Raw genomic sequence first — 43,213 nt, forward strand, 5'->3', positions numbered from 1 at the left:
TGGGCGAACGGACGTCGGCGTTGCTGATCAGTCATGGGTTGATTCCATCACATGCCGTTCGGGAGGACCGTCCCTGGTCCTCACCCCCGCCGCAACACCACACCGCGGCGGGGATGAAGAACCAGACGGGGCCCGACCGGATCACCCTGCACATCGACCATGCCGCGGGGTACCCGCACGCGGCGGCGTCGTCGGCGGTCGGAATTGAAGTTCACCGCGGCCCAGCCGTGCGTGAATTCGCGCCACCAGGTGTGGCCGCGCCGCACTGGTTCATCCAGCGGCTCGCCCAGGTCCCAGTCGAGCTGGGCGACGTGCTGAGTGCGGCTGTAGTCGTCGTGGCCGGTGGCGGAATAGGCGCCGCGACCTGCGCCGAAGATCCAGAACGCGGCCAGACCGTACTCGAAATTGGGGTGCTCGTCGTTGCCGTCGGTGGGAACGCGCAGGATGCTCAGGCCGGGCCCGTCGGCTTGGGGGAGCTGCGACTCGGTGGTCTCCGGGTCGAAGAGATCAACGGGGCTGAATCCCAGCCACACCTCCTCGAAGCCGCCGCCGTAGGCGGCGTGACGTGCCCAGCGCCCGGGTTCGCGCCGCGATTCGGCGATGTTCGGCACCAGGATTTTGCCGACGTCGTTCAGTGCCCGCCCAGCCGTGTGTACCAGTTCTCCTACGCCGTCACGGAAATCGGTCATGGATCGGGCATCACGGATGGGCAGGTCCAGGCCGTAGTAGTCGTCGAACACGTCGTTGTCGGCCATGACGCCGTCGAAGGGCGAATCGGTCAGCTCGGCGACGACGTTGCGAACCCAGCGGTTCCGGTACTCGGGGGACCACACGGTCATTTGCCAGTGCCCCTCGTAGCGGGCCCATTGGATCCGTTCACCGTTAAGCCGCTGGGCGAACCAATCATCCGGGGCCTCGGAGTAGGAAACCCCCGAGCTGTACAGCGGGCCGGGCTCGTAGCTGCGGGTTGAGGACAGGCACTTGTAACAGAGCACGGTCATGTCCGGGCGGCGGCGCTTCAGTTCCGCGGCCGCCTCCAGCTCCCACGGCTGCAGAATGGCCGCGCGGTAGTGTTCGGCCGCGAAGTCGATCTGTTCCGCGCTGATGGGCCAGCCGTAGCGGATCCATGCGCCTACCCCGCCCGTTCCGGGGACGGCGGCAGCGGTGTTGATGTCGGCTACCCCGGTCACTTCACTCACGAAGCGCGCCCGGAAACATGGGCGCTGGCCATGAGCGACTGCCCGGCTGCGTATTCGAAGTTGCGCTCCTCGCCCATGTTCCCGAGCATCCGGTAGAGCTTGTTGTAGGAGGACATGACCTCGTGGAGCTGGAAGAAATCCTCCACGCGCCCGCGGGCGTTGCCGCAGTAGGAACGGTAACGGTCCACATCGCCGATCACGGCCTGGATCCGCTGGGCCATGGTCTCCACATCGCCGGGGGACAGCAGCTCGCCGCACGCACCCCACGTCCGACCGTCGTTGGTGTCCAGGTCGTCCGCCACCAGTTGGCTCATGCCGCCCACGTCCGATCCCACGGTGGGAATGCCCGCGGCCATAGCCTCCAGAACCACGATGGGCTGACCTTCGTTGTAGCTGGGCAGCACCAGCAGATCGAACTGGTCGAGCATATCCCGTACGTTCACAGTGCCGTGAATGGTCACCATGTCGTGCAAACCCAAGCTGTCGATCTTGGCCAGGCATGCCTCGTAGTATTCGGGCACGTGCTCAGTGGGGCCCAGGACATCCAGGTGCAGGTTGGGGAACCCGGCCTTGCGCAGCAGATCCATGCTCGACAGCAGGTCCATGAGCCCCTTGATGGGCACCACGCGGGCGATGTACACGAGCTTCCATGTGTGCTCGCCAGGGTTCGCCGCAATCCGTTCCACCGCATCCTGGCGCTTGTGGTACTTCTCCTCGAATTCCTCGATGACCATGCCGTTGGGCAGGACCACGGACTTGTTGATGTCCGCGCCCAGCTCGGCGGCCTCGGTGATCGCGGTGGGGTAGAGGTAGGTGACCACCTCAGCGCTGGGATAGCAGAAGTGACCCATCTCGATCCACCAGGCCATCCAGGCGCGGTGCTCCGGGGGGACATCGAAGGTGCGGTAATCGTTGGAGGTGACCGACAACGCCATGTTGCGGTCCAGCAGCGTGTTGACGGTGTCCCGCACGTACAGGTTGTGCTCGGTCAACAGGAAGGACGTCCCGTGGTCGCGTGCGGCGGCCGCACCCAGCAGGGCGGCGTAGCCGGTGGTGTGCGCGTGGTAAACGCGGGCGCGGGGCATGGTTTCCCCGAGAACCGCGTGAGCCAGCGAGAAGAAACCGCGCAGGGTCCAGAACGATTCGGACAACGACATACCGAGCTGCGGCATCCGCTCGGTCAACGCGTGCATGAACTCTTGCGAACCGAGGACCGCCCACAGCGGGTATTCACGCGTGCGCTCATTGAAGCCCTCGTCGATCAGCTCCCACAGTGGCTCGGTGTCCCGGTGCTCGGAGAGCGCGGACAGAGCGTCGAAGAGGCGATTCGACAGCCGCGTGCGCTCAGCGGAGTTCATGTTCAGGTCCTTGGGGCGCACAGCCATGAAATCGTGGCGGTGCTCCTGCATGCTGAGGAAGATCACGCGCACCCACTTCACGTTCTCCGGCATGCCGTACAGGTCTTCCATGGGCTGGCTGGCATCCCAGGCGATGTGGATGATGCCGTAGCTCAGGTCGGGGTTGCCCGTCACGATGTCGTGAACGACAGCCGAGACGCCGCCCTTCAGGTACGGATATGTGGATTCCATGACGATGGCCACGTCCACATCCTCGTAGTGCTTTTGTGCCTGTTCCTGCGCGGGCACAAGATCGCAGGCAGGGTTGGCGGCGCGGTGTTTACCGTGGGAACGAACAAAGGGGTACATGAAGAGGCTCCTCTAGAGCGCGTCGGTGGGCCCGGTCGAACCCCGGGCGGGGCGGCGTCTCCGTGCTGCCTGAAGTGAGCGGGCACGCATCGGACGCGGTGGTGGGTGTGGCTACCAGGAAGTGGCGTGACGCCAGAACAGCGTGTACTCGGGCTTGGCCCAGTGCCGCTTGTAGAGGGCCCATGCCCCGACGACCAGGGCGAAGTCGACCAGCAGGAGCAGCGCGTACGCTCCTGTGGTGCCTAGCACGGTGAAGGCGAGTCCGGCGGCCACCAGGTGCACTGCGCCGAGTACCTGCGCGGTGATCTTCTCGCCGATGTAGTCCAGCTCATAGCTGAGGAGCGTGAGCATCATGAAGGTCCACGAGGCCACGGAGACGGTCACGGCCAACAGGGCGTTCTCGGGCTGCAAACCGCCCAACAACAACGACGCCGCCAGCGTCAGTACCATGCCCACCGCACCGGTCCGCAGCACCGAGCGATCCACGATGTAGCTGAGCACGGTGGAGCGGGACGCCATTTCGGGAAGGGGCTCGTGCTCGATGGCCTTATGAAGGCGGGTCACTGCCTGATCGACGTGCGGAGCGAGATTCACGAAGTAGAAGTTGTAGGCGAGCACAGCGGGGAGCATGGCCATGAAGACCACGACCACCTGGAACGTTCCGTCCGTGACGAGGAACAGCACGAACTTGTCCGCCCACAGGACGGAACCGAGCAGCAGGCCCCGTACGACGTCCACCGCGAAGTTACGGCGCCCGAGGCGTTCGAACGTCTTGACGTGGGTCAGGCTGCGGCCCATGGCGGCGATCTGAGTGGTCGCGGCCAGGAGCGGGGGCAAGATCCACAGAGTGGGGGCCACCGCGAGCGAAAGCGCATAGGCGGCCCAGGCAACGGCCCACAACCCGCGACGCTCACCGACGTTGGCCAGCACCAGGGACTGGACGAACAGCACGTGCGCGGCGCACAACGCCAGGTAGGCGCCCATCGCCTGGAGGGACCACCCGGTGGCCAGCCACAGCGGGAGTGCGAACACGGCCACCAGAGGAACGGTTTGCGTGAACATGGCCGGCCAGACCTCGCAGAAGCGGCGGGTGATTTTCTGCATATCCCGCTCCGCCATGAGGCCGCCGATCGCACGGTATGCCGGCATGCACGCAGCCTGGGCCAACCAGGGCACCGTGATCGAGGATGCCAGCACCACGTAGGTGAGTTGCACACCGCCCACCGTGGCCGCGGCCATGTGAGGACTCACGAGCGGGAAGACGATGTTCAGAAAAATCACCGGCGACAGGTAAAGCATCAAGTTGATGCCGCCACGGTTACTCACGGATGAGTTGCTCTCGCCAACCGGAAGGCTCGGCGTGCTGTCCCGTGCCAGCAAGGCGACGGTGAGAAGCACCAGGACGCCTCCCCCCACGGTCAATACCGTCAGGCCGGGTCGAGTCAGGCCATCCACGATGCCCGGAATGAGGGCTGTCAGCAGTAGCGCGGTCAGGATGATTGCGGTTCGGCGCCGACTGTAGGCGTCATGAACCAAGGACTTTATGGACCCCAAGATGTTCCCCCAATGAAATCGGAACACGTTCTCGGCCCCCGCCGGATGAACGCCCGATGAAATAATGCTTCACAGCTCTCTAGATGGCTGTGTTCCCAGAATTCACAGTACGCGTGTGCGAATGCAAAATTCAATCCGAACGCGAAATTAATTGTGGGCTAAGGACTTATTAAGTCATCTGGGTCGCGAACCGGGGCAATGAAAAATCCCCTTGCCGTCACGATCAGTGATGGCAAGGGGAGATTTGGTCGGGATGACAGGATTTGAACCTGCGACCTCGTCGTCCCGAACGACGCGCGCTACCAAGCTGCGCCACATCCCGATGTTGGCAGGCGTACCCGCAAACAACTGCTTCAGCATAGCGGGCCACAAGTGGGATTGTGAAATCCAAGGATCGGTGCGCTGGATCATCGTGGGCGACTCACTGACCACGGTGTCGAGCAGCACGGGTAAGGTCCCCTATATGACTGCGCGGCCCGCCACCGGTGACACGAACTCCCCGTCCCGGGACAGCGCCATCACTTCTCGCACCTGGATCCGCGTGGGGCTCGCGATGTTCGCGGTGGGGTTCGGCACCAACCTGTTCGCGCCCATGCTCAAGGTTTACCGCGATCAGGACGGCATCTCCGAAGCTTCCGTGACCGCGATGTTCGGTATTTACGCCGCGGGGCTGGTGCCCGCGCTGCTGATTTTCGGTCCCATCTCCGACCACTACGGGCGCCGCGCAGTCGTTCGGCCGGCGCTGATCCTTGTCGCTGTGGCCTCGGGCATCCTCGCGGCAGGTAGTGAGGCCCCCGAATGGGTACTGTACGTGGGCCGGTGGATCATGGGCTTCGGGGTGGGCATGGCCATGTCCTCGGGGTCTGCGTGGATCAAACAACTGTCCGTCGACCGGCCGTCTGCGGGCCCGCGGCGTGCCACGATCGTGCTGTCCGCGGGCTTCGGCGGAGGGCCCTTGATCGCCGCGCAATTCGCCCAGTTCGTGCCCGCCCCGCAGGTCACGCCGTATTTGCTGCACATTGCACTGGTCCTCGTGACCGTCCCGCTGGTGTGGGGTGTCCCCGAAACCCAGTTCCCCGCGGCGGGGCGCGTCACACGGCCCCCGTTGGTTCCGCGGATCGCGCTCACGGGCCGGTTCTTCTGGGCGGTCGCCGCGTGGGCCCCGTGGGTCTTCGGCACGGCCACGGTCGCGTTCACGAGCATCCCGGGTTTCGTGACGGACAACGTCGCGTATCCGATCGCTTACCTCGGTCTCATCTCCGGTGTGGGCATGTTTTCGGGTGTCTTCATCCAGCCGGTCGCCGCGCAACTCGCCTCGCGCGGCTGGTTGCCGTTGTCGGTCGTCGGCCTGGGTGCCGCGAGCGTGGGTTTGCTGGTCGGCGGCATCGCCGTCGAGCTGGGCAGCGCACTTCTGGTGGTTCCCGCCGCCATCATCCTGGGGTGCAGCTACGGCATCATGATGGTTTCCGGTCTGCGGGAGGTGGAGATCATCGCCGAACCACATGAACTGGGGGCGCTCATCGGCGTCTTCTACACCCTGACCTACACCGGTTTTGCGGTGCCGTTCGTCCTTGCGGTTCTGGGCCCGTTCGTGGGGGAGGTCTTCGGGATCGGCCCGGTCAGGGGTTTCATTGCATGCTTGGCCTTCGGTGTGGTCGTATGCCTTGTCTCGACCGTCCCCGTGGCGCGGGCAGCCTCCCGAGCCGTGGCGCACCCGCGCCATGAAATCTGACGACGCCGCTCTGCACCGTCCCGGCCTCCCGTCACCTGCTCGCGCGCTCGAGTACCTGCAACACGTGCTCGTAGGCCTTGCCGGTGGCTTCGGTCATGCCCTGTTCGCACGTGCGGTTGAGGGAGACATAGGCGTCGTAGTGGGTGGCGTTGACCTCCGCGGCCTCCGGGGCCGTGGCGGCCGCGGTGAGTTCCGGGTGCAGCATTCCACGGTCACCGGCGTACCCGCAGCAACCCCAGGCGAAGGGGACCGTGGCCCGTTCAGCGGCCGCGCCGGCGAGGCGCATGAGGTGATCGTTGATGCCCAATTGCACAGAGGAACAGGTGGGGTGCACGGCCATCGAGCGCACCGGGTCGGACACCGTGAGCCGATCCAGCACGTGCTCCGAGACGAATTCCACGGCGTCCACAAAGCGCAACGGCGCGTACTTCTCGGTCTCCTGAGCCAACTGCTGCATGGTTTCCAGCCCTTCGGTGCACGAGGACGCGTCGCACACGATCGGCAGCCGGCCGTGATCGGAAGCCTCCCACAGCGTCTCCAACGTGCGGTGGGACATGGTCTTGTAGCCGGTGGGTAGGCCCTTGGACTTCCACGGAGTGCCGCAACACGTGGCCGTGATGCCCTGGGGAATGCTCACGCCCACTCCGGCCCGCCGGCACAGCTTGAGGAAAGCCTCCGAGACGGAGGGGCCGGCACCCTCGACCGTTCCGAACATGGTCCCGATGCACGCGGGGAAGAACACGGCACGGGCTTGTTCGGCGGAAACATTCGCGGGCGACGTCGTCAAGAAATCCCGTGAACGGCCACCCGCCGGGAGCTGGGGCTTGTACTGCGGAACGTTGTCCGCGCCCAGGGCCGCCCGGGCCACCGCGGTCGCACTGACCGGCAGCACCGCGGGCAGCCGGTTGGCCACGGACAACGCGAAGGCGGCACCGGGGGCCGTCACGGACCAGGACCGCGCCAGACCCGCCCAGAGGGCATCCGCCACCTTGGAGTGATTCTCCGCGCGCAACCGACGGACCAGGTCTCCCGTGTTGATGTGTACGGGGCAGGCGGTCACGCACATGCCGTCCACGGCGCACGTGTCCAGGCCGGCGTAGTCGTATTCGCGGGACAGCCGCGCGGCCAACGCCCGGTGCCCGGCGTGCTCCGCCTCCGCGATCTCGCGGCGACCCGCAATCCGCTGCCGCGGGGTCAGCGTGAGGTTCTGCGAGGGGCACACGGGCTCGCAATAACCGCACTCCACGCAGCGGTCGACCTCTTCCTCCACGGTGGGCGCCGTCTTGAGGTCGCGCAGATACGCGGTGGGGTCATTGGTGAGGATCACGCCCGGGTTGAAGCGGTACTCCGGATCGATCAGGTGTTTGAGCTCGAGCATCACTTCGTAGAGTTCGTCGCCGTACTGCCGCCGCACGAACGGCGCCATGATGCGCCCGGTTCCGTGCTCGGCCTTCAACGCGCCGCCGCGATCAAGGACCAGATCCACCATGTCCTCGGTGAACCGTTCGTAGCGCTTGAGCTGCTGAGGGTCCGTGAACTGCTCGTTGAGCATGAAGTGCACGTTGCCGTCCTTGGCGTGCCCGAAGATCACGGAATCCTCGTAGCCGTGCGCGTCGAACAGCGCGGTCAGTTCCTCGCACGTCCCGCCCAGCTGCGACACCGGCACCACGATGTCCTCGAGCAGCGCGTTGGAACCGGTCGGTCGGTTGCCCGCCACGGTCGTGTACAGGCCCTTGCGCACGGTCCACAGGCTCGCGCGTTCCCCGGGGTCGGTGGTCAGCTGCGCGGGGGTCTCGAGCCCCAGGTCCGCGAACAACGACGACGCCGCGCCGGCCTGGTCCCGTACCTCGGCGTGCGAATCCGCCTGGTACTCGACCAGCAACGCGGCCTGCTGGTCCACGGCAATGTTCATGATCACCGGGGGAGCCTGACCGGTGCGCTGGGAGACCTTCAACGAGGTAGCGTCCAGCAACTCGACCGTGGCGGAGTGGGCGTCCACCAGTTGCGGCACGGAGCTGGTGGCCGCCACCACCGTGGGGAACACGAGCAGGCCGGTGGCCACGAACGGATGAATGGGGACGGTGCGGAACACCGCCTGGGCCACAAAACCCAGCGTGCCCTCCGAGCCGATCATGAGGTGCTCGAGGATCCGCACGGGTTCCTCGAAGTCGACGAACGCGTTGAGCCCGTAACCCATGGTGTTCTTCATGGCGAACAAACGCTCAATGGTGCGCACCGACTCGGGGTTCGCCATGACGCGTTGCCGTAACAGGAGCAGTCCCTCGTGGAGTTCGGGTTCGGCGGCGCGCAACTGGGCGCCCGCGTCCGCATCGGCGGTGTTGAGCACCGTTCCGGAGGGCAGCACCACCGTCATGGCTTCAAGGGTGCGGTAGGTGTTGAACTCGGTGCCGCACGCCATACCCGAGGAGTTGTTGGCCACCACTCCACCCACGGTGCATGCGGCCTCACTGGCCGGATCCGGGCCCAGCTTGTACCCGTGGGGTGCCAGGCGGGCGTTGACCTGCCGAATGGTGACCCCGGGCTGAACGCGGACCCTGGCGCCGCCGTCCAGCACTTCGACGTCGCGGAAGTGCCGGCGGGTGTCCACCAGAACCTGATCGGTGACGGCCTGCCCGGACAGCGACGTACCACCCGACCGCAATGTGAGGTCCACTCCGTGCCGGGCCGCAGCGGCAAAGACATGGCCCACGTGCGCAGCATCTCGAGGGCGCACCACGGCTTGGGGTTGCAGCAGGTAGTGGGACGCATCGTGGGCCAGAACTCGTCGTTCCAGCTCACTTTCGGCAATCGCGCTCGCACCGCACGCCTCGCGTACCTGCGCCACGAATCGCTCGGTGGCGGTGATGGACTGTTCCTGGACGGGTGCGCTCATGCGATGCTCCTGCGGGGTGTGAGGGTGCTAACACCCATGGTAAGACCACAGGCCGACAAGCGCGAGGCGGTGTCGCTCAGTCCGTGAGCGTGAGCAGAACCGCCTGGGGCGGGCAGAACAGGCGCACGGGGGCGAAACGGGATTCCCCGAGCCCCTGAGAGATATTCACCGGAACACCTTGGTGATGGATCAGGCCCTTGCAGATGGCGGGATCCAGATCGCAGTTGCTCACCAGGGCACGACCGCCGGGAAGACAAACCTGACCGCCATGGGTGTGACCCGCGAAAATGAGATCCGCGCCGTCCTCGACGAATCGGTCCAGGGTCCGCAGGTACGGGGCGTGCGCCACACCGATGCGGAGGGCGGCGGCGTCGTCACCGGAAGGTGTCTTCGGAAAGCCGGGGTGACGGTCATACGCAAGGTGCGGATCGTCCACGCCCGAGAAATCGAGCACGGTGTCTCGTACGCGCAGGCGATCGTGGCGATTGATCAGGCCCGTCCACCCGGCGGCGTCGAACGCGCGGTGCATGTCCTCGGTGGGCAGCCGCGTGTTGTCCACCGGATCTTCGCTGGCCGTGGTCCGCCACAGGTACCGGAGGGGATTCTTGGGCTGGGGCGCAAAGTAGCAGTTGGAGCCCGGCACGTACACGCCCGGGAACTCGAACAAGGGATCCAGGATGTCCAGCAGGTACGGCAGCGCTCGCAGATGCGAGAGATTGTCACCGGTGTCGATCACCAGATCCGGCCGCAACGCCGCCAGTGACTGGACAAAGCGCTTCTTGGCTTCTTGGCCGGGGACCGTGTGCAGGTCCGAAAGGTGCAGGATGCGCAGCGGCCTGGAGCCGGCGGGCAGAATCCGCACCGTCTCCTGCCGCAGCTGGAACCGATGCCGTTCACCGAACACCGCCCACGCGGCGGTGCCCGCGCCCGCAGCTGCTAGCCCTGCGGTCAGTACCGCGGCTGCGCGGGCACCGTTACTCACGGGACTCATTTATTGGTGGAGAGCACGCTGGACGGCGGATCCGAGAACTGGGACGTGTCGTAATCGCGGGCCACCTCGTTCATGAAGTTCTGCCACTGTTCACCGGCGTACGTGGAACCGTCGACCCAGTCGGTGCCGGTGCCTCCCGTTCGGCCACCGATCGACAGGCCGTTCAATGACCGCGAACCGAGCTCGTAGTTACCGACCCAGGACGCAGTGGACAGGCCCTTGGTGTAACCCATCATCCACGTCTGGGTGGAATTGTCGGTCGTGCCGGTCTTGGCCGCGGAGGCCCCGGACAGGCCGATGTCACGCTGATAGCCGGAACCGCGAGTCAGGACTTGCTCCAGGGTGTAGTTCACGCCCTGGGCCACTTCTTCCTTGATGGCACGTTCGCACTTGTCCGCGGGAATCTCGTAGGTTTTCCCGGTGAAGTCCTCGACCTTGGTCATGGAACGCACCTCGCACAACACGCCGTCGTTGGCGAAGGCGGAGAACGCGCGGGCCATGGTCATGGGAGCGATGTCCACGGAGCCACCCAGCAGGGAGGACAAGATCGTGGTGTCGACCGGTTCTCCGGTCTTACCGTCGTGGATGCCCAGATCCTCGGACATTTCTCCGATGTCGCACAGGTCGAGATCCGCGGCCATCGCGAACAATGCGGAGTTGATCGAGTTGTACAGGCCGTAGTCCACCTGCATTTGACGCTCGTAGCCACGCGTCGCGTTCTGGAACGAGAGGCCGTTTCCGTCCTCGCCGGGCTCGTACTTCACCCCTCCGGGCAGGCAGGACGCCGTCCACTTGAAGTCGGCGGGGTAACTCGTACGACGCGCGTCAATGGTCGCCTTCACGCCCTTGCCGGCGTTGATCCACTGGGCCAGCGTGACCGGCTTGTAGGTGGAGCCCACTTGGAAGCCACCCGCACCACCCATGGTGGTGTCCACGTTGAAGTTGTAGGTGGTGTTCGAGGCACCCTCTTCACCGGAGTAGGAAGTGTTCTGGGCCATGGCGGCGATGTGGCCGTTCTTGGGTTCCAAGGACACCAGAGCGGTGGAGACGTTGTCGGGGTTGTTGTCACGCGGCTGGGTCTTCTCGACTTCGCGCTCCGCGACACGCTGAGCGTCCATGTCCAGAGTGGTGTGAATGGTCAGACCGCCGCGCTGCAGGGTGGCCAGACGCTCATCGGGGGTTGCACCGAAGGCCTCGGACTGCAGGACCTCGTTCTGCACGTAATCGCAGAAATAGGGAGCGGTTGCCGCGGCGGAACACCCCGAGTTGGTGGTGTGAATGTCCAGATCCAGAGGAGCCGCGACAGCTTGATCATGTTCCTGCTGCGTGATGGCACCGGTCTGCACCATGGTGTCCAACACCAGGTTGCGGCGCTGCTCGGAGGCCTCCGGGTTGACCTGCGGGTTGTAGTAGTTGGGGGACTGCACCATGCCGGCCAAAGTGGCGGACTGCTGGACGTTCAGCTGCGAAGCGGGGATCCCCCAGAAGTACTGGGCGGCGGCTTCAACCCCGTAGTTCTGGCCACCGAACAACACAATGTTGAGGTAGCCCTCCAGGATCTCGTCCTTGGACATTTCTTGTTCCATGGACAGCGCGAGCTTGATCTCCTTGATCTTGTCCACCACGCCCTTGTCCGAGCCAATGGTGCTGGCCTGTTCACCGGCGCGCACCTGTTGGTCGATCAACAGATTGTTCACGTACTGCTGGGTGATGGTGGAGGCGCCCTGGCGGGCGCTGGGGCGCAAGATGTTGTTACCCATGGCGCGAACGATGCCGCCGGCGTCGACACCACCGTGGTCGTAGAACTCACGGTCCTCAATGGCCAGGATGGCGTGTTGCATGTCCTCGGACATGTCCTCCAGCGCAACCGGTTCCCGGTTCTGCGCGAAGAAGGTAGCAATCTCGGTTCCGTCGCGAGCCACCACCGTGGAGGAACGGGACAGCGGCCCCATCTCCATTTCATCGGGGAGGGACTTGAACCAACCAATGGATGCGTTGGCCGCCATGCCGGCTGCTGCTGCGGGGGGTACGAGTAGCCCTGCCGCCACGATGCCTGCGACGACTGCGGTGGCGAGGAAAGCCACAACATTGCCGAAGACCGAGGCGGGCTCGGAGTCCGAGTTCTTGCGTGATGCCATTGCGCCAGTGTACAAGCCAGGGCTGGAAGCAAGGGCGCACCGGAGAGCACAGTCACAGGGGGTGATCAGCAACCGGTGAAGGGACACCGCCCCGGGCTGGCACTAGGGTGGTGACCATGACCACTTGGGAGTACGCAACCGTTCCGATCATGATTCACGCTACTAAGCAGATCCTCGACAATTGGGGTGACGACGGCTGGGAGCTGGTGACCGTCCTGCCGGGCACCCAGGCCGCGGATGTGCCGGCCGCCAACGTCAATGCCCCGGTCCAGACCAATCCCATTGCCTATTTCAAACGACCCAAGAACTGATCGACCCGCACCGAAAGGGCCCGTCATGACAACGAGCAGTTCACTGGATGACCGCATTGCGGAGCTGGGTCTGACCCTGCCCGAGGTCGCCGCGCCCGTCGCGGCATACGCACCGGCAGTGGTCTCCGGCAAGTACGTCTACACAGCCGGTCAGTTGCCGTTCATTGACGGCGCTCTGCCCGCCACCGGGGTGGTCAGTGAGACCGAGGGCGAGAATCACGTGAGCCCGGCGCGCGCCCACGAATTGGCCGCACGGTGCGCACTGAACGCCGTGGCCGCCGTGAAGGCGCAGATCGGAGACCTGGACCGCGTGGTGCGGGTGGTGAAGGTCACCGGTTTCGTGGCCTCCGCCCCCGATTTCTACGGTCAGCCCGGAGTCATCGACGGCGCATCGACCCTCCTGGGGGACATCTTTGGCGAGGCAGGTCGACACGCTCGGTCGGCGGTGGGTGTGAGCGTGCTGCCGTTGAACTCGCCCGTGGAGGTCGAACTGATTGTCGAGTTCAGCTGACCCAGCCGCTCGCGGATCCTCTGAACGGCTGTTTCACGTTCCGCTGGCGCACCGGAAGGCCGCGTTGGCCTGGCTGGACCGGGGCGTGGGAATCCACGGCTCGGCCCCCAGGCACGCGGCCGCCGTCGTGGTGGTGCGCGACGGTGAGCGCGGTGTGGAGGCCCTCATGCTGCACCGCCCGGAGCGGCCTTCATTGGGGCAGCTGTCCTTCCCGGGCGGTCTCCTGGAACCCAGCGACGACGAGCCCCTGGTGTGGTCCGGGCCCCGCCCCACCGAGTGGGCCAAACGGCTCGGCTCCGAGGACATCGGCCTGTCACGTCGCGCGGTCGTGGCCGCGGCGCGCCGCGCCTTTGTGGAAACGGGGTTGCTCTTCGCGGGTTCCGAGGGGGACATCGTGGCGGAAAATGTCGACGGAGCGGACTGGATGCTGGCCCGTGAGCAGCTCTGCGCACTGGACATCTCCTTCGCCGAGGTGCTCGCCAACAGGTTGTTCGTTTTTCGCTCAGAGCTACTCAGACCCCTCGCGCGGTGGATGACCTCGGACTTCGTGCACCAGCGGGTGGATCTGCGGTACTTCGCCGCGGTGCTTCCCGTGGGCCAGCGCTGCGCACCCCTGAAACCCCGTGGTCAGGGTGCCTGGCTGGGATGGGTGGACGCGGGTACCCTGCTGGAGAATCCCGGCGAATCGCCGGTGTCAGCGCTCTTCGCGGGGCACCACGGCTCACGCCAGGAATTTGACCTGGGTGAAGTGGCCAACCCCGGTGTCCAGGTGATTTTGGAGCTCATTGCGCAGGCGGGTTCCGCGATCGCTTTCCTCAGCGCACGCCGGGACCTGACCGTCCGGACCCCGTCCCTCGAGGTTCGTGACGGAGACCCGGTTCTGGTGCTCAAGAGCTGATACCGATGCTCACACGCTGACGCCTCCCGTGGGCAGGCAGCACCGAATCCACCGCGCACGGGCCGTCTCACGAACCGGGACGGCCGCAGACGAAACGCCGCGGCACCCGAGTGGGTGCCGCGGCGTCGTCGGTGGGGGCAGCGCGTCAGAGGCGACCCCGGCACGGAGTCTTAGCGTGAACGCTGCTTGAGGCGCTGCAGGTCCAGGATGACCACGGCGCGAGCTTCCAGGCGGATCCAGCCGCGCTGCACGAACTCCGCCAGGGCCTTGTTCACGGTTTCGCGGGAGGCGCCCACGAGCTGGGCCAGCTCTTCCTGGGTGAGCTCGTGAGCCACCAGGATGCCGTCCGTGGCGGGGCGGCCGAAGCGGTCCGCGAGATCCAGCAGGGCCTTGGCCACGCGGCCGGGAACATCGGAGAAGACCAGGTCGGCCAGGTTTTCATTGGTGCGACGCAGGCGGCGGGCCAGGGCCTGCAGCAACTGGGCCGAGACCTCGGGGGAGCGGGTGATGACCTTGCGCAGGTTCTCATGCTTGAGGCCGGCCAGGCGGGTCTCGGACACCGCGGTGGCGGAGGTCGACCGGGGGCTCGGGTCGAACAGGGCCATTTCGCCGAAGATCTCACCGGGGCCCATGATGGCCACCAGGTTCTCGCGGCCGTCGCTGGCGGTGCGGCCCAGCTTGATCTTGCCGGACACGATGAAGTACAGCTGATCCCCGGGGTCGCCTTCGTAGAACAGGGCGGAGCCGCGGGAGAGGTCAACCTCGGTGATCTCCTCGGTCAGCGCGGCAAAAGCCTCATCGTCCAGTGAAGCAAACAGTGGGGCGCGGCGGAGGACGTCGGTATCCAAGGTGGTTCTCCTCAACAGTTGGGGGTGCGCCGATCGAGAGCGCTATTTGTCACCATCGTAACGAGTTTCACACTTCACGGGGCTGACAAGCGCTTGCGCTGAGTGTGAACGCAACGTATGACGGTTTTATGTCGGTCTGTGATTAGCGTAACGCACGGTCCGAGTTCACTGTTTTCTCAGACCTGACCCCTAAGCTCACTAACTACTTGTTGACCGCCCGCGGTCTGCGGCGCGACGAAGAAGGACGTTCATGGACCTGGCCCTCAACCTGCTGGACATCATCCTGGTGATGGTGTTGGTGGGATACTTGATCGCTGGGCTGTCCAGGGGTTTCTTCCGTTCCCTCGCCTCGCTGGTGGGTTTCGTACTCGGCGCGGTGGCCGCGTTCTGGGCGGGGCCGTGGATCTCGGCGCAGGTCGGTTCCGAACTGCGCATTCCGTTTGTGCTCGTCACCGTGTTGGGCTTACTGGTCCTCGGGCAGCTGCTGGGTGGCGTGGTCGGAAACTTCTTGGCACGCCTGACCGAAAAGACCGGTTTGGGGGTGTTGGACCGCATTGGCGGTGGGGTCCTGAATGTTGTGGTCGCGGCCATCGTGTTGGCTCTGCTCGGTTCCTTGGTGGGCCAGTTGGGTATCCCCTCGCTGTCTCAACAGGTGGCGGGCTCCTCGGTGTTGCGCACCATTGAAAAATACACCCCGGAACCGGTGCGTGAGGCGATGACCCACACCCGGGATACGGTCAGCGGGTCACAGGGGATCCGTCAGCTCGACTCCTTGCTGTTCCCGGTCGAGGATGCCCCCGAGCCCGAGCAGACCTCGGATTCCAGCGCTGTCGAAGCCGCGGGCCAGTCGGTCGTGCAGGTCTACGGCACCGCCGATCAGTGCGCCCAGAACCAGACGGGTTCCGGTTTCGTGGCCGCTTCCGGCCTGGTTGTCACCAACGCCCACGTGGTGGCCGGTGTCGATCAGCCCGTGGTTCAGACCCGTGACGGTCGCGTCTACCAAGCTCAGGCCGTCCAGTACGACGACGCCGCGGACCTCGCCGTGCTCTACGCCCCGGATCTACCGGAGGCCCCCTTGTCGTTGAGTAACTCCGTGGCACGCGGCCAGCAGGTCTCGTTCGCGGGCTACCCCCTGGGCGGCCCGTACACGGTGCGTCCGGCCACGATCCAGGGTGAAGCGGTTGCGCCCGTCCAGAACGTGACCACCGGCGAGACCCTGTCGCGTAGCATCATCCAGATTGCCGGTCGCGTGGAACAGGGCAACTCCGGCGGACCGATGTTGGACGCCAACGGCAACGTGGTGGGCGTGATCTTCGCCAAGGCAGTGGAGGGCGAAGCCGGTTACGCGATCCCCATGGAACAGGTCACCGACATCCTTGAAGCCACCGGCGGGTCAACCGCGCCGGCTTCCACCGGCGAATGCGTGCTCTCCTGATGTCACGAGCGAGGCGCTGACCGACTACTTCGCCATTTCGTGGGCCACGACCTGAACACCCAGCTCGTAGCCGAGCACGCCGGCCCCGGCGATCACGGCCGTGGCCTGCGGGGACACGTACGAGACGTGTCGGAAGGATTCCCGGCGGTGCACATTGGAGATGTGGACCTCCACAATGGGGATTTCACACATCTCCAGTGCGTCGTGGATGGCGATCGAATAGTGGGTCAGAGCCGCGGGGTTGATCACGATCCCGCAGGCCTCGGTGCGTGCCCGGTGGATCCATTCGACGATCTGGCCCTCGTAGTTGGATTGTTCGAACACCACGTCCAACCCGAATTCTGAGGCTTTCGCCCGCACGTTGGCCTCCACATCGCTCAGCGTGGTGTGCCCGTAGATCTCGGGCTTGCGCGTTCCGAGGGTGTTCAGATTGGGGCCGTTCAGGACGAAAATCGGGAGCTCGCTCATGGCTCCATTCAACACGACTTCACGACGACGACGCCGCTCGGTGGCCAATTCAAGCGAAAGGCCACCGAGCGGCGTCGTCGGTCGGCGTGAGCGACCGGCTACTTGGTGCCGAGCGAATCCACGATCTGCTGCATGACCGTCTGATCCGCCAGGGTGGAGACATCGCCCACGGGGCGATCCTCGGCGACGTCCTTGAGCAGACGACGCATGATCTTGCCGGAACGGGTCTTGGGCAGCTCCGGAACGATCAGGACCTTCTTGGGTTTGGCGATCGGGGAGATCTCCTTGCCCACGTGCGCGCGGATCTCCTCGGAGAGCTCGGTTTCATCCCGAGCCTCGGTGGTCGCGTGATCGGAGAGGATCACGAACGCGAACACGGCCTGGCCGGTGGTTTCATCCGCGGCCCCGACCACCGCGGCCTCCGCCACGGACGGGTGCGAAACCAGTGCGGACTCGATTTCCGGGGTGGACAGGCGGTGGCCGGACACGTTCATCACATCGTCCACGCGGCCCAGGATCCAGACATCCCCGTCCGCATCGCGCTTGGCGCCGTCACCGGCGAAGTACTTGTCGCCGAACTGGGCCCAGTAGGTGTTGACGAATCGATCGTCGTCGCCCCAGATGGTGCGCAGCATGGACGGCCATGGTTTGCGGACCACCAGGAAGCCGTCGGTCTCGTTCGGCAGGGACGTACCGGCGTCGTCCACGACGTCCACGGCGATACCGGGCAGCGGGATCTGCGCGGAACCCGGCTTGGTCTCGGTGACGCCCGGGAGCGGGGAGATCATGATGGCGCCGGTCTCGGTCTGCCACCAGGTGTCCACGATGGGGCACTTCTCGGCGCCGATGTACTTGCGGAACCAGGTCCAGGCCTCCGGGTTGATGGCCTCGCCGACGGTGCCCAACAAGCGCAGCGAGCTCAGGTCGAACTCGGCGGGAATCTCCTCGCCCCACTTCATCATGGTGCGAATGGCGGTGGGGGAGGTGTACAGGATGGTCACGCCGTACTTCTGCACGATCTCCCAGAACCGGCCGCGGTGCGGGGAGTCCGGGGTGCCCTCGTAAATCACCTGGGTCGCGCCGTTGAGCAGCGGGCCGTAAGCGATGTAGGTGTGTCCGGTGACCCATCCGACGTCAGCGGTGCACCAGTAGACGTCCGTTTCGGGCTTGAGGTCGAACACGTTCTTGTGGGTGTACGCGGCCTGCGTGAGGTAGCCACCGGTGGTGTGCAGGATGCCCTTGGGCTTACCGGTGGTGCCGGAGGTGTAAAGGATGAACAGGGGATCCTCGGCGCCCTGTTCGGACGGGGTGTGTTCCGTGCTCGCGGCCTCGAGAGCTTCGTGCCACCACACGTCGCGACCGTTCTCGAAGGGGACATCGCTGCCGTTGCGCTTGACCACCAGCACGTGCTTGACGCTCTTGCCGCCCTTGGACAGGGCCTCGTCCACGGCGGGTTTGAGCTGGGTGGGCTTGCCGCGCCGGTAGGAACCGTCCGCGGTGACCACGAGCTTGGCCTCGCCGTCGTCAATGCGCGAACGCAGCGCGTCCGCGGAGAAACCGCCGAAGACCACGGAATGGATTGCTCCGATGCGGGCGCAGGCCAGCATGGTGATCACGGCCTCGGCGATCATGGGCATGTACACGGCCACGCGGTCGCCCTTGGACACCCCCAGGGACTCCATGGCATTCGCGGCCTTGGACACCTCATCCTTGAGTTCCGAATAGGTGTAGGACTTGCTGTCCCCGGGCTCACCCTCGAAGTGCAACGCCACGCGGTCACCGTTGCCGGCCTCCACATGACGGTCCACGGCGTTGTACGCCGCGTTGAGTTTGCCGTCCTCGAACCACTTGGCGAACGGCGGGTTGGACCAGTCCAGGACGGAGTTGAACGGGGTGGACCAGCTCAACAGATCGCGGGCCTGGTTCGCCCAGAACTCCTCACCCTGCTCCTCGGCCTGCGTGTACAGGTCCGCGGTGGCGTTGGCCTGCGAGGCAAATTCCTGACTGGGCGCGTACGTGCGCTGCTTTGTTGAGTTCGAGTCCTGAGACATGGCGCTCCTTAGTGTGTTGCTTCATGGCCATTGGCCGCGCAAGTACTCCCTGCGTGGCGCAGTTCACATTTAAGTCCAGCGTAGTAGACATTTCGGTGCCACATCCAACCGAATCGCGGGCGCGAAATATCAAGTCATCGTGTGACCCCCCGGGGTCGCCGAACGGGTTTGACCCGGGGTGCCCGGCCCAGCATGATCGAGACTATGGACAACCCCGCAGCCGCCGAGCACATCCGTTACGTGTCCCCGGATGAGGCGGCCAAGGCGGCCGCGCGGCGTCGTCGGGCGGGGGAGGAAAGCCCGTTGTCCGTGACCCGCCGTGCACGGAAAATCCGGCGGATTCTCGCCGAAACCTACCCGTACGCGGTGGCCGAACTGGATTTTGACGACGCCTGGCAACTTCTCGTGGCCACGGTGCTGTCCGCGCAGACCACCGACGTGCGCGTGAACTCGGTGACGCCCATCCTGTTTGCGACCTACCCCGGACCCCGAGAGCTGGCCGAGGCCGAGTCCGAATCGGTGCAGGAGATCGTGCGGCCACTGGGCTTCTACCGCTCCAAGGCGCGGTCCATCCAAGCACTTGCCAACCGGGTGGTGGACGAATACGACGGCGCGGTGCCCGGGAAACTCAAGGACCTGGTCACGCTGCCGGGCGTGGGGCGCAAGACCGCCAACGTGGTGCTGGGCAACGCGTTCGGGGTACCCGGTGTCACCGTTGACACGCACTTCGGGCGCCTTGCGCGCAGACTCGGCTGGAGCACCCAGGAGGACCCGGTCAAGGTCGAAAGAGATGTCACCGCCCTGTTCCCGGCCACTGTGTGGACCGAACTGTCTCATCAGCTGATCTATCACGGGCGGCGCATCTGTCACTCCCGGAAACCGGCGTGCGGAGTGTGCCCGATCGCGGACCTGTGCCCCTCGTACGGTGCAGGACCCACGGACCCGCAGGTGGCGCGCAAGCTGCTGGCCTACGAATTGAAACCCGGCCGTGAGCAACTGCTGGACCGGTACATGAACGGGGCCACGCGACGCGAGCTGCGGGCCCAGGGGCACATGCTCAGCGCGTGAACCGCGAAAGGATAACCATGAAACCCACCTCGCCCGGCTCCGTGGATGCTCGCGAGCAGTTGTTGACGCTGGCCCAAGAGGGGCACACGGTGTACATGGAGGACCGCGAGCCCTGGCGGATCGGAAAGCTCACCGACGACTACCGGCAATCCGCGGTGTTGATCCTGTTCGGTGCTCTGGACGAGATTCCCTCCCGATACCACGAGCACGGTGAAGGCCCCGGCCGGGACCTGGACGTGCTGCTCGTGCAGCGCTCGGCCACCCTCCGCTCACACCCCGGGCAGGTAGCTTTCCCGGGCGGCCGGTTGGACCCGCCCGACGGTGACGTCGGCGAAGTCATGACCGTGCCCGGCGGTGAGGTGAGCGCACCGCACGTGCGCGGTGCGCTGCGCGAGGCCCACGAGGAAACCGGGCTGGATCCCCAGGGCGTGGAAGTGCTCGGAACCCTCAACCCCGTGCCGCTGCCGATCAGCAATCACATGGTCACCCCGGTCATCGGGTGGTGGCAGAGCCAGTCCGAGGTGGACGTGGTCGATCACGCGGAGTCCTCCCTCGTTTTCCGGGTTCCCGTGCTTGATCTGATCAACCCGGCCCACCGTTACTACGCGACCGTGACCCGCGGGAACCAGACCTACAAGTCACCGGCGTTCGACGTTCGCGTGAACGAGACCGGGGAAACCGTTACCGTGTGGGGATTCACGGGCATCGTGATTGATCGCATCCTGGAATGGCTGGATTGGTCGGTCGAATGGGACCACAACGACGAACGCCCGGCGCCCATGTGATGACCCACTGCGCGGAGTCGGCTTGCCGGGGGACGGTTTACTTGGCGTCCTACTTGGCGTCCGCGTAGCTGGTGACCACGCTGGTCGCCACCGGAACCTCGACCGGCACCCGGCCGAACACGGTACGCACCGCCTGCTCGGCGGCATCCAGGACTACCCGCTTGACGTGCTCGGACTGTTCCTGGGTGCAATGCACCATGACCTCGTCATGCAGGAAAAAGACCAGGTGGGCGTCCAATCCTTGACGGTGCAGCCCTTGCCGGATGTGACCCAGCCAGGCCAGAGCCCACTCCGCGGCCGACCCCTGCACCACAAAGTTGCGGGAGAACCGCCCGTGGGTCCGTGCCGCTTGGGCCGCGCGGCGCTCGCCGGCGGCGGTGTCCGTGGCGCGCTGAATCTCGAACCACTCCGGATCCGGCAAGGGCGACCAGCGCCCGAGATAGGTACAGACCTGCTCTCCCCGTTCGCCTACACGAGCGGCGTGTTCCACATATCCCACGGCCCGGGGGAACATGCGGGTGAGGTGCGGCATGAACCGGCCCGCCGCCCCCTGAGTAGCGCCGTACATGGCGCCCAGTAGCGCGACCTTGGCGTGAGGCCTTTCCTTCAACTCCGATCCCCGTTCCCGGCCCTGTTGGGCAATGGACTCGTAGAGGTCCCGGTCCCGTGAGGCCTGGGCCAGCGCATCGTCGCGGGCCAGGATGGCGAGCACGCGAGGCTCCAATTGAGCGGCGTCCGCGACGACCAAGGTGCGGCCGGGATCGGCCCGGACGGCGTCACGAATGAACTTGGGGATCTGCAGTGCTCCGCCGCCGCGAGCGGCCCAGCGGCCGGTGACCACACCGCCCACCACGTACTCGGGGTGGAAACGGCCGTTGTCGACCCAGGTGTCGAGCCAGTGCCAGCCGGTCGCGGAGAAAATCCGGGACAGTTTCTTGTATTCGAGCACCGGGCCCACGAGTTCGACCCGGTGCGGATCGGGTTGGCCCGCGACCATTGTCCAGTCCTTGAGCACCCAGGCGCGGGTGGATTCAACGTCAACGCCCGCGGTGCGCAGGGCCTTGAGGAGCTCATTCGGGGAATCGGGATTCAGCCTGGGGGCGGCCAGAACCCGGCGGATGTCTTCGGCCAGTTCTTGCATGCGGGCGGGACGCTCACCCTCCTTGGGGCGCGAACCCATGGCGGCAACGAGGATCTGCTCGTGGATGTCCGGGTTCCACGGCATCCCCTGATGTCGCATGGTGGCCGCGACCAGTGCGCCCTGGGATTCGAGGCTCAGCAGCGTATCCAACCGTTTGGGGTTGCGAGCGGTGCTCACGGCGCGGATCTGTTCGGCCAGCTCCGCGACCAACTCGTCGAGGCCGGGGCCACGGTCCGTGGCCATGGCGAACAGGGACGATTGCGAGTCATCCACCGGTCGCGGGCGCGGCCCGGGAACATGACGAGGATCCGCCGGGTTGATCACCGGGATGTAGTGCATGGGCTGGGGCTCGCCGGAGTCGGTGTTCGGGGCACCGGATCCGGGGGCGGTGGACGCGGTGGCCAGGATGGTCGCGCAGAGCCCCAGGTCCCGGCACTTGGTGGCCCACACGTCAGCTTCGCAGAGCAGTGCGGCCGGTACGGACGTATCCATCCAGGTCCAGACCGGCGGCTGCACGTCCGCTTCCAGCGCGGCGGCCTCTCGCTTGGCAACGACGCCCGGGAATTCCTGGTCCGTGACCGTGAGTGGCTGCCCCGCCCGTTGACCGTTGGCCGTGACCACCTGCAGGGTCCAGCCTCCGGCCCCGGTTTCCGCGGGAGCCACCACTATGTGCATGCGCTCATTATCGCGCGGGGCACCGACATGCTGTGACCGGACCCCTGACGCCGAATTCGGATTCCGTAGCGGCTGACAAGACCCTCACGAACTCTGCGGTCACCCTGTTGTTGACTCCCACGTTGATTCCGCGCAGGAAGAAAGCCGCGGGCTGGTTCGTGGCCGCATTCTACGACCCTGGAGCGCGCCGCTTCTTGTCCCCCACGGGCGACAGCGCACGGTCCAGAACGGACTTCACCGCACCGTGGATGGGCGGATAGATGACACCCATTGTTTCCGGTTTCAGCGGTTTGGAGAGCACCGCGCGCTGGTGGGTGAACGTGTCTCGTGACCACTTGCCGTGATATTTCCCCTGGCCGCTGGCGCCCTTACCGCCGAAGGGCAGGTGGGGGCTGCCCACATGCGCGACCGGGATTCCGATGCTCACACCACCGGACGGGACCTCGGCCATGATGTAGTTCCGTACTGACGTGTCTGTCGCAAAGATGTAGAGGGCCAGCGGGGTGTCCCGGGTGAGCATTCGTTGCGCAGCGTCTTGCGGCCCGCTCACCGGCAGAATGGGCAGCACCGGACCGAAGATTTCCTCGCTCATGGCCGGGTCGGATTCGGCCACGGGATACAGGACGGTCGGGGCGACGTAGCGATCCTCCCGGTCGACCTGGCCTCCACAAATAACATTGTCCGAACCGACCGGCGGGATCATGGCACCCACACGGTCCACCGCGCCGGTATGAATCATGCGTCCGAAATCCTCGGATTCCTCCGGCCGCGCACCGAAGCTCTCCCGCACTGCATTCGCGATCTCCTCGGCAAGTGCAGCCGCAACGTCCTGGTGCGCGTAAATGTGATCCGGTGCCACACAGGTCTGACCGGCATTGATGAACTTGCCCCACGTGATCCGACGGGCAGTGGCCTTCAGGTCCACGTCGTGGTGAACATAGGTTGGGGACTTCCCACCCAGCTCGAGCGTCACGGGAACGAGCTGGCGGGCCGCTCGCTCGGCCACGGCGGTGCCGGTGCGGGTGGAACCGGTGAAGAACACGTGATCGGGACGGGCGTCAATGAGGGCGGTGGCGGCGTCGGCCGGGCCCGTGACCACCGCGACGGCTTCTGGATCGAAGTAGTGCGGGGCCAACTCGGCAAAAAGCTGTTCCACGGCGGAACTGATCTCACTGGGCTTGATGATCACGCAGTTACCCGCGGCCAGGGCACCGATCAACGGGGAGAGCTGCAATTGCAGCGGGTAGTTCCAGGGGGAAATGATGACGACCACGCCCAGCGGGTCATAGCGCACCCACGAACGGCCCGGGAAGAACTGCAGGGGAGTGCGGACCGGCTGATCCTTGTGCCACTTCTTGAGGTTTCGGCGGGTGTGTTTGAGTTCGGTGATCACCGGATAGATTTCGGTCATCGTGGCCTCGAACGGGGACTTGCCCAGGTCCTGTCCCAACGCGATCTGCCATTGCTCGCGGTGGTTGAGCAGCATGGCTTCCAGCGCGTTGAGTTGGTCCCGGCGCCATTCCAGGCAACGGGTCCGCCCGGTACGGAAGGTACTGCGGAGTCCGGCCACAACGTCAACGTTCATGGATTCAGGCTACGGGTGATCCCTGACAGGCATAGCAGAACCCCGATTGTGGGGAGTACGGATCCCGCGTGGCACAGTAGAAAGATGTCCGAGCAGATTCCCGATGATCACGACATCCCCTGGGCCATGCAGTTGGTGGTGCACCGGGATCGGCAGTCTCCCGCGCGCCAGGTGGACGTGGCAGAAGCCGCCGCGCGCGCCGTCGTCGGCCTGCTCGCCGACCCGCGATCCGCGCCGAACGGGCCCTGGTACCCGGCCGTGAAGTACTGGCGGGACGCGCGCATTCGCAAGTTGGTGCGGCGCGCGGACGGCAAGCGGTGGGCCGACGTCCAGGAGCTGCCCGGCGTGACGGTCACCCAGGCAGGTGCCGGTGAATCCGGCGACGCCGCCGTGCGCGCCTTCGTGCCGGGCCCGGTCAAACCGCTGCCCAAGGAACTGAACAAACTCCAAGTCTCGGGCACCTCTTTTCCCGACGACGGCGTCTCGCACTCGAACGACGCCATGGTCACCGTGGAGGTGCGGCCGGGACTGGAGATGACCAGCGGCAAGCTCGCGGCCCAGTGCGCCCACGCCGCGCAATTGGCGTGGGAGACCATGTCGGATGCCGACCAAGAGCGGTGGCGGGAGGATGAGTTCCGTGTGCGCGTGGACCACCCGAGTCAAGATGAGTGGGCCGCCGTCACCCGGCCGGTTGCCGTTATCGACGCCGGCCTCACCGAATTGGACGGGCCCACCGAGACGACGCGCGCGTGGTGGTGACCAGGAAACCTCCAGTGCTGACCGTTCATGGGGCCTGTCCGACTCATGGTCAGCCACCCCGCGAGGGTCATAGCTCGCGGTGATGCCACTGCACAGGCTTGAGTCATGCCGTGGAGGGGTGGGTCCGACTCCACAATTGAGAGCCCGGATGGTCCTCTGAACGGGTGATCCGGCGACCGTAAGGGCATGACCCCTTCACCACACAGCTCCCCGAACACGGCGGTGATTCCGCGGACGCGCAGAGCTCAGCGCACCGTCACCAACCGTGCGGCCGTCGATCGTCGCGGCTCCGGTGAACCGGTGTCTGGCCTGACCAGGACGATCCACCTTCTGAGCGCGGATCCGCAGCTCGTCGAATCCGTCGAGGCCGTGTGCGTTAGCTGTCGTGTGGAGTTGGTGGTCGCGGATACTTTCGCGGACACCAAGGATGCGGACACGTTACTGGTCGACGCGGCGTCGGCGGTGGAACGGGTACCCAGCGGGGCGATCATTGTCGCGCTGTCCTCGCAACAGGCAGCCTGGGAGCTCGCGGCGCGCAGCGCGGCCAGCGCCGTGGTTGTCCTCCCCGACGCCGCGGAGTGGCTCGCGGAGATGCTCTCCCGCCCCGATCACAATGCGGACGCGGTTGACCTCGGACGCGTCATCGGTGTGGTTGGTGCCGCCGGCGGGGTGGGGGCGTCGACGTTTGCGTGTTGGCTCGCCCAAGAATTCTCGGGGACCGGTGCGCCCACCGCGGTGGTTGATGCGGATCCCGGTGCGGCGGGCCTGGACCTGGTGCTGGGCACCGAGTCGGAGGAAGGGTTGCGGTGGCCAGAACTGCATCAGTTCTCCGGCACGGTGGCTGCGGACCAACTGTGGGCCGCGCTGCCGAGCACGGGACCCCTGCGTTACCTCTCCTGGGATCGCCAGGGCACCCACGCCACCACGGTTCCAGTGGGCACCGTGATTCATGCGCTGAGAAGTGCGGCGAGCTATCTGGTCGTGGACCTGAAAGCGGACCGTCTCGAGGAACAAGCTCGCTGGTGCTCCACCGTGCTGGTGCTCACACCGCGCACCGTCAGGGGAGTGTTGGCGGCCACGCTGGCGGTTCAGCGCTGCGGTGACATTCCCGTGATGACGGTCCTGACCGGGCTCAACGTGGCGGACGTGGATGCCGCTCTGGTGGAATCGGCCAGCGGAGCCGGATGTGCCGGGTCCCTGAGTTTCGACCCTCGCCTGCCGCAAGAGCTGGACAACGGTGCCGCGCTGCAGCGGGGCCAACGCTCCAAGCACGCCAAAGCCGTGCGCGCCATCGCCCGGAGGCTGGCGGCGGGCTCATGAACGGCACGGAACTGGATACCCGATTCCTGGAAGACGTCCGTAACCGCTTGCTGCAGGAAGGTGGTGCCCTCACCGACGCGCGGATTGCCCGCGCCATCCAGGACACCGGACGGGTGCTGGGGGCGGTGGGATCCATCAGGGCCGTGCAACACATCAGGGCCGAACTCACCGGGCTCGGTCCGCTGGAACCGCTCTTACCCACCACGGGCCTCAGCGACGTGTACGTCAACGGACACGAGAACGTCTTCATCGAGACCCTCGGGGGTGTGGAACGGGTCCCCTCGCCCTTCACAGCGGAGGCTGACGTCCGGGCCCTCGCGGTGCGTCTCATCACGGCCGCGGGGCGCCGGCTCGACGACGCCAACCCGTGCGTGGACGTTCAGACCGCCACCGGGCTCCGCGTTCATGCGGTGATCCCACCGGTCTCCACGACTGGCACATTGTTGTCCATCAGATTCCGTGCACCTCAGCGGTTGTCCCTGTCCGACCTGGTGCTCTGCGGCGCCATCCACCCGTTCATGGCGGACGTGCTGTGCTCGGCCATGAGAGCCGGGGCCAACCTCATGATCAGCGGAGCCACGGGATCCGGGAAAACCACGGTGCTCTCCGCGCTGCTGTCCCAGAGCCGCCCGTCGGAACGTCTGGTGCTCATTGAGGACGCCGCCGAGCTCGATCCCGATCATCCTCACGTGGTGGGGTTGCAGGCCCGCCACGACAACGTGGAAAACAGCGGCGCCGTCGACCTGGCGGAGCTGGTGCGGCAGGCCCTACGCATGCGCCCGGACCGCTTGGTGGTCGGGGAATGCCGCGGTGCCGAAGTACGTGAGCTCCTCACGGCGCTGAACACCGGTCACGCCGGTGCCGGGACCGTGCACGCGAACTCGGCGCAGGCGGTCCCTGCTCGATTGGCTGCACTGGGATCTTTGGCGGGTATGAGCCGAGAGGCCGTTGACCTGCAGGCGTTCAGCGCCCTCGATCTGATCGCCCATGTCAGCAGGGGAGCCCACGGGCGGCGACTGGAGACCCTGTGCACGCTCGAACTGTCGAGCGGGCGACTCAGCACCCAGACCGCCCTGTCCTGCGTCGATGGAGAACCGGTCAAGGGCCCGGGATGGCCACGTGTGGCGCAGTTGTTGTCACGCGCTACAACCCTCGTGAGCGCACCCGAAGCTGCACGTACGGCCGCTGCGAGCCCGAGGGGTGCGTCATGATTTTTGCGCTGTCCGTGGGAACCCTGGTTGCCGCAGCCGGTCTGATCTGGGCCGGTGGGACCGGAAGAGGCATGCTCGACAACCGCGGTGCCGCGGCCGCGAGAAGCAATGACAAAGCACGCGGGGGAGCACCTCCGGCCTTGAGGTCTTTCGTAACCCGGCGGTGGCGTCGAGACCGCGCGGCCGAAGCAGCCCAATGGGTCACGTTGATCCGGCGGCTGGCGGCTTTACTTCATGCCGGCCGCAGCCCGTCCCTCGTGTTCTCTCATGCTTCCCGCACAACCGCTCAGCCGCACGCCAATCCCACTGCGGGATGGATCGACCGGCTGTGCGGCGAGGTTCACGCAGCATCGGAACTCGGCGTTCCGGTATCGGTCACGCTGGGTCGCTTGGCCCACACCGCGCCGGACGTATCCGACCATGAACTGGCCCGTTGGGCCCGCTCCGCCAGCGTGCAGCTCGCCGCATGCTGGGAGATTTCCGAACGATCCGGCGCCTCACTGTCCAAGACCCTCCACGGTTTGGCCGACTCCGTGGAGTCCCAGATCGACGCCCAGGCAGCGCGGGAGAGCGCACTCGCCGGTCCCCGTGCCACGGTCCGAGTGCTGGCCTGGCTACCGGTACTCGCCCTCGGGCTCGGCATGCTCATGGGAACCGACCCGATCACCACTCTGATCACCACACCGTGGGGACGGATAGCTCTCGTCGCGGGAGCCGTGCTGACCGTTGCCGGTCGGTTGTGGACCCGTCAGCTCATGCGCCATGCCGAGGGGGTGGACGGGCCATGATGGGTGCTCTCAGCGCGGGCCTTTTGCTAGCCGCGGCGTTTTTCGTCTGGTCCTCTCCACGCCTCATTGTGTCTTCCGTGGCCGGCGTTGCCACCCCACGAGCGGGCACGTTCGACGACGCCGCTGCGGCACCCTTACCGAGCAATACTCCCGGGCTCCCGGCGGCGACACTGGTGGAGCTCACCGCCACGCAACTGGATGCCGGGCTACCCCTGGCAGAGGCCGTGTCGATCCTGGCCCACAGCACCGCGGGCTCCGGGTACCCGCAACTGCAGAGGGTCGCCGCTGCGCTTCGGTTGGGGCTGGACTGGGACACCGCGTGGTCCTCGGGTAACCGGTTGCCTCGAGCGTTACTGGATTACCGCGATGCGCTCGAATTCACGGCTACGTCCGGGGCGGCGTCGGCATCGGTCCTGCGAGGTCAGGCCGAGCAGGTGCGGCGCGCCCAGTTCCGCCGGGCAGAACGTGCCGCGGAGGCCCTGTCGGTTCGGCTGGTCCTGCCGCTGGGATTGTGTTGCTTGCCCGCCTTCATGTGCTGGGGCGTGCTGCCCGTGCTCATGAGCCTGTTGCCCAAGGTGTTCGGATCATGATCCGCGACCGCGCGCCGCCCGGGGCCGGCGACCACACGTTCGTTCAGCCACCACCACACACCTTTGAGTCACAGGAGAACCCCATGTCCACCAACATTGCTGCCACGTCCACCCCCGCCGCACCGACAACCATTGCGCCCGACGCCGTCCTGGAACCACCCGGCACGGACCTTGCCCTGGGCGCGGATCACCCCGACCTCGGGGCGTCCACCGCGGAGTACGCGGTGATCGTCCTGGCCGCCGCTGCCTTCGGCGGTGTGATGGCGGCCGTGCTGTCCTCGGACTCTGTCTCGGGACTGCTGCTCGGCATCATCCAGAAGGCGCTGTCGGTGTAATCCGATGGGACGCCCCCGTGGGGCGCGCCTCGACCATGAGGCGCGCCCCACGGGCCCACGTGAAGTCTCGGAAAGGTACCGATATGAGACCACAGCACAGTGCGCCCGCAAGCCCGTTATCTGGCTGCCGGCCTGGACACGGACCCCCGGATCAGCGGGAGAGGGGAGCGGTCACCGTGGAAACCGCGGTCATCATGCCCGCTCTCGTGTTCCTCCTCGCGGTCATGTTGGCCGCTGCCGCGGCGGGGATGACACTTGTCCGTTTCGAAGAGGCGGCTCGGGCATCCGCGAGGGCGGCCGCTCGTGGCGAAACCGTGGCCGTGGCGCAGGAAAGAGCGCGTGAGATCGCCGGCGAAGATTCCGCGGTGACCGTGGCTGCCGGGCCGGACCGTGTGACCGTGACCGTCAGTGGACCCGCGCCCGGGATCCTGGGCACATGGAGTGACTGGACGTTACAGGCGGATGCCATGGCCATGACCGAAGGATCGAGGAACGCAGATGTGGGCCCCTAGCCATCATTCGGTCGACCCGGATCTTTCTGGATTCGTGCTCGGCGGGCCCGCCGCGGACGGTCATCCGGACGAAGGGTCGGGAACCGTTCACGGCATGAGCATTGCCGTGCTCATGTGCGCATTGCTGATCGTGATCCTGCTGCTGGGTCAGGCCGGTATCTCGATGCACCGTGCCGCCAAAGCCGCGGACCTCGCGGCCTTGGCGGCGGCCGACACGGCCCGCGGGTTGGCCAGTGGCGTGCCATGCGATGTGGCACGCGCCGTGGCTGCGGAAAACGGTGCCGTCATGGATCACTGCGAGCTGGTCACGCGGGAACAAACCACGGTGGATGTCCGCACGAGCATTGCGTTATTCGGTCCGCTGGAGCCACTCGGCCCGGCCGTGGGTGTCTCACGCGCGGGCCCGCCGCCGGGAGAACCGTGACCCTTCGCGTGTTCCCGGGTGCTGTGCGCCTGTGATCACAGCCGTGTTGTTCGCCGGCACCATTATTGCGCAGCCGCCTCATCCGGGGCGAAGCCCAGCACCCCGTTCAACAACTTGAGCGCGCCGGCCTTGTCCAGCGGATTGTTGCGGTTTCCGCACTTGGGGGACTGCACGCAGGAGGGGCAGCCGGTATCGCATTCGCACGCGGCAATGGCGTCCCGGGTGGCCGTGATCCAGCGGTGGAACATGTCATAGCCGCGCTCGGCGAAGCCCGCTCCACCGGGGTGGCCGTCGTGGACGAAAATGGTGGGTAATTCGGTGTCCGCGTGCAGGGCCGTGGACAGGCCTCCCACGTCCCAGCGGTCGCACGAGGCCAGCAGCGGGAGCAACCCGATCATGGCGTGTTCGGCGGCGTGCAGGGAACCGGGAATGTCCGGCTCCTCGATCCCCATGGCGGCCAACCGGGGCTGGTCCACGGTGAACCACGTGGCGGTGGTGGCCAATTGACGCGGCGGTAGCTCCAACGGTTCTTCACCCACCACCTCATTGGAGGCCGTGAGCTTTCGCTGGAAACTCATCACCTGGGTTGTCACGTCCACCCCGCCGCGGTGAATGGTGATGGGACCCCAGCGCTGGGTGTCGGCCACGGAGCGCACCTGAACCTCGGTGACGTCGCGGGCCACCGTATAAAAATCCGGGAACGCGTGCCGCACGGACGCCACATTGAGTTCCTGGTCCAGGTCCTCAACCAAGTACGTGCGGCCCTGGTGCACGTAGACCGCACCGGGGTGCGCCTGGTAGTGGGACTGGGGTGCACCCATGGTCCCCAGCACGGCACCGGTCTCCGAGTCCATGATCTGCACGGGCCCGCCGTCACCCGAACGAATGGAAATCATGTCGGCCGGGCGCTCGGATCGGCTCCAGAACCACCCGCTGGGGCGGCGCCTGAGGTGTCCCGACGCCTCCAGCGAGTGCACCACGTCATGCGCTGTGGGACCGAACAGGTGCAGCTCCGTGGCCCGCAGGGGGAGTTCGGCCGCCGCGGCACACAGATGCGGTGCCAGCACGTAGGGGTTGGAGGCCTCGAACACCGTGGCCTCCACGGGCACGTCAAAAATGGCCTCGGGGTGATTCACCAAGTAGGTGTCCAGCGGATCGTCTCCGGCGATCAACGCGGCCAGAGCGTGCTGGCCGGCACGCCCGGCGCGGCCGATCTGCTGAGTGAACGAGGCACGAGTGCCTGGCCACCCGGCGACCAGAACGGCGTCGAGCCCGGCGATGTCGATGCCCAGTTCCAGGGCGGAGGTACTGGCCACCCCGAGCAGCCGACCGTCCCGCAGGGCCTGTTCCAGCTCACGCCGTTCCTCGGGGAGGAAACCCGCGCGATAGGCAGCCACCCGGTGCGCGAGCGAGGGATCAACCTCTTCAAGTTGCCGACGGGCTGTCTGAGCAATGGTCTCCGCGCCCCGGCGTGACCGGATGAACGCGATCGTACGGATCTGCTGCAACACCAGATCGGTGAGCATGTCCGCGGATTCGGCGGTCACGGTGCGCCGGGAGGGCGCGTTGTTGTCCGATCCACCCGGTGATTGCTCCGGCTCCCACAACACGACCGTGCGCGAACCATGGGGGGAGGTATCACGCTCCACGGCGGTCACCTCGGCACGCGGGACGCCGATCAGCCGCGCGAACGAGTCCTGCGGCGACGCACTCGTCGCGGACGCACCGATAAAGATCGGTTCCGCACCGTAATGGGCTGCAACCCGTTTGAGCCGCTTCATGAGCACGGCCACGTGAGAGCCGAACACCCCCCGATAGGAGTGGGCTTCGTCGATGATCACGTAGCGCAGCCGCCGGAGGAACCGCGACCACCCGGTGTGATTGGGCAGCACCCCGTGATGGAGCATGTCCGGGTTGCACAGGATCACGTCAGCGTGTTCGCGGATCCAGCGCCGCTCACCGGTGTCGGTGTCACCGTCGTAAGTGGCGGCGCGCACGCCCCCGAACCCCAGGGAACGTAGCGACGTCAACTGATCGGCGGCGAGCGCCTTGGTGGGCGATAAGTACAGCGCGGTGGCTTCCTCGGGGTGGTGCAGCAGCCCGGGACGCGACGCAATGGCGATTTTTCCACGGTGGACGGCGTTGAGAACCAGTGATTGATAGACCAGCGACTTTCCCGAGGCGGTCCCGGTGGCCACGATCGTGTGCCGCGGTGCGGTCATGGCGGCCACCTGGTGGGCGAAGGGCTCGTGAATGCCCAACCGCTCGTAAGCCGCACGGACGTCCGGATGAATTCCCTCGGGCCACGGCGCGTACTCGGCCGCACGCGCGGGCAGCTCGCGGACATGACGGACCTGCTCGGGTCGCGGTCCGCGGCCGAGCAGATTGACCATGTCCTGGGAAGAACTCACGGGCCCATTCTCCCGCACGCGGCACCACGCATACTTCACTCACCGCGGCGCGCATGGAATTATGGGGGCATGAGCACACCGGAGCAGGGACACCCCATGAACATTGCCAAGGCGCACGACGAACAGGACGAGCCCAAGCAGCCGCCCATCCAGGAACTGTCCGAACAGCAGAGCTGGGATCTGCTCGAGCAGGCGCGGTTTGCCCGGTTGGCCACTCGCGACGGCGATGACATCGACATCACCCCGTTGAACATCGTGACCGATGGTGAGCGCCTCTACTTCCGTTCGGCCAAGGGCGCCAAGGTGCTTCAGCTACAGCTGAACCCCAGTGTGACCCTTGAGATTGATCGCGCCACCGGTTCCGAGGCCCACTCGGTGGTGGTGCGCGGCACCGCTCGGATGCTGACCGAGACCGAAGACATCGAGCGTGTCGAGTCGTTGGGACTGCGCCCGTGGCTCGAGACCGAGAAGCTCGAATTCGTGGAGATCACACCCACGCGCATCACCGGTCGCAAGTTCCGCCTGGGCCACTGAGTCTTGGCTGATTCTCCCGCCGCTGCCGCGCCGTTCAGCGCGGTGGTCGATTCCCCGTGCTCGAGGGAACCCCGGGCGGTCCTGGACCTCCACCGGGATCTGACCGAGATCAATTTCACCGTGGACGGGGTCACCGACTTGCTCGGTGATCGCGCCATGGACGCGTGGCTGCGCGAACAGCCGGTTCCGGCCCGCATGGCACTCCACCACGTGGGCGCCGACCAACCGCGGCTGGCCACCGTGATCGCGCTGTTCCTGCTCGGGGATCCCGTGCCCGCGGTGGCGGTCGACGCCGCCCTGCCGACCGTGGGTTCCTCGGGCCTTGCGCGCCTGGGACTGCTGGAGGACGGTGACGACGGTGCTGACGCAACCGTGCGCGCCTCCGTGGACCTGCGCCCCTATTCCACGGATGTGTCCGGCGAGCTGTACGTGGTCAGTGACCTGGGCGCTTTCCAACGTCCCGGCGTGCTGCGTCATGATCACGTGCTGGGCATCGGCGGCGCCTCCCTGACCCTGGTCCGCGCGACGGAAAGGCGGGATGTAGAAACCGCCCTGGACGTGGGAACCGGGTGCGGGATCCAGACCTTCCACTTGCTCTCCCACGCGCGCCACGTCACGGCCACGGACCTCTCGGACCGCGCGCTGGCCACCACGCGGTTCAACCTGCTGCTCAACGCCCAGGCCCTGGAGCTGGACCCGTTCGACCTGGAGGCTCGCGTTGCACTGCTGCACGGCAGTCTCCTGGAACCGGTGGCGGGCCGGACATTCGACCTGGTGGTCTCCAACCCGCCGTTCGTGATCACCCCGCGCCGCAGTCATGAAACGGCCGAGGACCGTTTCACCTACCGCGACGGCGGCAAGGCGGGCGACCGGCTCGTGTCCGAACTGATCACCGCACTGCCCACCGTGCTGGCACCCGGCGGATCCGCGCACCTGCTGGCCAACTGGGAAATCCCGGACGCACCGGACACGGACCCGAAAAAGATTTGGTCGGAGCGCGTCGAACAATGGTGCGCACCGGGTACGGGCGCGTGGGTCATTCAACGTGAGATCCAAGATGTGTGCGAATACGCGGAGACCTGGTTGCGAGATGCCTCGCAGCAGCGCGATCTCGACGCCTACGAAGCCGCCTACCGCGAGTACCTGGCAGACTTCGCCTCCCGCGGTGTGGGCGCCGTCGGTTTCGGCATGGTTCGGCTCGCGCAACCCGAACATCCCGGTCCCGACCACGGCACCCTGAGGATTTTTGAGCACATCGACCATCCCATCCAGCAACCCATTGCGGCGACCCTGGCTGCGGAGTGGCAGCGCGCGGACGTCATGTTTCGCGCGGAGGCCGCGAGCGGCGTCGTCGTGCAGGGCGCGTGGCAGGACAAGCATTACGACGTCGCTCAGGACGTCACCGAGGAACGTCACGGTCGCCCCGGCGCGGAGGATCCGGCTTTGATCTTGCTGCGTCAGGGCGGGGGACTGCGGCGAACGGTGGTACTCAGCAGCGAGGCCGCAGGTTTCGCGGGGGTGTGCGACGGGGAACTCAGTGCGCGTCAGATCTTGACGGCCCTGGGGTCGTTACTGGGTTGGGAGGGTGGCCCGTCGGAGCAATTATTACGTGAAATCAGGGCGCTCATCACCCACGGCCTGTTGGTGGAAGTGTAAGACTGATGGCATGAGCACTGGCGAAACCTTCAATCCGATTCTGCCCCTCGACAGCACAGCGGTGTGGGAGCTCCTGGGAGAGCTCCCGTTCGGCCGACTGGCCGTGCAAGCCGCAGGCATCGTTGACATCTTCCCGGTCAACTATGTGGCGAAGGACCGTAAACTGTATTTCCGTACCGCGCAGGGCACCAAGCTGGCGAGCCTGGTGGTCAACAACCAGGTGGCCTTCGAAGTGGACCACGTGGTCGGGGATCATGTGCGCTCCGTGGTGGTACACGGCCGCGCTCGCCGGTTGGAGACCCAGGCCGAACGAGAGACTGCCGAACAGCTCCCGTTGAAGCCCTGGGCACCCACGTACAAGTACCACTTTGTGGTGATTGACGTTGACTCGGCCACCGGGCGAGAGTTCACCATGGCCACCGAGCCGGATCACGATCCGGCCTGAGCATCGAAACGCGTGGTAAAACCTTTCGTGTGAGACGGTTGTGACCACGGGGCATTCGTGCAGCCCCCAATCGGAAGGACCAGACCCGTTGGAATCCACGGGTCATGACGAGGAGTACCGTGCCAACTAAGGCCACCAAGAACGCTGAGACCGGCAAGAGCCTGCTGATTGTGGAGTCACCGTCCAAGGTGAAAACAATTGCGGGTTATCTCGGTGACGCCTACGAGGTCGAATCCTCGATGGGTCATATCCGGGACCTGCCGCAGCCTTCTGAGCTGCCCGCGGACATGAAAAAGGGCCCGTACGGCAAGTTCGCGGTGGACGTGGAACACGGATTCGACCCGTACTACGTGGTCAACCCGGACAAGAAGAAAAAGGTCACCGAGCTGCGGCGCAAGCTCAAGGACGCCGACGCCCTCTACCTCGCAACCGATGGCGATCGCGAAGGCGAAGCCATTGCCTGGCACCTGATGCAGGTGCTCAAGCCCAAGGTCCCGGTGTACCGACTGACCTTTCCGGAAATCACCCGAGAAGCCATCGAGCGTGCGTTCGGGCAGCTGCGCGAACTCGACAAGGACCTCGTGGACGCCCAGGAGACCCGCCGCATCCTGGACCGGCTCTACGGCTACGAAATCTCCCCGGTGCTGTGGCGCAAGGTGTCCTCGGGCCTGTCCGCCGGCCGCGTGCAGTCGGTGGCCACCCGCCTGGTGGTGCAGCGTGAACGCGAGCGCATGGCGTTCGTCTCCGCCGATTACTGGGACCTCACCGGCACGTTCGCCCGTCCCGAGGGTCAGGACGCAGGCCGCGGGTTCACCGCTCGCCTGTCGTCCCTGAACTCCCAGCGCGTGGCCACGGGCAGGGACTTCTCCGATCGCGGCGAACTCAAGTCCGCCCGCGATGGTGGCATGGCTCATCTGGATGAGGTTGCGGCCACCGCGCTGGCCGCCGGCCTGCAGGACGCCGAGTTCACGGTTCGATCGCTGGAGACCAAGCCCTACACCCGCCGGCCTGCCGCGCCGTTCACCACCTCCACGCTGCAGCAGGAGGCTGCGCGTAAGCTGCGTTTCACCTCCCGCACCACCATGCGCGTGGCGCAGCGGCTGTACGAGAACGGCTACATCACGTACATGCGTACGGACTCCGTGGCACTGTCCGACCAGGCCATCAATGCCGCCCGCCGCCAGGCCCAGGAGCTCTACGGCGAGGACTTCGTGCCGGGCAAGCCCCGCGTGTACTCCTCCAAGTCGAAGAACGCGCAGGAAGCTCACGAGGCCGTGCGACCCGCGGGCGACTCGTTCCGCACCCCCTCGCAGGTTCGCTCGCAGTTGTCGGTGGACGAGTACAAGCTGTACGAGTTGATTTGGAAACGCACCGTCGCGTCCCAGATGCAGGACGCCAAGGGTTCGACCGCAACGGTCAGGTTGGGTGCCTCGGCATCCTCGGCCGCCGGTGAGCTTTCGGGCGCCGACGCCGAGTTCTCGGCTTCCGGTACGGTCATCACCTTCCGTGGCTTCCTGGCCGCGTACGAGGAAGGCAAGGACGAGAATCCCGAAACCACCTCGGGTAAAGGCAAGGACGAGGACAAGCGGCTGCCGGTCATGGCCGAGGGCGATGCCCTGGACGCCACCGACGTCAGCGCGGACGGTCACACCACCACCCCGCCGGCCCGTTACACCGAGGCCTCGCTGGTGAAGACCTTGGACGAGCTGGGCATCGGTCGGCCGTCCACCTACGCGGCCACGATCTCCACGATCATGGACCGCGGGTACGTGCAGGTGCGTGGATCCGCGCTGATCCCGTCGTGGCTGGCCTTCTCCGTGGTTCGGTTGTTGGAGGACCACTTCACGGACTACGTGGACTACGACTTCACGGCCGAGCTCGAAGATGACCTGGACCGCATTGCCCGCGGCGAGGAAGAACGGGTCAAGTGGTTGACCGGTTTCTACTTCGGAGACGGTCAGAAGGAACACGGCCTCAAGCCCATCGTGGAGGATTTGGGCGAGATCGACGCCCGCGCGGTGAACTCGATCCCCATCACGGACGAGATCACCCTGCGCGTGGGTAAGTTCGGGCCGTACTTGGAGGTGGCCGGAACGGTCGACCCGGAGACCGGGGAGATCACCGACCCGGTGCGCGCCAATGTTCCCCTGGACCTCGCCCCGGACGAGCTGGACGCCGCCAAGGCCCGGGAACTCATGGAAATCGGCAAGGCGGACGGCCGGGAGCTGGGGGTCGATCCGGATTCCGGTCGGATGATCGTGGCCAAGGACGGCCGCTACGGTCCCTACGTGACGGAGCTCGTCCCCGAGCCCACTCAGGACGAGCTCGACGCGATCCCCACCGAGTACTACAAGAACGGCAACCCCAAGCCCAAGAAGATCGAGAAGCCCAAGCCCCGCACGGCGTCCTTGTTCTCGTCCATGAAGCTGCAGGACGTGACCCTGGAGGACGCCCTCAAGCTGCTGTCGCTGCCGCGGGACCTGGGTGCGGACACTGACGGTGAGACCATCACCGTGCAGAACGGCCGCTACGGCCCGTACCTGAAAAAGGGCTCGGATTCCCGTTCGATCGGTTCCGAGGACCAGATCTTCACGATCACTCTGGAGGAGGCCAAGGCCATTTACTCCCAGCCCAAGCAGCGCGGCCGTCAAGCGGCCAAGCCACCGCTTGCGGATCTGGGCGCGGACCCCATCACCGAGAAGCACATGGTGATCAAGGATGGTCGTTTCGGTCCGTACATCACGGACGGTGAGACCAACGTGACAGTTCCCCGCGCGGAAAGCATTGAGCAAATGACCAATGCGCGCGCGTCCCAGTTGCTGGCCGAGAAGCGCGCCAAGGGCCCCGCCCCCAAGAAGACGACCACGCGCGCCCGCTCCACCAAGACCGACACGAAGTCCACAACCGCACCGAAGTCCAAGACCGCGAGTAAGGCCAAGGCGGGGACCAAGGCCAAGGCCACGACCACCCGCAAGGCATCAGCCAGCAAGAAGTAATCCACCGCGGGCCACGACCCGCGGTCGAGTAAAGGAACCACATGCGGCTCTCAGTCCTGGACGTTGGCTCCAACACGGTCCATTTGCTCCTGTTGGATGTGTATCCGGGGTCCAAGCCGGAACCGTACGCGTCCCACAAAATGGCCTTGCGGCTCGTGGAACACCAGGACGAGCAGGGGCGGATCACCGATCACGGGCGCGACCTGTTGACGGCCTTCGTGATCGAGGCACGAGACTTCGCGGTGGACCACGACGCCGAGGACCTGCTGGCCTTTGCCACATCTGCCATTCGCGAGGCCGCCAACGGCGCCGATGTGCTGGACCACGTGCAGTCCCGGTCGGGAGTCACCCTCACGGAGATCTCCGGCGATCAGGAATCCGCAATCACCTTTTACGCCGTCCGCCGCTGGTTCGGGTGGGGTGTCGGGCGCATCATGGACTTCGACATCGGCGGTGGCTCGTTCGAAATGGCCGTGGGCACCAACGCCCTACCCACCGTGGCCACCTCGGTCCCGCTGGGCGCCGGGCGGATGTACCGAACGTTCCTGGGCAGCAGCGACGCCGCCTCACCGGCAGACGTGAAGAAGTTGCGCAGGCATGTGCGCACCACGTTGAAGCCCGCGGTGGAGAAGGTCGAGAGGGGTGGCCGCCCGGACCTGGTCGTGGGGACGTCCAAGACGTTCCGGTCACTGGCGCGCATTTGCGGCGCGGCGCCGTCGGCCCAGGGACCCTACGTACCGCGCACCATGCATGCGGAAGACTTGCGGTTGTGGACCCGGCGGATGGAGGCCATGACCGTTTCCGAGCGCGCCCAACTGCCGGGTGTCTCCGAACATCGCGCGGCCCAGGTGCTCGCGGGCGCTATCGTGGCCGAAACCGCAATGGATATGCTCGACATCGGAACCCTGCGTATTTCCCCGTGGGCGTTGCGCGAAGGGCTCATTCTGCGCCGACTGGACCGGTTGACCACCGGGGCAGCGATCCACACCGTCAACCCCAAGAATTTGGTGGCCAAGTGATGTCCCAGAACGAGGATCCGTATCGTCCGCACGTGGCGCTGTCCACCAGCTCGCTCTACCCCAAGGGCGTGCCCGAGACGTTCGACGCCGCTCACCGCCTGGGTTACGACAGCGTGGAAGTGCTCGTCACCCACGAGCGCATGAGCCAGCTGACTCACCAACTCCTGAATCACATCCAGGAGTACCAGGTGCCCATCTCCACGATTCACGCGCCCACACTGTTGTTCACCCAGCAGGTCTGGGGCAAGGCCTGGACCAAGATTCAAATGGCCGCCAAACTCACCGAACAGGTGGGCGCCGAGGTGGTCGTGGTGCACCCGCCGTTCCGATGGCAGGCCAAGTACGCGCGCAATTTCGTGCAGGGTGTGCGCGAGGTGTCCCGGATGACGGGCATCAAGATCTCGGTCGAGAACATGTACCCGTGGCGTGTGGCGGGCCGCGAGGCAGTGGTGTATTCACCGCACTACAGCCCGCTGGGTCAGGACTACGACTGGGTCACCTGGGACTTCTCCCACGCGGCCACCGCACACATGGATTCCCTGGCGGCAGTGCAGGAACTGGGCTCCCGCCTGGGCCACGTGCACCTCACCGACGGCTCGGGGGAAACCATGGCGGATGAGCACCTGCTGCCCGGGCACGGAGTGCAGCCGGTGGCGCAGACACTGCAGTACCTGCGCGACACCCGCTGGCGGGGAGTGGTGGGTGTGGAGGTTTCCACCCGAAAAGCCAAAAATGCCGACGAGCGGGACGCCTGGTTGTCCGAATCCTTGGCGTTCGCTCGCCGGCACATGGAGGAAACGGACTAGGGGACCGTTTCCTGGATATCCACTCGCACCAATTGAGGTGGGATCAGCCTAAGAGCCCAGGTGGAGAACGAGCAGGGCGCTGCCTGATGTTCCTCTGGCAATCCTGGGCCGGGCTGGTCGGGGACGGTTCCGCCGCGTATTTTCCAGCCCTCCGCCGGCGCGATACGGTCGAGGGAGGCCCAGATTCGTCATTGAAAGGAGCACTCGCATGAGCGAGCTCGTCCTGTCTTTCCTCGGTACGGGATCCATGAACGGATCCATCCTGCGCGGAGTCCTGGCCGGTGGTACGCCCGCCGAACGCGTGCGCGCCACCACCAAGTCCGCGTCCTCGGCTCAGACCCTGCGCGAGGACACCGGTGTCACCGTGCTGTCCGGGGAGGAGAACGCGAGGGCCAACCTCGAGGCCGTCAAGGACGCGGACGTCGTGCTGCTGGGCGTGAAGCCCTACGCGATCCTGGATCTTGCGCGCGAGATCGCCCCGGTACTGCAGCCCGGGACCGTGGTGGCATCCGTGGCGGCCGGCATCACCCTGGACGCACTCGAGAAAGCGCTGCCCCAGGGGCAACCCGTGGTGCGCACCATGCCCAACATCCCCTCCAGCGTGGGCCGCGGCGTCATCTCGGTGACCCCCGGAACCCACACCACCCCGGACCAGCTCAACGTCGTGAAGGAGGTGCTCTCCTCCGTGGCCACCGTGGTCGAGGTCGAGGAGCACCTGGTCCGAGCCGTCACCGGTGTCTCCGGGTCCGGGCCCGCGTACGTGTTCTACCTGGCCGAGGCCATGCAGCGGGCGGGCGAGGAGCTCGGGCTGCCCAGCGACGTCGCGCGTGTGCTGGCCAAGGAGACGGTCGCGGGCGCGGGGGTGCTGCTTAGCCCCGACGACGCCGATCCCGCCGCCCTGCGCAAAGCCGTCACGAGTCCCGGCGGCACCACCGAGAAGGCTCTCAACACCTTTGACGAACGCAGTCTCAAGGACGTGATCGCCGCCGGTGCGGCAGCCTCGGCAGAGCGCGGGGACGAGATGGAACAGGAGTACTGCGGGCACTGAGACCCGTCACCCAGCCGGTGCGGTGGATCGGGTCGGATCGACCGGCCGGGCTAGGGTCGCGCGGCAAAGCGCTCAATGAGGTCCACGTGGCCCGAGACGATCAGCAGGTCCCGCGACGTCACCATGGTTTCCGGGCGGGCGTACGTGAAGTCCTCACCGGGGGATTTAACACCCACCACGGTCACGCCGTACTTGGAGCGGATGTCCGATTCACCCAGCGTGAAGCCCTGGGTCTCACGGGGCGGGTACATCTTGACGATCGCGAAGTCGTCGTCGAATTCGATGTAGTCCAACAGCCGCCCGGACACCAGATGCGCGGTGCGGCGGCCGGCGTCGGCCTCCGGAAAAATCACGTGATGGGCGCCGATGCGCGCCAAGATCTTGCCGTGGGCGGGGGAGATGGCCTTGGCCCAAATCCGGTCGATGCCCAGGTCCACCAGGTTGGCGGTGATCAACACGGACGATTCAATGGACGTGCCCACACCCACGACCGCTGCGGTGAAATCGGTGGCGCCCACCTGACGTAGGGCGTCGATATCGGTGGCTTCCGCCTCCACCACGTGCGTCAGCTGCCCGGACATCTTCTGGACCAGGGTGGCGTCCCTTTCGACTCCCAGGACCTCATTGCCCTGTCGCACCAGTTGCAAGGCGGTGGCGGACCCGAAACGACCCAGACCGATCACCATGACCGGTGCGGAGTGGGATGAATTCTTAGCCAATGATGGGCCTTTCTTCCGGGTAGGAATACAACCGACGCCGTGAGCGCAGCGCGAGTGCCGTGGCCACCGTGTTGGTGCCGATACGGCCGATGAGCATGATGATCGCCAGAACATATTTTCCGGCATCGGGGGCGTCCGCGGAAACTCCCACGCTGAGTCCGCACGTCGCGTAGGCGGAAATGACCTCGAACAATACGTGGTCCAACGGGCGGCCGGTGAGCTCCACCAGGATCGCGGAACCGGTGAGCACCACGGTGGCGCCCATCATGATCACGGAGATGGCAATGCGCAGCACGGAATCGGGGATGGTGCGGAAGAACGCAATCACGGATTTGTCACCGCGCGCTTCGGCCAGGATTGCCAGGAACACCACGGCCAACGTGGTCACTTTGATGCCACCGGCGGTCGATGCCGAACCGCCACCCACGAACATCAAGGCGTCGGTGAGTAAGAGGGTCACCTGGGAGGTGTCGGTCATGTCCACCAGGTTGAAACCGCCCGAGCGCATCATCACGGACGCGAAAAAACCATGAAAAATGCGTTCGCTGACGGGTTTGGTACCGATCGTGGCGGTGTTGTCCCACTCGAAGCTCGAAAACAGGAGCCAACCGACCAGCAACAGGATTCCGGTGGTCAACAGCGTCAGCTTGGCGTTGAGATTCCAGCGGGTGAACCGGAACCCTGCTTCGCGCAGCACCAGGATCACGGGGAAACCCAGCGAGCCGATGAACACGCCAATGCAAATGGGGAACAGGATCAGCCAGGAGTCCAACCCGGTGTGGTCGTAGGGCACCAGACCGTCACTGTGCGGAGTGAACCCGGCGTTGTTGAAGCTCGAGATCCCGTAGAACACCCCGTGCCACAGGGCGATATGAAGTGGTTCCCCGGCCACCAGGAAGCCCACGGTCAGCACCACCGTGAGGGCCGCCTCAATGGAAATCGATGTCACCACAATGATGCGCAGCAGCGAACCCACCTCGCCCAACCGCCCGATGTTGAGCGCCTCCTGGGTGATCAGTTTGGATTTGAGGCCCAGTTTCCGCCCGATGGCCAGGGCCAAGAGGGAGGTCATTGTCAGGGTGCCCAGACCGCCGATCTGGATCGCCACCAGGATGATCACCTGGCCGAACAGGGACCACTGATCCGCGGTGGACACCGTGGTCAATCCGGTCACGGTCACGGCGGAGGTTGCGGTGAATATGGCGTCCGCGGCGCCGGTGTTCTTCCCCGGAGCCGCCGAGACGGGCAACCACAACAACGTGGCAAAGGCCAGATCCACTATGACGAAGACCATGACCGCCAGCCTCGCGGGGGAGGAGTTGGCGATTCCGTCCACGAAATCCCGTACCCCGAGTGCCATCCGCGTGGGGAACGGGTCACGATTGGACGGGGGGTGTTCCGGGGCCGGATCGGCCTCTTCCAACTCGCTCACCGCACCTCCTCCAACGTCGCATTCCGATGTACTGATAGTGGGCCCGCGCACGAGCAGTCAGCACATTATTGCCCTAAATCCACCGTCACAGTGCGAACCACGGCCCAGTGAGGCGTGGTCAATGATCTAATGGTCGTGTGAGCCCCGCAACAAACGGTAAAGGTGCCGTGTACCCCACCAGTGTTTATTGGGATCCCCAGTTGCTCCAGTACAACTTCG

The 43,213-nt window shown here is 65.8% G+C and carries 36 protein-coding genes and 1 tRNA gene; 22 read left to right on the forward strand and 15 right to left on the reverse strand.

Going from position 1 to position 43,213, the window contains the following annotated elements:
* Positions 1-80 precede the first annotated feature (80 nt).
* The 4 genes from Q4E95_RS01740 to Q4E95_RS01755 all read right to left on the reverse strand — a co-directional run bounded on the left by Q4E95_RS01740 (position 81) and on the right by Q4E95_RS01755 (position 4,781).
* Positions 81-1,199, reverse strand: a complete 1,119-nt coding sequence (locus tag Q4E95_RS01740) for a putative glycoside hydrolase (protein ID WP_303381659.1) — start codon at positions 1,197-1,199, stop codon at positions 81-83.
* Positions 1,196-2,905, reverse strand: coding sequence for a GT4 family glycosyltransferase PelF (gene pelF, locus Q4E95_RS01745; protein WP_303381660.1), 1,710 nt, complete (start codon positions 2,903-2,905; stop codon positions 1,196-1,198). Before pelF ends, Q4E95_RS01740 begins: the two co-directional genes overlap by 4 nt.
* A gap of 111 nt (positions 2,906-3,016) precedes the next feature.
* Positions 3,017-4,459 carry a hypothetical protein gene (locus Q4E95_RS01750; RefSeq protein ID WP_303381661.1) on the reverse strand — a complete coding sequence of 481 codons (1,443 nt, stop codon included), beginning with the start codon at positions 4,457-4,459 and terminating at the stop codon, positions 3,017-3,019.
* 245 nt (positions 4,460-4,704) lie between these two features.
* A tRNA-Pro gene (locus Q4E95_RS01755) sits at positions 4,705-4,781 on the reverse strand.
* Positions 4,782-4,922: 141 nt separating this feature from the next.
* Between Q4E95_RS01755 and Q4E95_RS01760 the strand changes: the two genes are divergently transcribed.
* Complete coding sequence (locus Q4E95_RS01760; RefSeq protein ID WP_303381662.1) at positions 4,923-6,191, forward strand: MFS transporter; 1,269 nt, start codon at positions 4,923-4,925, stop codon at positions 6,189-6,191.
* A 31-nt stretch (positions 6,192-6,222) separates the two neighbouring features.
* On the opposite strand, the gene Q4E95_RS01765 is transcribed toward Q4E95_RS01760, so the two are convergent.
* The 3 genes from Q4E95_RS01765 to Q4E95_RS01775 form a co-directional block, all read right to left on the reverse strand.
* Entirely contained in the window at positions 6,223-9,084 is a 2,862-nt protein-coding gene (locus Q4E95_RS01765) for an FAD-binding and (Fe-S)-binding domain-containing protein (RefSeq protein WP_303381663.1), read from the reverse strand.
* A 76-nt stretch (positions 9,085-9,160) separates the two neighbouring features.
* Positions 9,161-10,075 (reverse strand): metallophosphoesterase, encoded by a 915-nt coding sequence (locus tag Q4E95_RS01770; RefSeq protein ID WP_303381664.1) that lies wholly within the window; start codon positions 10,073-10,075, stop codon positions 9,161-9,163.
* Positions 10,072-12,213, reverse strand: a complete 2,142-nt coding sequence (locus tag Q4E95_RS01775) for a transglycosylase domain-containing protein (RefSeq protein WP_303381665.1) — start codon at positions 12,211-12,213, stop codon at positions 10,072-10,074. Before Q4E95_RS01775 ends, Q4E95_RS01770 begins: the two co-directional genes overlap by 4 nt.
* A 116-nt stretch (positions 12,214-12,329) precedes the next feature.
* Between Q4E95_RS01775 and Q4E95_RS01780 the strand changes: the two genes are divergently transcribed.
* The 3 genes from Q4E95_RS01780 to Q4E95_RS01790 are packed head-to-tail and all read left to right on the forward strand — an operon-like array spanning position 12,330 to position 13,933.
* Entirely contained in the window at positions 12,330-12,524 is a 195-nt protein-coding gene (locus tag Q4E95_RS01780; protein WP_303381666.1) for a hypothetical protein, read from the forward strand.
* 25 nt (positions 12,525-12,549) lie between these two features.
* Positions 12,550-13,035 (forward strand): RidA family protein, encoded by a 486-nt coding sequence (locus Q4E95_RS01785; protein ID WP_303381667.1) that lies wholly within the window; start codon positions 12,550-12,552, stop codon positions 13,033-13,035.
* A complete protein-coding gene (locus Q4E95_RS01790; protein ID WP_303381668.1) occupies positions 13,019-13,933 on the forward strand; it encodes an NUDIX hydrolase in 915 nt (304 codons plus the stop codon). The genes Q4E95_RS01785 and Q4E95_RS01790 overlap by 17 nt, the downstream gene beginning before the upstream one ends.
* 170 nt (positions 13,934-14,103) lie before the next feature.
* Here the strand turns inward: Q4E95_RS01790 and Q4E95_RS01795 are convergent, their stop codons facing one another.
* A complete protein-coding gene (locus Q4E95_RS01795) occupies positions 14,104-14,781 on the reverse strand; it encodes a Crp/Fnr family transcriptional regulator (RefSeq protein ID WP_190781206.1) in 678 nt (225 codons plus the stop codon).
* A 250-nt stretch (positions 14,782-15,031) separates the two neighbouring features.
* On the opposite strand from Q4E95_RS01795, the gene Q4E95_RS01800 reads away from it, so the two are divergent.
* Positions 15,032-16,216: a MarP family serine protease gene (locus Q4E95_RS01800; RefSeq protein WP_303381669.1), complete on the forward strand. Its 1,185-nt coding sequence runs from the start codon at positions 15,032-15,034 to the stop codon at positions 16,214-16,216.
* Between the two features lie 24 nt (positions 16,217-16,240).
* On the opposite strand, the gene aroQ is transcribed toward Q4E95_RS01800, so the two are convergent.
* Positions 16,241-16,684 carry a type II 3-dehydroquinate dehydratase gene (gene aroQ / locus Q4E95_RS01805; RefSeq protein ID WP_303381670.1) on the reverse strand — a complete coding sequence of 148 codons (444 nt, stop codon included), beginning with the start codon at positions 16,682-16,684 and terminating at the stop codon, positions 16,241-16,243.
* A gap of 98 nt (positions 16,685-16,782) precedes the next feature.
* Positions 16,783-18,735 carry an acetate--CoA ligase gene (acs, locus tag Q4E95_RS01810; protein WP_303381671.1) on the reverse strand — a complete coding sequence of 651 codons (1,953 nt, stop codon included), beginning with the start codon at positions 18,733-18,735 and terminating at the stop codon, positions 16,783-16,785.
* 204 nt (positions 18,736-18,939) lie between these two features.
* On the opposite strand from acs, the gene nth reads away from it, so the two are divergent.
* Positions 18,940-19,803: an endonuclease III gene (nth, locus tag Q4E95_RS01815; protein WP_303381693.1), complete on the forward strand. Its 864-nt coding sequence runs from the start codon at positions 18,940-18,942 to the stop codon at positions 19,801-19,803.
* Positions 19,804-19,820: 17 nt separating this feature from the next.
* Positions 19,821-20,588, forward strand: coding sequence for a CoA pyrophosphatase (locus Q4E95_RS01820; protein WP_303381672.1), 768 nt, complete (start codon positions 19,821-19,823; stop codon positions 20,586-20,588).
* Positions 20,589-20,637: 49 nt separating this feature from the next.
* On the opposite strand, the gene Q4E95_RS01825 is transcribed toward Q4E95_RS01820, so the two are convergent.
* Both Q4E95_RS01825 and Q4E95_RS01830 read right to left on the reverse strand, forming a co-directional pair.
* Complete coding sequence (locus tag Q4E95_RS01825) at positions 20,638-22,404, reverse strand: bifunctional 3'-5' exonuclease/DNA polymerase (protein ID WP_303381673.1); 1,767 nt, start codon at positions 22,402-22,404, stop codon at positions 20,638-20,640.
* Between the two features lie 169 nt (positions 22,405-22,573).
* Positions 22,574-23,989 (reverse strand): aldehyde dehydrogenase family protein, encoded by a 1,416-nt coding sequence (locus Q4E95_RS01830; protein ID WP_303381674.1) that lies wholly within the window; start codon positions 23,987-23,989, stop codon positions 22,574-22,576.
* A gap of 84 nt (positions 23,990-24,073) precedes the next feature.
* Between Q4E95_RS01830 and Q4E95_RS01835 the strand changes: the two genes are divergently transcribed.
* From Q4E95_RS01835 to Q4E95_RS01870, 8 genes are all read left to right on the forward strand, one after another.
* Positions 24,074-24,748, forward strand: coding sequence for a peptidyl-tRNA hydrolase (locus tag Q4E95_RS01835; RefSeq protein WP_303381675.1), 675 nt, complete (start codon positions 24,074-24,076; stop codon positions 24,746-24,748).
* 186 nt (positions 24,749-24,934) lie between these two features.
* On the forward strand, positions 24,935-26,068 hold the full coding sequence (gene ssd / locus Q4E95_RS01840; protein ID WP_303381676.1) for a septum site-determining protein Ssd: 1,134 nt from the start codon (positions 24,935-24,937) through the stop codon (positions 26,066-26,068).
* On the forward strand, positions 26,065-27,279 hold the full coding sequence (locus Q4E95_RS01845; protein ID WP_303381677.1) for a TadA family conjugal transfer-associated ATPase: 1,215 nt from the start codon (positions 26,065-26,067) through the stop codon (positions 27,277-27,279). The genes ssd and Q4E95_RS01845 overlap by 4 nt, the downstream gene beginning before the upstream one ends.
* Positions 27,276-28,067 carry a type II secretion system F family protein gene (locus tag Q4E95_RS01850; protein ID WP_303381678.1) on the forward strand — a complete coding sequence of 264 codons (792 nt, stop codon included), beginning with the start codon at positions 27,276-27,278 and terminating at the stop codon, positions 28,065-28,067. The genes Q4E95_RS01845 and Q4E95_RS01850 overlap by 4 nt, the downstream gene beginning before the upstream one ends.
* A 77-nt stretch (positions 28,068-28,144) precedes the next feature.
* Complete coding sequence (locus Q4E95_RS01855) at positions 28,145-28,657, forward strand: type II secretion system F family protein (protein WP_303381679.1); 513 nt, start codon at positions 28,145-28,147, stop codon at positions 28,655-28,657.
* Between the two features lie 83 nt (positions 28,658-28,740).
* Positions 28,741-28,992: a DUF4244 domain-containing protein gene (locus Q4E95_RS01860; RefSeq protein ID WP_303381680.1), complete on the forward strand. Its 252-nt coding sequence runs from the start codon at positions 28,741-28,743 to the stop codon at positions 28,990-28,992.
* A gap of 176 nt (positions 28,993-29,168) precedes the next feature.
* Complete coding sequence (locus tag Q4E95_RS01865) at positions 29,169-29,504, forward strand: TadE family type IV pilus minor pilin (RefSeq protein WP_303381681.1); 336 nt, start codon at positions 29,169-29,171, stop codon at positions 29,502-29,504.
* Positions 29,491-29,928: an Rv3654c family TadE-like protein gene (locus Q4E95_RS01870; RefSeq protein ID WP_303381682.1), complete on the forward strand. Its 438-nt coding sequence runs from the start codon at positions 29,491-29,493 to the stop codon at positions 29,926-29,928. The genes Q4E95_RS01865 and Q4E95_RS01870 overlap by 14 nt, the downstream gene beginning before the upstream one ends.
* A gap of 62 nt (positions 29,929-29,990) precedes the next feature.
* On the opposite strand, the gene Q4E95_RS01875 is transcribed toward Q4E95_RS01870, so the two are convergent.
* Entirely contained in the window at positions 29,991-32,339 is a 2,349-nt protein-coding gene (locus tag Q4E95_RS01875; RefSeq protein ID WP_303381683.1) for a DEAD/DEAH box helicase, read from the reverse strand.
* A 69-nt stretch (positions 32,340-32,408) separates the two neighbouring features.
* On the opposite strand from Q4E95_RS01875, the gene Q4E95_RS01880 reads away from it, so the two are divergent.
* The 7 genes from Q4E95_RS01880 to proC all read left to right on the forward strand — a co-directional run bounded on the left by Q4E95_RS01880 (position 32,409) and on the right by proC (position 40,843).
* Positions 32,409-32,873, forward strand: coding sequence for a pyridoxamine 5'-phosphate oxidase family protein (locus Q4E95_RS01880; RefSeq protein ID WP_303381684.1), 465 nt, complete (start codon positions 32,409-32,411; stop codon positions 32,871-32,873).
* A 3-nt stretch (positions 32,874-32,876) separates the two neighbouring features.
* A complete protein-coding gene (locus tag Q4E95_RS01885; protein WP_303381685.1) occupies positions 32,877-34,529 on the forward strand; it encodes a methyltransferase in 1,653 nt (550 codons plus the stop codon).
* Positions 34,530-34,539: 10 nt separating this feature from the next.
* Positions 34,540-34,974, forward strand: a complete 435-nt coding sequence (locus tag Q4E95_RS01890) for a pyridoxamine 5'-phosphate oxidase family protein (RefSeq protein ID WP_303381686.1) — start codon at positions 34,540-34,542, stop codon at positions 34,972-34,974.
* 119 nt (positions 34,975-35,093) lie between these two features.
* Entirely contained in the window at positions 35,094-37,970 is a 2,877-nt protein-coding gene (topA, locus tag Q4E95_RS01895) for a type I DNA topoisomerase (protein WP_303381687.1), read from the forward strand.
* A 41-nt stretch (positions 37,971-38,011) separates the two neighbouring features.
* Entirely contained in the window at positions 38,012-38,989 is a 978-nt protein-coding gene (locus Q4E95_RS01900) for a Ppx/GppA family phosphatase (protein ID WP_303381688.1), read from the forward strand.
* Entirely contained in the window at positions 38,989-39,795 is an 807-nt protein-coding gene (locus Q4E95_RS01905) for a sugar phosphate isomerase/epimerase (protein ID WP_303381689.1), read from the forward strand. The genes Q4E95_RS01900 and Q4E95_RS01905 overlap by 1 nt, the downstream gene beginning before the upstream one ends.
* A gap of 208 nt (positions 39,796-40,003) precedes the next feature.
* The gene (gene proC / locus Q4E95_RS01910; RefSeq protein ID WP_303381690.1) at positions 40,004-40,843 is read left to right on the forward strand and encodes a pyrroline-5-carboxylate reductase; all 840 of its coding nucleotides are present in this window, start codon (positions 40,004-40,006) and stop codon (positions 40,841-40,843) included.
* A 50-nt stretch (positions 40,844-40,893) separates the two neighbouring features.
* Here proC and Q4E95_RS01915 read toward each other — a convergent pair whose 3' ends face one another.
* Entirely contained in the window at positions 40,894-41,562 is a 669-nt protein-coding gene (locus Q4E95_RS01915) for a TrkA family potassium uptake protein (protein ID WP_303381691.1), read from the reverse strand.
* Positions 41,555-42,994 (reverse strand): TrkH family potassium uptake protein, encoded by a 1,440-nt coding sequence (locus tag Q4E95_RS01920; RefSeq protein ID WP_303381692.1) that lies wholly within the window; start codon positions 42,992-42,994, stop codon positions 41,555-41,557. Before Q4E95_RS01920 ends, Q4E95_RS01915 begins: the two co-directional genes overlap by 8 nt.
* Positions 42,995-43,213 lie beyond the last annotated feature (219 nt).

Source organism: Kocuria sp., assembly GCF_030536815.1.
GTDB lineage: Bacteria > Actinomycetota > Actinomycetes > Actinomycetales > Micrococcaceae > Kocuria > Kocuria gwangalliensis.

What these genes read in the sequence shown, in the direction of transcription:
- pelF (WP_303381660.1), bottom strand. Translation starts at nt 2,905, where the DNA reads ATGTACCCCTTTGTTCGTTCCCACGGTAAACACCGCGCCGCCAACCCT.
- Q4E95_RS01760 (WP_303381662.1), top strand. Translation starts at nt 4,923, where the DNA reads ATGACTGCGCGGCCCGCCACCGGTGACACGAACTCCCCGTCCCGGGAC.
- Q4E95_RS01765 (WP_303381663.1), bottom strand. Translation starts at nt 9,084, where the DNA reads ATGAGCGCACCCGTCCAGGAACAGTCCATCACCGCCACCGAGCGATTC.
- Q4E95_RS01770 (WP_303381664.1), bottom strand. Translation starts at nt 10,075, where the DNA reads ATGAGTCCCGTGAGTAACGGTGCCCGCGCAGCCGCGGTACTGACCGCA.
- Q4E95_RS01775 (WP_303381665.1), bottom strand. Translation starts at nt 12,213, where the DNA reads ATGGCATCACGCAAGAACTCGGACTCCGAGCCCGCCTCGGTCTTCGGC.
- Q4E95_RS01780 (WP_303381666.1), top strand. Translation starts at nt 12,330, where the DNA reads ATGACCACTTGGGAGTACGCAACCGTTCCGATCATGATTCACGCTACT.
- Q4E95_RS01785 (WP_303381667.1), top strand. Translation starts at nt 12,550, where the DNA reads ATGACAACGAGCAGTTCACTGGATGACCGCATTGCGGAGCTGGGTCTG.
- Q4E95_RS01800 (WP_303381669.1), top strand. Translation starts at nt 15,032, where the DNA reads ATGGACCTGGCCCTCAACCTGCTGGACATCATCCTGGTGATGGTGTTG.
- aroQ (WP_303381670.1), bottom strand. Translation starts at nt 16,684, where the DNA reads ATGAGCGAGCTCCCGATTTTCGTCCTGAACGGCCCCAATCTGAACACC.
- acs (WP_303381671.1), bottom strand. Translation starts at nt 18,735, where the DNA reads ATGTCTCAGGACTCGAACTCAACAAAGCAGCGCACGTACGCGCCCAGT.
- nth (WP_303381693.1), top strand. Translation starts at nt 18,940, where the DNA reads ATGGACAACCCCGCAGCCGCCGAGCACATCCGTTACGTGTCCCCGGAT.
- Q4E95_RS01820 (WP_303381672.1), top strand. Translation starts at nt 19,821, where the DNA reads ATGAAACCCACCTCGCCCGGCTCCGTGGATGCTCGCGAGCAGTTGTTG.
- Q4E95_RS01825 (WP_303381673.1), bottom strand. Translation starts at nt 22,404, where the DNA reads ATGCACATAGTGGTGGCTCCCGCGGAAACCGGGGCCGGAGGCTGGACC.
- Q4E95_RS01830 (WP_303381674.1), bottom strand. Translation starts at nt 23,989, where the DNA reads ATGAACGTTGACGTTGTGGCCGGACTCCGCAGTACCTTCCGTACCGGG.
- Q4E95_RS01835 (WP_303381675.1), top strand. Translation starts at nt 24,074, where the DNA reads ATGTCCGAGCAGATTCCCGATGATCACGACATCCCCTGGGCCATGCAG.
- ssd (WP_303381676.1), top strand. Translation starts at nt 24,935, where the DNA reads ATGACCCCTTCACCACACAGCTCCCCGAACACGGCGGTGATTCCGCGG.
- Q4E95_RS01845 (WP_303381677.1), top strand. Translation starts at nt 26,065, where the DNA reads ATGAACGGCACGGAACTGGATACCCGATTCCTGGAAGACGTCCGTAAC.
- Q4E95_RS01850 (WP_303381678.1), top strand. Translation starts at nt 27,276, where the DNA reads ATGATTTTTGCGCTGTCCGTGGGAACCCTGGTTGCCGCAGCCGGTCTG.
- Q4E95_RS01860 (WP_303381680.1), top strand. Translation starts at nt 28,741, where the DNA reads ATGTCCACCAACATTGCTGCCACGTCCACCCCCGCCGCACCGACAACC.
- Q4E95_RS01870 (WP_303381682.1), top strand. Translation starts at nt 29,491, where the DNA reads ATGTGGGCCCCTAGCCATCATTCGGTCGACCCGGATCTTTCTGGATTC.
- Q4E95_RS01880 (WP_303381684.1), top strand. Translation starts at nt 32,409, where the DNA reads ATGAGCACACCGGAGCAGGGACACCCCATGAACATTGCCAAGGCGCAC.
- Q4E95_RS01890 (WP_303381686.1), top strand. Translation starts at nt 34,540, where the DNA reads ATGAGCACTGGCGAAACCTTCAATCCGATTCTGCCCCTCGACAGCACA.
- Q4E95_RS01900 (WP_303381688.1), top strand. Translation starts at nt 38,012, where the DNA reads ATGCGGCTCTCAGTCCTGGACGTTGGCTCCAACACGGTCCATTTGCTC.
- Q4E95_RS01905 (WP_303381689.1), top strand. Translation starts at nt 38,989, where the DNA reads ATGTCCCAGAACGAGGATCCGTATCGTCCGCACGTGGCGCTGTCCACC.
- proC (WP_303381690.1), top strand. Translation starts at nt 40,004, where the DNA reads ATGAGCGAGCTCGTCCTGTCTTTCCTCGGTACGGGATCCATGAACGGA.